Genomic DNA, 57,671 nt, shown 5'->3' with positions numbered 1-57,671 from the left:
GGATGGAGGCGACATTGACAATGTTTCCGCGACTTGTTCGCAAATCAGGCAGGAGAGCCGTGATCGCCCGCAAGGTCCCGGCCAGATTGACGTCCATGACCTTGGACCACGATGCTTCGAAGCCTTCATCACCGATCCTGCCGCCAGCCTCGACACCAGCGTTGTTGACGAGGATGGTCGTCGCGCCAAAGGACCGGCGAATTCGATCGGCGGCTTCCTCTCCCTCGGACGGGTCGACAATGTTCCAGCCAATCGCGATTGCCCGTTCGCCCGCTGGATCTATTTCGTGCGCTATCTGCTCGGCCGCGTCGCGGTCGATATCGGCGACACAGACCCGTGCCCCCGCAAGTGCCATGCCCCTGGCAATGGCAGCACCATTACCGCGGCCTGCTCCGGTTATGACTGCGACCTCTCCTTTGAGCAAATTGGCCAGTGAACTGCCTGGAGACTGAGGGTGCATTGCCGATGACATGATGGGGTTCTCCTGCTTTCTCCGAAGGACCGGAGGCGAAACACGATTGAAAGGAAGTTAGCTTGACCGTTCCGATTATGACTACCCAAATCCGGCGATGGCCGCTCAAACGTCCGTTCGCGATCTCCCGTCACGTGTTTACGGACAATCTTGTCCTTGAGGTCACGATCGAGTCCGACGGCGTTAAGGGGCGCGGGGAATGTGAGCCTCACGAGTTTGACGAAGAGGTGACCCGATCCGCAGCAGCGTCGGTGCTGTCGCTCGACCAGGCCGCCTGGTCCCATCTCGATCCGATTGCCTTGAACGCCCGCCTGCCCCGCTCGCCTTGGCGCAATGCCATCGACTGCGCTCTTTGGGATCTCAAGGCGAAGCGAGAAGGGCGCCGAATCTGGGATGTTCTCGAACTCGACATCATGGCCGATGACACCTTTGCCGTCTTTGAAACTATCGCACTGGATACGCCCGAGCGTATGGCCAGTTTTGCGCGCCAAGCGGAAAACGCGCCGGGATTGAAGCTTAAGCTCGGGAGTGCGGATGGGCTGGATTGCGAACGACTTGAAGCCGTCAGATCCGCGGCCCCCGAACACGAGCTGACCATCGACGCGAACGAAGGCTGGTCCATTTGGCAGTTGTCGGAAATCCTCCCTGTGGCTCGCAGGCTTGATGTAACATGCATCGAACAGCCGGTCCCTGCAGCCTTGGAAGAAGGCCTCTCGACTCTCCCGAGGCTCGTTCCGCTTTGCGCCGATGAGACATGCCTTGACCGTTCTTCGCTCCCGCGACTTGCCGGACTGTACGATATGATCAACATCAAGCTAGACAAGACCGGCGGTCTTACCGAAGCCTTGGCGCTTCAACATGACGCGGCCGCATTGGGCTTCAAGACCATGATCGGCTGCAACGGTGGTTCGTCGCTTGCTCTGGCCCCAGCCACACTCCTTGCACCCGGCGCCGCGCTGGTGGATCTGGGTAGTCACTGGCTTGCAGCAGACCATCAGTCCGGATTTGAAACAAGCGACTACCGGATTGGCCTTCCCAAGGCGGAGCTTTGGGGCTGAGCGACGAGGCTCCTCCCGGACAGTTATCGACATTTGCGGATTCTGCCGCCCGTCGGGTCAGAAGCGGTCGAGATCATTTGCGACAACGACGCGACCAGTGAAGGTGCGCCGCACGCCTCTCGCATAGACTTCTGGATCGGTTTCGTCGTCCCAGCCAGGTACGAGATGATTGAGAACAACCATTTCAACCTTGGCTGAAGAAGCCATCTTGCCCACATCTTCAGGCGTGAGGTGATCTTGACGCAGGTGGGCAATCAGTGCGTCCACCTGCGCTGGGTCAGAGCCATCACGCGAGCGCCACTGCTGCTCTATCCTCGGCAGGTCAATGACTTCCGCGACAAGCATATCTGCGCCCTTGGCCAGTGCCTCGACGCGGGGTGACGGCCCGGTGTCACCCGTGAAGACGATCGACCGGTCGGCGGTGTCGAACCGAAAGGCGTAGGAGCGGGCATTGCGCGCGGCGGCGCTTCCCTCTTGATAGTGGTAGTGGTTGTTGAGAACCGCCGTGACTGTAACCTTGTCATCCCGATAGATGACTTTGGGCTCGAGCAGATCTCCCGGGAGATCTTGCGCGCTTACCGTAAGCGCAATGGGTCCCGGCTCTGTGCCGCCGATTGTGATCGGAGCAAGTTCTGTTGGTCGGAAGGCTGCAGCAAGATGCTGAACGAACCCGACAGTCATCGGAGGCCCGATAACTGGAAGGGGGTGGCCTGGTTCACCAAGAAGGTCGTTGGCCAACCATCGAAATGTCAGCAGCGCCCCAAGATCCGCGTTGTGGTCGAAATGATGGTGGGTGATAAACACACCCTTGACCTGCCCGACATCCAAACCGGCAGATGCAAGTCGATTCATAAGGCCGTCGCCTGTGTCGACAAGATAGACATCTTTGCCGACAACAACGGCGTTCGATGACATTGCTCTCTTGTCGCGATAGGCCGGTCCGCCTCCTGTGCCGAGGGTAATGACTTGTGTGGCAGGCTGTTTCTTGTCGCTGCCTTCATCCTTTGCGTGGACGGTTGCCGAAACCGGCAGCATGGTAGCGGCAGCAATTATTAGCAGGGCTCTGGTCGATATCATTTCGCAACCTCCGGGCTCGTAGGAAGTCTGAGAAGCGAGGGATGCTCCAGATCATGCAGAACCTGGATGTTGGCGATCCGCTCCTCGCCTGGCTGTTGCTCCGGTACCGGCGTGGCGGAGTTCAGGTTCTTCTGCATGAAGGAACAGGCCGTCGCTCGCACGACAAGGCGCAGGCGAGAGTTGCGGGCAATGCGTCGGGCGACAAAGCGGAAGCGCGGGAACTTGAGCAGTACCGGCTCGTTCGCTGGCATTGTTTGGTCGCCGCCGTCGCGATGCCGAAGTCGTAGTTGGCTCGAAGAAAGGAAGATGACCGATCCGTCTTCAAGCACCTCGTAGATTAGCACTGCGAGATCGGCGTCTGGTGCATCGCAGGTGACCCAAAGGTCCAGTTCCGGTTCGCCGACGACTTGGGCAGGCTCGTCCAGCGGCGGTGTGTGATAGATTACGCCCTGACCATAGGTATTGTGACAAAAGACCGCATTGGTCGGATCTTCACCCCCTAGAATGAAGAAGAGACTATTGTAGGAACGCGGGAATACGGCACCGCCCCCGGACGAAAGCTCGGGTGAGTTGCTGAGACTGGTTTCCGTTTCTAGCGGACGAAGGTCCGTCGGATCACTCACGAAGCTATCGGGCGGACTATCGCCGGCTTCGGCGGTCAGCCATCCGGAATGGAAGATGTCATCGGCCTTGCCGTTGGAGGCAAGGTATAGCGGCTTGCTCTTCGAGCACAGGTCTTCAAGGGTATCGGCGCTCCGCCATTCCTCATTTCCGGTCAGGTAATACTTGATCCGAGCGTCTAGGAAGGCTGGCTTTTCTCCGCGACCGAATATCCATCGGTACCAGTCGAACTTCAGTTTCGGAATGTCTAGCAAGGCAGCAGGTCCGAACTTCAATCCGTATACCTGGTCGCAACCGTCCATGCCTCGGTGATCCCATGGTCCGATCACCAGATAATTGTTGCTCCTTGCTGCGTCGCTGCCATGCCGTTCCAGGCGTCTGTGATGTTCTAGCGTGCCGATCAGGCAAGTGTCGTAAAGGCCTGTCAGCGAAAGTACCGGGATCTTTAGTTCTGCGAGCGCCTGTTGCGACGGGCGCCGCGCCTCCCAAACGCTCCCCCAAGACGTGCTATGGAGGTCGTCTTCCCATCCTTTCGCGTGGAAGCCCAGCTCATCTTGTACTCCAAGATAGGAGTGGTTGCGCGCGTAGAGATCGCCTTGGATGCGGTTGAAGAGCAAGGTATCGGCAGCAAGGTTCCAGGAAATCGAATGCCCCTTAAGCGTGACTCTCCAGCGGTAGATATAGGGTGAACCAATGCCGCCACGCGGAATGTCATACCCTGGCATGAAGGCGGCTGATGGCACGATTGTTTTAAGGGAGGGGGGCAGGGTCCCCGCGATGATCCACTGGTTCCAGCCCGTGTATGAACCACCGGTCAGGCCGACCTGCCCATCGCTCCAGGGCTGTGCAGCAATCCATTCTACGGTGTCGTATCCATCTGGGGCGTCGTTGATCCATTGCTGGAACTCTGACCCTGATCCGCCTCGGCCTCGACAGTCGACCGCCAGGAACGCCATGCCTTCACGGGTGAAGGAAATCGCTTCGCGGTGCAAATTGTCGGCCAAGTAGGGAGTCATTTCCATCACCGCCGGCAGCGGACCTGGCCGGTTGAGCGGCAGATACAGAATTGCACCAAGCTCCACTCCATCGCGCATCGGAATGCGGACAAAGCGTGCGGAGTAGTCGGCGCAACCCCGGCTGTCCGGTGCATTGTCGCTAAGAATGGTCATGACTTCTCACTCACTTCATTCGAATGGTTGCGGCCCAAACATACAACGTGTATTGTTTGTGTCGACAAAAAATCCACGCAGCTCGCGCATGGCCTTTGCCAGGGAGGAAATTGCAATGATAAATCGCGTCAGGAAAGGCATCTGGCTTACTGCCGCCCTAGTCGCGGTAAGTGGCTGTGCCGGGCGTGCCGAGGTGCGCGCAGGTCCTCCGGGTGCAGGGTGCACGGATCCGGTATACCGGCAACTTGATTTCAAGATCGGCGAGTTCAAGGTAACCGGCATTGGTGGCGCGCCGGCCGGCGAAAGCAAGGTTGAAGCAGTCCTGGGCGGCTGCATGCTTTTGGAGAAATGGCGGGGGGCGATTAGTGGTTACGGGCGTGCTCACATGTTCTACGACAAGTCCGACCGCCTCTGGAGATTGATTTTCGTCACTGACGATGGCGAAACGATGTACCTATCGGGGCAGTTTGAGGGCTCTACCTTAGTCCTGACTGGCGAGAACGACATGGACTCATTTGTCGGGCTTCATCGCATGAGCTTTTCCCCACTGGCTGATGGTGGAAATCGTCAGCTCTGGGAGCTCTCGATCGACAAGGGCGCCACTTGGAAAGTCATACACGACGGGACCTACCGGCGAGTAGTTGGTCGTTGAGATGGCAAGTCCTGTTGAGACCCTGCCATATGGTGGTGACTACGACTACATCATAGTCGGGGCGGGTTCGGCAGGTTGCGTGATCGCTTCGCGCTTGAGCGAAGACCCCAAGGTCTCGGTCTTATTGATCGAATCTGGCGGTTCCGAACGCAACTGGAAGTTTCGCATTCCGGGTGGTCAGTCGTTCGTCAAGGATTGGGAGCCCTATGCCTGGCTTTACCAGACCAAGAGCGATCCCAGCCGTTTCGATCGGGCCGAGACTTGGCGACGGGGACGCATTCTTGGCGGCAGCAGCACGATCAATGGCGTAATTTATGCGATAGGTCTGCCGCGAGATTATGACCTCTGGGCCGAAATGGGCGCTTCGGGTTGGTCGTGGAGACATGTCGAGCCGTTCTTTCGGCGAGCAGAGCATTGCCCCGGGCTGGCCGGCAGAGGGAAGTTTGGTCCTGTCCATGTCGAGGTTCTTCGTTCACCTCATGCGAGCACCGATGATTTGATCGAATCAGCTGCCGCAGTCGGAATCCCGAAAGTGGCAGACATCAACCTGGCGAAGGGGGCGGCCATTGGTGTTGCGCAGACCAACCAGCTTCGCGGACTTCGTCAGGATAGCGCTACTGCCTATCTACGTCCGGCATGGCGGCGCCCTAACCTTAGGGTGCTTACCCATGCTCGGGTCGAACGGATTGTGTTCGATCAAGGGCAAGCAACAGGTCTTCAGATCTCAGCAAATGATAAGCTATTCGAGGTCAGGGCGCGTCGCGAGATTGTATTGAGCGCGGGAGCCTTCGGTTCTCCGCACCTACTGATGGTCTCGGGCATAGGGCCGGCACAGCAGCTTCGGACGCACGGCATTTCTGTTGTGGCTGACAGCCAGTCGGTCGGGGGCAATCTTCATGACCATCCTGAACTTTACATCGAGTACGAGGTCCGGGACCGGACATACAGCTCTGCCATGCAATGGCACCAACTCGCTCTGTCAGGTCTACAATTCGCCCTGGCCAGGCGAGGCCAGGCAATTTCCTGTGCCAGTCATATCCTGGCCTATGCGCAAAGCAGGCCCGAGGAAGTGTCTCCGGATCTGTTGCTGTTCTCCGGGCCTTGGGGTTATCTTGAAGACAACTTCACATTCACCTCCGGAGTGAACACTTATTCCCTCTCTCCGTCACTGTGCCACCCGAAGTCACGTGGGCGGATCGAGTTAAGGTCTGCCGACCCCCGCGAAGCGCCGATGATCGTGCCTAACCTGTTGGGCGACCGTGACGACGTTTTGCGTTTGATGCGAGGAGTACGACTGGTCGACCGGATCGCCCGCGCAAAGCCCTTCTCAGATCGGGTCATCAGACGGCTTTCTCCCGGCATTGCTCTCTCCAACGACGAGGCACTCGAAGCTTATGTCCGCGAGAACGCGGGGATCTGCTACCATGCTTGCGGCACCTGCCGGATGGGCGACGACCCGTCTGCGGTTGTCGACTCACAGTTGCGTGTAAGAGGCGTCGGTCGTCTGACGGTTGCGGATGCCTCGGTCATTCCTCTGGTAACTTCCGGAAACCTTCACGCTCCAACGGTCATGATCGGGGAACGTGCTGCCGAACTGCTCCGCGAACCCGGCAGGCTCAAGACAATAGGATAATGGAGACAAATTCAATGAACTCTCTCGAAGTCGCGCCAGTGAACTGGACGGTCAAGGCTCAGGAAATCAGCTTTGATGTACGGCCATGGATCAATGGCCGCCGGATTGAGGCTAGTGCCAAGGGGCACTTCGCAACTCTCAATCCGGCGAATGGAGACCGTCTTGCCGACCTTCCGGCGTGCGGTGCAGCTGAGATCGATGCCGCTGTTTCCGCCGCGCGTGTCGCGTTTGAACGGGGCAGCTGGGCCAATCTGTCCCCGCGGGCGCGTGCACGGATCCTCATGAATTTTGCAGATGCCATTGAGCGCAATGCGGACGAGTTGGCGCTGCTCGATACGCTTGAAATGGGCATGCCAATCGGCGCTGCGGCACCTGATATGCGGGCCGCTGCTGATGCCGTCCGGGCCGTCGCCGAAGCCTCAGACAAGCTGATCGATCAGGTCATCCCGAATGATCCTTCGACGCTGCTGCTCAATCTGCGGGAGCCGGTTGGCGTTGTCGGCGCGATCACGCCCTGGAACTTCCCGGCCTACATCGGAATCACTAAGATCGCGCCTGCGCTCGCCGTAGGCAATTCGGTCGTCCTCAAGCCATCCGAAATTGCCTCCTTGAGCTGTCTGCGGCTGGGCGAACTTGCGGCCGAAGCGGGTGTTCCCGATGGGGTACTGAACATCGTGCCGGGCCTGGGTTCAGGTGCCGGCGCCGCTCTTGCCTCCCACATGGATGTCGACCTCCTGACATTCACGGGCTCCACGGCGACCGGCAAGCGACTGATCGAACTGTCCGCCCAGTCGAACATGAAACGCTTGATCCTCGAATGCGGCGGCAAGTCTCCGCAGATTGTGTTTGACGACATCGACGATCTCGACGCGATTGCCGACGCCGTCGTTGGCAGCATTACGTTTAATTCCGGGCAGGTCTGCGTGGCAGGGTCGCGACTCCTTGTGGAGCGCTCGATTCATGATGCGCTAGTTGAACGCGTACTGGCCCGCGCGCAACAGATTGAAGCGGGAGACCCGCTCAACGAAGCCACCAGCTTTGGCCCGCTCGCCAGCAAGGATCAGCACGCCAGAGTGCGTCGCTATTACGAAGCCGGCCAAGAAGAAGGCGCTGTGGCCGCCCTGCCGCGCGGCTACTCCGGGCGCAACGACGGATGCTACTGGATGCCTACCGTTTTCACCGATGTCCGCAGTGACATGCGGATCGCCCAGGAGGAGATCTTCGGCCCGGTATTGTCAGTCTTCGCATTTGAAGACGAGCTCGAAGCTGTCAGACTTGCAAACAGCACCATCTACGGCCTCGCCGCCAGCGTCTGGACGCGCGACCTGGCGCGCGCGCTCCGTCTCGCCCGAGCCGTCAAGGCCGGCTCGGTGACCATCACGGGCAAGCCTGGGGCAACAGCTGTGGACGCCACGGCGGGCGCCTTCGAACCTCACGGCCAATCGGGCGTGGGTGTTGAAGGCGGGCTGGACGGCATGCGGGCATTCACGCGATTGAAGTCTGTCTCCTTCGCAGGGTAGCGACTTCGAGTGGCGCGTGAGATCGTGTTGTTCGGGCGCCGATTTCGATTATCGGCGATACGCCGCGTCTTCAAAACGTACTGGCAGGGGTGCCTGTCCTTCTGTGGCAATCAATCGGTGATGCTCATTTGCAACGCCAGAGAGAGCTTCTTCGCAAGGGCTTGCAATCATCAAATGTGATGAATACTACATGTCGACATATTGTCGACCAAAAGCTTCTTGGGGCGAGGCTCATAACCAATGGGAGGAAGAGACATGTCCAGTCCTGACCGGATCAATAGGTGCACTGAGGTCCGGGTGTCGTTTCGCAAGCACTTAGCGGCGATGCCCTCACTGATGGCGGTCGCCACTGCGCTGATGCTGGCTCCGCAGATCGCAAAGGCAGAAGGGGCGGCGAAAGCTGAAGACGCTAGCGGTGCAGAGATCATCGTCACTGCTCGCAAGCGTGAAGAGGATATTCAATCCGTCCCTGCATCTATTCAGGTTCTGAGTGGGTCGGACCTGCAGGAGTTCGGTAAGGTCACTTTTGAGGATCTCCAGTTCGAGACTCCTGGACTCTACATGGAGAATTACGAAACTCGGGCGACGATTACGATGCGTGGCATCGGTACGCAGGTGCCTGGCAGTGGTGCAGCAGTTGCGGCTCACATAAATGGCATCTACATGCCTTCGACCGCGTCCTCGCTGGGCTGGATGTTCGACGTTGGTCAGATTGAAGTTCTGAAAGGGCCGCAGGGCACCCTCTACGGACGGAACGCGACGGGCGGCGCCATCAACATCAACACGCGGCGTCCTGGTAATGAGTTCGATTTTGGCGCCAAGCTCGAGTATGGAAGTGAGAACACGGTGCGCGCCTATGCGGGTCTCGATGCACCACTCGGTGGGGACTGGGCGGTTCGCATTGCAGGCACACTTACTCGTGCTGATGGTCGTATCATTAACGTCGCGACCAGTAAGCGCATCGCTGGCAATGAGTTTACCGGCGTGCGCCTCACACTGACCGGAAAGGCGGGCCCAATCGATGTCGACTTGTTTGCGCAATACACGAACGAAACGGGTGGTGTCGGTGAACTTATTGCTCTGAGTTCCGCCGGTAAGCCGCTCTATGGTTGGAACAAGGGATATTACGATAACCCCAGTACGCCGGTGGGGGAGCGCGACCATTACCTTGTTGGCCTGACGCTATCGGGTGAACTGGGGGAGGGTTATTCTTGGCGGTCGGTGACAGGGTATACTGATTACAATGAGCCGCGCTCTCAGCTTGACGTGAACCCGCTGCCGCAGCCGGTTCAGGTCGTCATCTCGCTCCCCCAATATGCCGAGCAGTTGAGCCAGGAATTGCAACTTGCATATGAAGGTGACAAGGCGAACTGGGTGTTCGGCGGCCTATACATGGATGCAAAGGAAGGCGAGACGCGTCGAGTCGATATCGTGCCTGTCGTTAACGGATTGCTCGACAGCGCTACGGACAACACTGTTAAGACTTTTGCCGTGTTTGGGGATCTCAATTATAACCTGACCGACCAGCTCCGAGCGAACGTGGGTCTGCGCTACAACCGTGATCGCGTCCGCAATCGATTCGCAGGCAGTGGTCCCGCAGATTCGCAATCGTTTGATCTGAGCAGCACACAAAGCCAGCTTACTGGTCGAGTTGGTTTGGACTATACCACTGCTGGCGGAACGATGATTTATGCATCCGCTTCCAAGGGCTTCCAGTCTGGCTACAATACGACAGGTTTTGCCGTTGATGGGACGCCGCAGCCGGCCACGGTCAAGCCGGAGACTCTGTACGCTTATGAAGTCGGTGTGAAGTCGACTTTGCCAGATAGCAACGGCTTTCTGAACGTCGCTGGTTACTATTACGACTACCGTGACATGCAGGTTCAAGTCGGCGGCATTCCGCTGCTTCCTGATGGTTCTCCCGACCCTGCTGGCGTTCCCTTCTATACGGTACTCAACGCCGGTAAGGCAACGATCTGGGGGTTTGAGGCTTCGCTGAGCAATTTCCGCTTGAGTGATAACTTGCGTCTTGATCTCAGTGCCGGATATTTGAACACGAGTTTTGACGAGTACATCACTCTGGACGACACAACAGCTCAGCCGGTCGACTATTCTGGTAATACGCTGCCTCGTGCTCCGAAGTTCCAGGGAACCGCCGCACTGACCGTGGATAAAGTCGAGGTTGGTCCGGGCGAGGCCAGCATGAGGGTTGAATACCAGTATCGCAGTAAGGCGTTCGACAAAGCTGACAACATTTTCATTTTACAGTCTACCGGCCTCGTCAACGCCCTAGTCAAATACGATATAGGAGACTGGTCGCTGCAGGCCAGCGCCCGGAACCTGACCAACCAGCGTTATTTCGCTTTTTATGACGGGCGTAATTTTGCTCCTCCGGGTCAGTTCCGGACATGGAGCCTAGGCCTCAGTTATCGCTACTGAGGCGGATCGGCAGGCCGGACCTTCTCCAAGGCCCGGCCTGTTCTCTTTGCCGCACTGGGGGCAAGCCTGAGCCCCCTAGGTCTTCTGACACTGACCGGAATATTCGTGACAGCCTTCCGTGACTTGATGTAGGACCGCGCTAGCGGCAATTGCTACTATTGCCTGCTTCGGAGATTCAGGATGGCTCAATCAGAACGGTCTGGTCGCAACGCCAAGGGAGGCGTGGCCAAGCCCGAACGCAAGCCAGTTCGCGGCTCGGGTGCGGATACGGTTTACGAGACCCTTCGGGCAGAGATTCTCACTCTGAAGATGGAGCCCGGCACACTTCTGGATGAAACTGATCTTGCCGAACGTTTCGGGTTGTCACGATCTCCGATCCGTGAGGCTTTGATCAGGCTCGCCGCGGAAGGTCTGGTGAAGACCCTGCGCAATCGAAGCTCGATCGTCGCACCGTTTGACATGATTGCCATCCCCAGCTTTCTTGATGCCTCCGAGCTGCTCTACCGCCTGACAGCAAGGCTCGCTGCGACCAACCGGACGCAGGTCCAGCTTGGGCGCATCAAGCACATTCATGAGCAACACAGCGTGGCGACGCGCGAGCGCGACATGGCCCTCATGATCCGTCTGAACCGGGAGTTTCATCTGGCGATTGCTGACGCGTCTGGTAACGCATTCTACGCGAACTGGATGCGGCAGTTGCTTGACCAGGGGCAGCGCATCCTGGGCTCCTATCTTCTCGATGTTTCTGAGCTTGGCGACCACGACCTCGAAGGTCACTGGATCAATGCGCATCTGGCCATAGTTGAAGCAATAGAGGCGCGCGATGCTGACGCTGCGGAAGCGGCGGGGAGGCGCGATTTCGAAACGATTGCTGTCAGAATGCATGAACGCCTGACCGAGCGTCCTTCGAAGCGCTTGGCATTGACCTGACGCCCGTCCGCTCACTCGCCGTCGGGAAAGAGCCTCTAAGCCATTCTGACCACCGCAATCGGCCGCCTTGGGGATGAGGCGACTTGTCCACCCGTCAACTGCGGACAGGCGTCAGGAAGCAGGCCAAGCCTGTACCGAAGTAGCCAGCGCCCAAATACCAGCAGGGCGACGACAGAGATCCCACTGCCCAGCCCGACCCAGATACCCAATCCCTCCCAGTCGCGTGCGAATGCCAGCCAGGCTGCAATCCGATCCCGACCACGGAGTAGCCGGTCACGGCGAAAATCATCAGCCATCGCGTATCGTGCCAGCCGCGCAGCATCCCGGTGCAGACGACTTGAACGCGATCGGCAACCTCGATCAGCGCGGCGACCTCGAGGAAGGAAAGTGCAAGTTCCGCGATTTCCGAATTGACTGGAAGATCGGCACTCATGAAATGCGAGACCAACAGGTCGCGCTGCGTTGCTATGAGCAAAGCCATGCCGACCATAAACGCAGTCGTTAGGAAGAAGGCGGTCGAACCGGCTCGTTTGATCAAGCCCTGGTCCTGCCTTCTGAACCCGTTGACAATACACACCGTGGCAGCCTGGGCCAAGCCTAGTGGCACGTGAAGGCGATGCTGCCGATTTGAAGCGCAATCGCATGCGCAGCCAAAGCATTTGGACCGAACCAGCCCATCATCACCACTGCGAAGATGAATATCGTGTCTTCCAGCGCCATCGCCACTCCAATCGGAACGCCAAATTTCCAGAGCGAGCGAAAGCGCGCCCAATCGCTCCGCCACTATCGGCAAAACAGCGAATATCGCCGAAATCGCGGGTGTTTTCTGAGGATTGTCATCATGGCCAGTAGCATTAAGGACATAAGTACCCGCAAGAGCTGCCAGATCGTCGTTCTGGCCGAGCAGTCGAAGAATAGGAGCCGTGTTCCAAAGCACGAGCCAGACAACGATCGAGATCACCACGGACGCCCAGAGGCCTTGCCGGAAGGTGCCGCGAAGGTCCCAGACGCTATGGGCCATCCGGCCGCGCTCGCTTGCCATCATTGGCGCCGTTGCAGTGATCATGCCCATGCAGAAAATGACTGTGGTCATGATCAGACTGGAGCCGAGAGGGGCGGCGGTGAGCTCGGTGGCCCCGAGCCAGCCAATCATCACGATATCCGTCGCCCTCAATTAGCGTCAAGGATCGATTTGTCAGGATCAGTGGCAAGACAAGACGCTGGGTGGCGCGGAGCTCCTCGCACCACTGAGGGGCAAATCTCACAGCAATCAACAGCTGGTTCGAAGAGATCTTTGCTCCAGCCGACGCCGGATGATCTGGTGCCGGGCCTTGGTGATGGGGAACATGGCGGCCAGGAACACCGCTGCGATCAGGAATATGGCAGGGAGGTAGCCGTTGGCTGCCTTCAGTCCGAAGATGGCTAGATCGGATTGGGAGTCAGCGGATGGATCAAACCCAAACAGGCCAGCGATGAGAAACGCGAATGCGGGAGCTGTGGCGTAGGCAATCTTGCGGAGGACCATCCAGGCGGAGGAGTAAAGTCCTGCTCTGCTGCCATTTGACTTCCAAATATCATAGTCGATAATGTCGCCGAAAATGGCATAGAGTGCAACATCGCGCGCGACGCTGAAAGTATAGAACAAAGCCATATACCCGATGAAAAAGGCCAGGGCGTTCGGTCCGGGGGCGAGAGCGGCAATAAGTGCTCCGACGATGGCTCCGCCACCTAGGCCTACGAGGAGCACCCCGGTCTTCGATGTTCGCTTCAGCAGATGTTGCCACAGCTTGAGTGACAGCGTGGACACGACAATGGCGGTAAGGAAAATGGCCGTGAAGGAGGCCCCCACACCGAGATAGATGTCGAAGAACAGGAAGAAGAGAGCCGTCATGCATCCGACAGCAAAGTCGGAAAGGAACGCGACAGAGAGGAATAGCTGGAAAGGGCGGTTCGCCCGAATCGCGGCGACCGTATCACGAATACTGAATTGCTCCGCTTCCTCGACGGCGCCGCCGTTCGGAAGCCGGAAAATCGCGTAAAGCACTCCAAGCGGGTACGTGATCGCTATAAGCCAGAACATGGCGTGCAGGGTGACAAAGTTCATTTCCGTTGAAGGCAGAAACGGAAGCAACGGCACCAAACTGAGCAGGATCAGCCCAGCATTCTGCCCCAGCCCTCTCCAAACCGCCAGGCGCGATCTGTCCTCATATCGATGAGCCAGTTCAGTCGACCATGCTGTGTAGGGTATTTCGAACATTGTCCAAGCGAGGAAAAAGAAGAAGTAACAGATCGTGAACGACCAGATCGTTGGAGTATCGCTCGGTACATAGAGGCCATAGGCTGCGGGAATGGCCACGAAGATGCTCGCAAGAAGCCAGGGCTTACGGCGACCCCAAGCGCTTCTTGTTTTGTCGGAGAGAAGCCCGACGGCCAGGTCGGTGGCGCCGTCCGTGAGACGGAGAAAAAGCATCGCGATGGAAATTGTCGCCAACGCAAAACCAAACTCCTTGGCGTAAAGTCCCGGGAGGATAGCCAGGGCAGGCGCCCTTAACATTTCATAGGGTGCCGCAACCGCGCCATAGCCGACGAACAACTTTGTGGGCAGCGACCCGACAGTCTGTCCCCCAGGCGCTGATGAAGCCACACGGGCTTCGCTGCTGCCTGCTTGACCTGAACCGCCCATTTATACCTCCCCAGATACACGCAGTTTAGCGCTATGTAAGAGCTGCCGCCAACATGCCGCTTTGCTTTTTGGTATCGACCTGCTCTACTCGTGTCGACAATGAGTCGGCAATATCTATCTGGGAGCGGGATTCGACGCATGGAGGAAGGCAACACAGGTTTGCTGCAGGCACTGTCATCAGCGCTCGGGCCATGTGGCTTCCTGACGAAAGATGCACTGGCTAGCAGGCCGACAAGTCTGTGGAACTCGCAACGCATGTCGGCACTGGCAATGGCGCGTCCAAAGACGACATCCGAAGTCAGTACTGTCCTGCGTCTGTGCCATGAGGCTTCGCAAGAAGTTGTCATAATCGGCGGCGGAACCGGGCCCTTAGCTGGAGCCGAACCAACCTCGCACCGGATTGCCATCTCTCTTGAGCGAATGAACCAGATCGAGAGCATTGATCCTGTAAATGCCGGTTGCGTTGTCCAGGCCGGTGCTTGCCTGCAGACCGTTCAGGAAGCGGTGGCCAGCCACCATTTGCTGTTTCCGCTTGATTTAGGCGCTCGCGGATCTTGCACCATCGGTGGCAACATTTCGACCAACGCCGGCGGGATCAATGTCTTGCGCTATGGATCCATGCGGAGCTTGGTTCTGGGGCTTGAAGCGGTCCTCTCGGACGGCACCGTTGTCTCGTCGATGAACAAGCTGCTCAAGAACAATGCCGGTTTCGACCTCAAGCAGCTGTTCATTGGCACGGAAGGTACCTTGGGAATTGTAACGCGTGCTGTGTTGCGGCTGTTTCCTCAGCAGCCAGACCGACGGACCGCAATGATCGCGCTGCGTGGCTTCGATGAAGTGGCTCAGCTGCTGCAATTGGCGAAACTGAAGTTTGGCTCAATGCTCTCGGCCTACTAGGTGATGTGGCAATCCTATCTGGAAGAACAACTGCGTTTCACCGGGCGCCGCAGCCCCTTCGAAGGACGGCATGCCTTTTACGTGATCATCGAGACCGAAGGGGCAGACTCACAACTAAATGAAGCGGTTCTGACCGAAACGCTCGAAACCGCTCTCGGCGATGATATCATTGCCGATGCCGTGATAGCCAAGTCAGAGCAGGAACGGCGAAGCCTTTGGGACCTCCGCGAGAATCTTGAGCCATTCCTCATCGACAAGCCGTCCTTTGGCTATGATGTAGGTGTTCCAATCGGCGACATGCCGGACTACGTGAAGCTCGTAGAGAGCAATCTGAAGTGCCGGTGGCCTGACAGCATCTGTTATACGATGGGTCACATTGCTGACGGCAATCTTCATTTCTTTATCAAGCCCGGTCGTAAAGATGCTCGCAGGGAAGACTGCGATGAAGACGTCTATGGAGCCCTGGAATCGTTTGGAGGTACGATTTCTGCGGAACACGGGATTGGCTACGAGAAGCGGGCCTGGCTCCTTCGCACACGTTCGGCTGAAGAAGTTGCCATGATGCGCTCACTTAAGAACGCTTTGGACCCTAAGGGAATTCTGAATCCCGGCTGCGTCTTTGAGTGATCGTCCGCTTACTGGATGGAGTGCAATGTGGCTTGGGTCTACCTGCTGTTAGCTGGTCTCCTGGAAATCGTCTGGGCGACTGCCATGAAATTGTCGGATGGCTTCAGTCGTCCAGGTGCCAGCGCTGTGACACTCGTTGCATCGATGGGGAGTTTCGTCTTGCTAGCCCTCGCGATGAGGTCCCTGCCCTTGGGCACAGCCTACACGCTCTGGACCGGTATCGGCGCAATCGGGGCCTTTGTCGTAGGTATCTTCTTCCTTGGTGAGAGTGCGACTGCCATTCGGGTCGTTGCCGCAATCTTGATACTGGCCGGCATCGTTTTGATGAAATCGACGAGCGCAGGCTAGTTTCGAGGCTGTCCATTGCAGGACCAAGGCTACCACGAAACCTGGCCAAAACGTAAAGACCTAGGAGGGGATATTGCAACCGTCATCATCAGGTTCTTCCGGGTCGGAGAAATCGGCGTGGTTCGGCGTAGCCGTGCTCATGTTTATTTCCGTAGTTGCGATCCTCGACAGGCAGATTCTGAACCTGCTTGTCGATCCGATAAGAGCCGAACTCGCTCTCACCGATATCCAGATTGGGGTCCTGCAAGGTCCAGCTTTCATGGTGTTCTATACGCTGTTCGGCTTCCCATTGGGCTGGATGGTGGATCGAATGCATCGTCTCCGGCTGCTCGCTGCTGGCATTGCTTTCTGGACCGCAGGAACGATCGCCTGCGGTCTTGCAGACAGTTATGAAGCCTTGATTGTCGCGCGGGCTGTAGTGGGGATGGGCGAGGCTGTGGCGAGCCCGGCTTCAATTTCACTGATCGCCGACTATTTTCGTCCCGAGAGACGGGCAGTGGCAACCAGCGTTTACGGAACCGCCGCCATGTTCGGAACTGGCCTGGCTCTGGTTGGCGGGGGGCTGCTGCTCTCCCTTTCCGAAATCATAGGGCCGCTCCAGATCGCCAGCCTGCCAGCCATAGAGGGCTGGCGGTTTGCCTTTGTTGCATGTGGCCTGCCCGGCATTCTTGGCGTTTTGCTGGCTCTATCTGCGCGTGAGCCGGCGCGCCGCATCGAAACCTATGCCCTTGATGACAAGCCAGGGTTGGCAAATTTCCTTTTTTCAGCCCGCAAGTGGATCCTGTCGCACTTTTCGGCAGTCTGCCTCGTGGCAATCATGTCATTTGCCTTCATGAACTGGCTGCCCTCCTACCTGATCAGGGGATATGGCTGGCAGCCTGCCAATGTGGGCCTTCTTACAGGCATCCAGTTTTTGCTGCTGGGTCCGCTGGGCATCCTCGCCGGGGGCTTCATCGTGCGCCGGATGCAGCAGAAGGGCGTTTCGGATGCGGTAGCTCGCGTCCTGCGACTTGGCGCAATCCTGATCGCCTTGTCGCTTGCCAGCATGGCGGCCCCTTGGTCCAGCGATACTGTTCTGCTGCCCTTGAGCCTCGCCGTGCTGTTCGTTTCGATGCTTCCAACGATATCACTGCTCGCGATCCAGCAAGCGACACCAGGTGAGTTGCGAGGCCGGATGGCGGCCATATACTTCATTACGACGAACCTTGTCGGTTACTCACTCGGACCAATCATCACGGCTGCGTTGAATGAGCGATTGTTCACCCAAAGTAGTGAGCTAGGCTATTCGCTCGGGCTGATCGGAATTTTTCTCGGGCCCTTGGCTGCCCTGCTGTTTTCGGTGTCCCTCACACACTTCAGGAAAATCGTTGCGCCAGACCGCGACGAAGGTCTGCGTCGATGGTCTACTTCCGAATGAAGTAAGCACATGCCATGTTTGGTTTGATGTTTCTGCAAGACCGAACACGGTCCTTGGCTCGCATTGAGCAGCATTTACGAAAAGGAGCTTGGATGATGCGCTTTTTATTTGGCCCGATAGCTGCCGCAATCGCTTTCGTTGGACCGGCTCGTGCGGAATTGCCGCGCCATCCTGATGCTCCAGCCCGCGAAAGTCAGATTGGCGAAGGTGCGCAGAGTGTCTCGATACCTCTCAATGATGGGACTACTCTTGCAGCCGACCTCTACTTGCCTGACAGCGCAGGGCCGCATCCCGTCATTCTTGAAGTAACGCCTTACGGACGGCGCAGCACCTTCAGTTTTTCGGGCGAACACGCTTTTTGGACAGGGCATGGTTACGCGTTTATGGTGGTTGATGCCCGCGGCACCGGGGCTAGCGGAGGAACGCACACTTTTATGGCAGATGCCCGGCACGACGGGCCTCAGATCGTCGAATGGGTTGCGGGCCAGCCCTGGTCGAGCGGGAATGTCGGTATGCGCGGCAGTTCCTACAGTGGCACATACCCAATCCAGACCGCAATTGGCAGGCCCCGGGGGCTTGCCTGTATTAGCCCCAATGCAAACTTCCAGAGTGGATTTGACGGCCCCCCTTTCCTTGGCGGCGCCTTCATGCAAGGCTGGGCATTGGGTTGGACGCTGCGCGTAACTCCTGCCCTTGCGGGCAAAGCTGGTCCAGTGGACTATGACAAGCTAATCTCGCATCGCCCACTCCTAACGGCTGACCTTGCGGCCCACGGCGTCGAAGTCCCGGTCTACCGTCAGTTTCTCGAACACCAGACTTCAGACAACATGTGGGCCGACGTTCACCTCAGTCTCGAAGATTACCGCCGCATCAATGTACCGGCGCTGACTTTCACTGGCTGGTACGACACAACATTGTCAGGTAGCATTGCTAATTATCGAGCGATGCGCGGACTTGCGGCATCTGCAGATGACCAGTGGATCATCGTTGGCCCTTGGGACCATTCCGGAGCGTCGGAAGGCGGCTATTCCCGTGACACCGGGCAACCAATCGACAGGATCGGCGCACTTGCAGTCGAATCCAGGGGCTACAAGCCCGGCCAGCGGATGGCCCGTGAATTCTTCGACTGGTGCCTAAAGGGAACCGCCCGCCGTCCCGCATGGCCGTCCGTTCAGATGTTCGTTCCGGGCCAGAACCGTTGGATCGAGGCGGAGCGCCTTCCCAGTCCCCTTGTGAAGTCCAGAAAATTGTTTCTCGGCGGATCGGGGCGAGCCAATGCAATCTCCAGTAAGGGGCTCCTTGAGGCCGGTCCAGGCCAAAACGCGCTCGACGAGTACACGCACGATCCCGCAAACCCTGTTCGCAGTGACCTTCCGGCGAATGGCCACAGGGGCCAGGCCGGGGGTTTACTCGGGCCGGTTGACATCTCTCACCAACTGGCGCGCCCAGACGTCCTTACTTATGCTACACCGCCTCTCACGACTCCCCTCACTCTTCTGGGAAATGCCAGGCTCTCGATCTATGTTCGGGCTGACGTGCCGGACTTTGACATAGTCGCCTTGCTTGAAGATGTAGCACCCAATGGTACTGCCATTCGTCTTGATTCCGGATGGGCCGGCGTTCTGCGCGCCCGCTATCGTGGCGGTTCTGGTGGTCTTGCGCTCTTGAAGCCAGGCGAAACCGTGAAGTTCGAAGTTAATCTGGGCGAGAAGGGGCATACACTGCGCGTCGGCCATCGCTTGCGTTTATCCGTCTTCAGCAGCGCTTACCCGTTTATCAGCGTCAATCCAGGCACCGGCAACGATATCGCCACCGACAACGCATCACCCCGTTCGGCTCGAATAACGATCCTGCGGGGTTCTTCGTATCCTTCGGCACTGAGCTTGGAGGTTCTTGAACCAAGGGCACAACCATCCAAATGAGCACCTAAGTAGGTCAGGTTCGGGGGGTGGGCGAGCTGCTGTTCTTGTTCGCCCAACCCCGCTGGCACTAGCGATAATCAGCAATCTCTTCGAAAGGCTTTTTGACCTTGGCATGGACGGGAACCGTCGCACCATCGGCCGGATAGCCGCACACCAGAAGCAGATAAGGCTTCTCGGAAGCGGGGCGACCGCACAGATCATTCAAGAAGGTCATCGGCTTTGGTGTGTGGGTCAGCGTCGCTACACCGGCATGGTGCAAGGCTGAAATCAAAAAGCCCATGGCAATGCCGACCGACTCCGGAACGTAGTAGTTCTGGCGCTCGATGCCCTTGCGAATGCCCCCCTTGCGTTGCCCGAAGATGGCAATGATCCAGGGTGCCGTTTCAAGGTACGGCTTCTGGTCGTCTGTGCCCAACGGCGTGAGTGCGTCGAGCCACTCCTCACCAGCCTTTCCACTGTAGAAAGCGCATTCCTCCGCTTCTGCACGCTCACGCAGTTCTTTTTTGAGTTCTGCCGATCCGATGATGGAGAAGTACCAGGGCTGGTGATTTGCCCCGCTGGGAGCGGTGCCAGCAGCTTTTACGGCGTACTCGATGACTTCACGTGGCACCGGCCGGTCGGAAAACTCGCGCACGGTGTGGCGTTTCCGCATTTCCTCGTAAAACGCTTCCGCGCGCTCGATCATCTCCGGATGAGGATAATCCATCCGGTCGGGAAGAGGTATCGCATCATGCTCTTTCATGGCCCATCACTCCTTGCTGAACAGTGGCAGTGGCAAATTCTGCCGACTCTGTGTCGACAAGATAGAATGAAACGTGCTCGACGGCAATTGTGAAGTTCGGAATTTCAGGAGGATGCCTTGTTCACAGAGCAACACTAAACAGCATCAAAACTGCTCGCATCAATTCTCCAGAAACCGAGAGGTCGCTTCCACAAAGTGAGCAAGATTTGCCTCACTCAAGCCCGCAATGTTAATGCGACCGTCCGGCGCCATGTAGATAGCGCTCTCCTCCCGGAGCAGTCGTACCGCATCTGTTGAGATGGGCAGAAGCGAGAAAAGTCCGCGCTGATTGGCAACTGCGGACAGTCGCGGCAGTGAATTCGCAACAGCCTGCCGGAGCCCGTTTATCCTTTCCCGCATCGTATCTAGTTCCTCCTGCCAAACGGACCGAAGTTCCGGACTGGAAAGGATGATCCGGCATGCCGCCGCACCATGGTCCGGCGGCATGGACCACATTGCGCGCGCGGTGCCGAATAGCTGCGAGCGCACCGCATCAGCCTGAGCGAGCGTCGCCGCCTTCACAAATAGGGATCCAACACGGTCCCTGTACATCCCGAAGTTTTTGTCGCAGCTGTAGGCGACAATGGCTTCAGGCAAGTTCTCGACAAACATCCTTACGGGTGCTGCATCGGCCTCAAGACCATCCCCAAGTCCATGATAGGCAAAATCGATGAGGGGAAGCAGGCCCTGCCGTTCGCACAGCGCGATAATCTCAGCCCATTCGGCACTGCTGAAAGTCGCACCGGTCGGATTGTGGCAGCATCCGTGAAGTAGGAGGACATCCCCTGGCTTGGCGGATGCGAGATCAGACATCATGCCATCGAAATCGATCCGCAAGGTCGCTGGATCGTAGAAACGATGGTGGCGGCTCTCAAGGCCTGTCGAGGCAATTAAAGGAAAATGGTTCATCCAAGTCGGGCTGCCCACCCAAACCGCTGAATCCTTCGAGGCCTCTGCGAGCAATTCGAATGCAAGGCGAAGTGCGCCATTGCCCCCCGGGGTTTGCAAGCCGACTAGGCTTGGCGAAGTCGCTAGATCATCGCCCAGCGCGAGACGTGCCGTAAGATCGACGAAGCCGGAATCACCAACCGGGCCAAGGTAGGACTTGCTCTCCTGCTGCTCGACCAGGATACGTTCGGCCGCCTTGATGGCACCCAATACCGGCGTAAGACCTTGATCATCTCGGAAGATCCCCACGCCAAGGTCGATCTTGTGTGGCCGTTGGTCCTCCTGGAACAGGCGGATAAGGCCGAGCAAGGAATCGGGCGCTTGTTGGGCTAGTGATCCAAACTGACTTTGATGCATAATGCTTCTCCACGTTCGCCTGGTTCTTTGCGCCAGACAGCACGATCTTGGCCGGCCATGGCCTCGTTTCGGTAGTCATGCTCTCTTAGGGATTGATGGCGGACTTCAGCCCGACCCAGCCTGCCGTTCCGGGGCCGCATCTTCAAAAGCCGCCAGAGACCTTGCACGAAGTCGAGCGTCCCCCCGATGCCGGCGAGCGTGTTCACGCCGGTCCAGGCGAAAGCCAGCGTCCACCCGCCGATAACGCAGTAGAACGAGACGACCAGGAAACTTGCCGTCACCCCAAAATAGCCGATCGCGCCCCACCACGGCGATCGGCCCTCAGCCGTGGCGACCTGTCGCCACGCCCGTGCCGGATCGGCCCCGCCCTTCCGCCCGATTGCGAGTTCGGCGATCACGAGCGGAAGGCCAATGACGAACACCGCGCCGACGTAAAGCAAGATGAATGCACCGCCGCCATTCTGGCCTGCCAGATAGGGAAAGCGCCACAAGTTGCCGAGGCCGACCGCGAATCCGATCGCAGCGATGACGAATATCAGCCGCGATGACCAGCGCCGTCCTCCCTGACTGTCGGTATCGCTCATTCCGGCCTCTCCTTCGCCGCATTGACTGGACGATACACATCTGTATTCATGTCTGACGATACATGAGCAATGATTTTCTCGCGCCCGTTTTGGGGAGACTCGCCGATGACACTTCGTAAAATCGTGATGGGGCTGAGCCTCGTTCCTGCCGCGCTGCTCGTTGCCGCATGGCCCGCGATAGCGGATGACACGGCGCCAGCCGTCGCTCCGACGCAGGATGCAGAAACCATTCTCGCACCCTTTTCCGACCACTACGAGATGCGGATCGAAAAGCCGGCGGATGTGGTGTGGCGCCACATCAAGCGGCTCTATGTCGATGGGGAACGGATGCGCCAGCAGGGATTTGCCGTATCCTCGGTGACCAACGATCCGACGGCGTGGCTCGGCGCGGTTCGCGGCGTGCAGGACGCCAACACCAGCCGCCCCAACGTAACCATCATGGTCAGCGGCATCGATGAGGAGGCTCGGCTGTTGACGCTGATGATCGTGCTGGAGAACCCGGCGCCAGCCTACGTGATCCATCAGGTGCGGCCCGATGGGGCCCACGCTTCGATTTACCAGACCATTATCCAGACACGCTGGCCGGTAAGGAAGCCCGAAGACGGCGATCTAACGCCCAATTACATCCGCCAGAAAATGCAGGCCGATGTTGCCTTCCACAACCGGGAAGTCGCGGCGATCATGCAGCGCGAAAAGGCTGTCATCGAAGCGCTGGATTGACATGAACGGCGGCATGCCTAATCCACGGAGTATGCCGGGCCATGCGCAAGCCACCAGCGAAAGGGACACGCCAGTCGAAAAAGACTGGATCGCCGCCGCGCGCGAAATGTTGATCGAGGGCGGGATCGCGGCGGTGGAGATCAACCCGCTGGCCGCACGCCTCGGGGTCACCCGCGGCGGGTTTTATTGGCGGTTCAAGAACCGGCAGGATTTGCTCGATCATCTGCTGCTCGATTGGGAAAACTCCAACGCCCGTCACTTCCTCGACCGGCTGGCCGAGCCCGGCGCCCTGGCCGAGCGCATGCAGCGGCTGATCGATCTGTGGATTGAGGAACGCCAGTTCGATCCCAGGCTCGAAGCCGCGATCCGCCAATGGGCGCGGATCGACCCGGCGGTTCACAAGCGGGTGCGCAGCGTCGATCTTGGCCGGATCAAGGCGATTGCGGATTTGTACCTGGAGGACGGCTACGACACCTACGATGCCGAAGCCCGCGCGCGCATCACGTATTTCCACCAGATCGGCTACTACACGCTCGAACTGGGCGAAAGCACCGAGGAACGCCGGGCGATGCTGCCCCACTACTCCCGCGTTCTGTTTGGCACCGGCTGACGCATGGCTTGCATGTCAGTAACACCGTGATTGCACGATACATGTATGTATTGTACGCCTGTCCCAGGACGAACATGTAGGGGGGTGAAGCGTGATGCACGGGTTCCTGAGCAATGACTGGGCCGGCCTGGCCATGGCCGCAGGTGTTGCGGCGATCGCCGGCGCGCTGTTCCTTGCCACCCGCCGCGGGTGGGTGGCGACTCCGGTGCTGCTGCTCGCCGCAGCGATGGCTGTAGGCAGCGGTATCCACCTTTACCGCGTAGCCGAGATGGAGCGACTCTACCCGGCACCCGGCACCTTCGTGGAGGTCGATGGGCAAAAAATCCACGTGCTTGCCGAAGGGCCGGACAACACGGGACCGGCCATCGTGCTGTTCGGAGGCGGGCATGCCCCGGGAACCTCGATGCGCTTCATCCACGATGCGCTAAAGACCCAATACCGCAGCGTGCTGATCGACCGCCCTGGTATGGGCTGGAGCGGACCGGCGCGCTTTCCCGTCTCGACCGCCAGCGAGGCGAAGCAGATGTGGGAGGTGCTCGACAAGGTCGGGGCGAAAGGGCCGGTGATGCTTGCCGGGCACTCCTTCGGCGGGCTACTTGCGGCCAACATGGCGCGGCTGCGGCCCGAGCGGGTGCACGCGCTTGTGGTGATGGATGCGACCCCGCCCGACGTGATCCTTTACGGGCCGCGGCTTGAGGAACTTTCGTCTCTGTCCTCCGATCCGTGGTGGAATGGCTTCTTTTCCCTGTTCGCGCTCGACTATCAGGCTTTGAAGGGCCAACCCGAAGCCGCGCCCGCATACGCCGATCTCGAACGCAAGATCGCCGCGACCATGGGGAAGTCCAACGCCATCCAAAAGGCCTATGCTACCCGGCCGCGCGCGCAGATGGCGGCTCATTCGATTTTCCGCGAATTGACCCCTCAAGGGATGGCGGCGGTCGGCTATGAAACCGGTTTCTTCGAGGGGGAGCTCGGCAAGGTCCCGCTTTACCTGTTCGCCCCCCAGAACGCGGTCGGCCTGTCCGATGTCTCGACCATTCGCAATGCCGAGCAACGCGAAGCGCAGCGCCTCCAGGACTTCTATACCGTCGCGCGCGAGCGTTATCTGGATTACTCTAAGAACTCGACGCGGATCATCGCGCCCGCGGATTCGAGCCACAATTTCCTCTATGAGCATCCCGTCGAGACCATCGATGTCCTGCGACAAATCGCGGCGGGCACCTATGCGCCGCCCGCGCCAGCGCCGCAGGAGCCGGGCAAGTGAGCATCCGGCTGGCCTTCGCGCTGGCGGCATCGGTATCAGTTTTGGCGCACGCGCTGCCGCTCGCTGCGGCCGAGCAGGTTCCCGCAAGCGACCTGTCGCGATGGACGGGCGAATGGCAGCTGCCACCCGTCGACCGCGCGACTCCGGAAGCGCTCGCCGAGCAGATCCCTGCCGCAGTCGAGGCCTATCGCCGCGATCTCGCTGCTCTCGCCGCCGATCCCGCGCCGCCGAGTTTTGCGAACACGATCGCGTCGCTCGACCGGGCCGGCCGGCCGCTGCGGCGCTTGATGGCGCTGCTGCGCATCTACCTGTCGTCCCATTCCGACGAAGGCTGGCGCGCGGTCGGCCCTGGTCTGGTGGCGATGAACGAAGCGGTACTGGCCGAGGCCCTGAGCGATCCGGCCCTGTTTTCGCGGGTTTCGGCGGTCTATCGCGCTCTTCCGGCGGGGATTTCCGATCCTGAAGAAGCGCGCCTGACCGAGCTTACCCATGCCGCGATGGCACGCGCGGGGGCGGGCCTGGGGGCTGCCGAGCGGGCGCGGCTTGCCGAGATCGACGGAGAGCTTGCTCGCCTGCAGCTCCTGGTCAACCAGAACCTTAATCGCGAGGCTGCAGGGCAGTTCGTCTTCTTCGATGATGCCGCCCGGCTCGATGGCTTGCCGCCCGCGCAGATCGCCGCCGCTGCCGACCTCGCCAGAAGCCAAGGGCGCGAGGGGTCTTTTGCCATCCCAAACCAGCGCCCACAGGTCTTCGCGTTGCAGACCTTCGTGCGAAATCGGGAAACCCGGCGCATCGTGTGGCAGCAGTGGATGAACCGCGGCGGCACCGCTGGCGAGTTCGACAACCGCCCGGTCGCTGCCGAGATCCTCGCATTGCGCAAGGCCAAAGCACAGCTGCTCGGCTATCCGCGCTTTGCCGACTTTGTTCTTGCCTCGCGAATGGTCGGCACGCCCGAACGCGCACTGGGCATCATCGATGCCAATTGGACCGCCGTCATGGCAGCCGATGCCCGCCGCGTGACCGAGCTCGCAGCGCTGGCGCGCAAGGACGGTATCCCTACGATCGAACCCTGGGACCGCATTTATTACCTCGGCCGGTTCAACCGCGAGCGCTTCGGCATCGATGCGCAGGAGATTGCGGGCTATTTTCCCCTGCCGCGCCTACGTGATGCGATCTTTGCCGCCGCGGGCGATACTTTCGGCTACAGTTTCGAACGTCTGAGCGGCGTGCCTACCGTCAGTCCGGATATCGAAGTCTATCTCGCGCGCCGCGAAGGCGCGCCTGCGGGGATCGTCTATCTCGACATTCTTCCGCGGCTGCAAAAGCCGCAAGGGTCGTGGGCAGCGCAGTATCGCCCTGCAGGCGATCTCGCCCTCGGCGAATTGCCGGTTATCGTGCTCCATTCGAGCCCGCCGCCAGCAGCAGCCGGCGAGGAGATACTTCTCCCCTTCGAATATGCCAACGTGCTGTTTCACGAATTCGGCCACGTGCTGCACATGCTGGCCAGCACGGCGCACTACAACGGGACAGCATCGCTCACCGTCCCGTGGGATTTCGTCGAGGTGCCTTCACTGCTCAACGAGCGATGGCTGCTGACCGACCGCACGCTCGACCGCTTGCCGCATTATCGTACCGGAGCGGCGATGCCTGCGGACCTGCGCGAGCGGCTGCGCGCGGCGCGGCAGTATGAAAGGGTGTTCAGCGTCAATCCCGAATACATGGCGATGGCGCTGGTCGATCAGAAGCTGCATCAGGCCGACGGTCCGGTGCCCGACGTCAACGCCTTCGAGGCAGCCCTGCTGGCCGAACGGGGCTTTCCAGCCTCGGCCGATCCGATCATGCAGGCCTCGGCTGCCTACCACACCTGGTCGCGCGAATATGCGGCGAATGTCTACACCTACCTGTGGTCCGACATCCTCGCGGCCGATCTTGCCGAGGTGTTCCTGCGCGCTCCCGATGGTCTGCATGACAGAGAGGCGGGAGAGCGTTACTTCGACTTGGTTCTTTCCCGCGCTAATCGCGTGCCGATCGAGCAGGCCTATCGCGAATACCATGGCCGTGCGCCGGACGAGGCCGCGCTGATCCGCCGGTTCGGGCTGGATAGGGATGGTGGCGCGAAGTGAACACCCGGTTTAATGTCGGGCCGGCTCACCCACCGGGTCCTTCCGCTCGCGCTCGGGAGGAAGAGGCTGCTTTCGCCGCGCTCTACCGGCTATCGGCAATCGAGATCTGGGAGCGGCTCAGCTACTATCTGCTGATGACGCTGCTGGTGCTGGCACTCACCGCGCCGGTCACCGGTGGCGGGTTCGGGTGGAGTGCCGCGGCAGCGCTAGGGCTCTATGGCGGTTTGGTGGCGGCGGTGCAGGCGCTGCCGGTAGCAGGCGGGGCCCTTTCAGACAGCCTCCTCGGGCCTGCGCGCGCTTTGCGCATCGGCGCGATCTTGATGCTGCTGGGCCATATGACCCTTGCCGTCCCGCACATGGTACCGATCATGTGGGAGAGGATCGACCCCGAATTTGACCGCAGCCGCTTTCTGGCAACCCAGATCGATCTGCAATTCTGTGACGGCAGCCTGCCCGAACGGTTGATCGTCGGGTCGCTCTATGCGGGGCTGGCGCTGGTCGCGCTCGGCAATGCGCTGTTCAAGCCCAACATTTCCGCAATCATCGGGCGACTGGGGTTCGGGTCCCATGCAGCACGTGATGCCGGGTTTTCGCTGTTCCACATGTTCGTCAACCTCGGCGGACTGATCGCCATCCTGCTGGGCGGCTGGGTGGCAGAGCGGTTCGGATATGGGCCGGCCTTCACGCTTGCCGGGTTCGGCATGGTCGCGGCGCTTGGACTGATGCACGTGTTCCGGGCCATCATCGCTTCGCCAGTGGACGGGATCGCTCACCCCGCACAGACTGCACCCGCCACCAATCGGGAGGCACCTTTACCGGCGAAGTGGATTCTGCCGGTGAGCGTGGTGCTGGTGGCAGTCACGCTGTTCGGTGTCACCCTGTTCCAGGTCCTCGGCACGCTCAATCTCTATGCCGCCAGCCGCGTTGAGGCATCGCTGTGGGGCGTGGATTTCCCGCCCGTGTGGATCCTGTCGGCCAATCCGATCGTGATGCTTCTGGTGATGCCGCCGCTGGCAAAGCGCTGGCGCGAGGGGCGCGGGCCAGGAGCCAAGGCGGCCATCAGCGGCAAGGCGGCGGTCGGTTTCGCGTTTCTCGCGCTTGCCTTCGGCAGTCTTGCCGCGGCGGAGTTTCTGGCGAGGGAAGCTGTCGTACCCACCTTGGTCCTTGCCGCGGCCATTGCCCTCATCACGATCGCCGAACTGCTGGTCGGCCCTTCGGCGCTTTCGGCGATCACTAGGATTATCCCGGCAAACCGCGGGGCGCTGGGGGCAGGGATGTTCTACGCCGCACTGGGGCTCGGCGGATTTCTTTCAGGACAGATCGGGGCGAGCGCCCAAGACGTAGGGTTCCTGGCCATATTCAACGTGATTGCCGGGTGCTGCGGGGCGATCGCGGCTGGCCTGTTTCTGTCGCGCCGGGCGGCGGCGCGGATTGGTTTGTGACGGTAAGCATCGCAAAGAACTGGAGAGCGGAATGAAGGAACATGAAGCGGTCCCCTTGATGGACCATGTCGAGCTGCCGCCTGACCGGATGCTGGACGAGGCGCAGGAATTCCTCGCCCGGATGAAGAAGCGCCACACCGTGCGCGAATTCTCCGACCGTCCGGTCGAGCGTGCCGTGATCGAGGCCGCGATCGCCGCTGCCGGCCTCGCCCCGAGCGGGGCGAACCACCAGCCATGGCATTTCTGCGCGATCGGTACGCCCGAGGCCAAGGCGACATTGCGTGAGCTGGCCGAAAAGGAAGAGCGCGAATTCTATGCCGGCAAGGCGGGAGAGGCCTGGCTCGATGCGCTCGCGCCGCTCGGGACCGACGCGCACAAGCCCTATCTCGAGCACGCACCCTGGATTATCGCGATCTTCGGCCAGCGCAAGGGCGGCATCCGCGAGGACGGCGAACAGCAGAACTACTACGTCCCGGAATCCGTTGGGATCGCGATGGGTTTCCTGATCGCTGCGCTGCATCATGCCGGGCTGTGCATGCTGACCCACACGCCCAAGCCCATGACCTTCCTTAACGACTTGTGCAGCCGCCCCACGAGTGAGAAGCCCTATCTTTTGCTGGTCGTCGGCTATCCTGGGAAAGACGCGACCGTGCCGCTTCATGCGCTAAAGAAGAAGCCGCTGGATCAGATCGCTTCGTTCATCTGAGCTGCCAGTAGGTGGGGCAAGGAAGCGGGTGGCTATTCTCCGCCCGCTTCTCTCCAACGCTGGAGGTGCGCGTCGAGCAATGACATCGGCACGGCCCCCGGCGTCAGCACCGCGGCATGGAACGCAGGCCAGCTGAACCTGTCGCCGAGAGCCGCGCGCGCCTCGGCGCGCATCCGCAGCAATTCGCGCTGGCCCATCGCATAGGACAAGGCCTGACCGGGAATGTCGGTGGAATAGCGCAGCAGCTCGCTCTCGATCTCGGCATCCGAAGCGAAGGTGTTTTCCTGCATGAAGCGGCGCGCTTCCTCATGAGTCCAACCCTTCGCATTGAGCCCGGTGTCGACCACCAGGCGATTGGCGAGAAACATCTTGGAATAGAGCCGCCCGAAGCGTTCATAGGGCGTTGCATACATTCCCATTTCGTCCGCCAGATCGGCAGCATACTCCGCCCATCCTTCGACAAAGGCGTTGAGGAACAGAAAGCCGTTGGCGCGCCGCAGGAGGGGTAGAGCCTTGTTCTCCTGTTGCAGGGCGATCTGGAAATGGTGGCCGGGCAACAGCTCGTGATAGATCAGCGCAGCGGCATTGGCATAGGAGGTGGTCTCGGGCGAGGCACCGTTATAGACATAAGCTCCGACCGGCTGCTCGGGCGTCGGCGAACGGTAGAAGCCGAAAGTCATCCCTTCCTCGATATGCCGCGGGGCGCGTTCGATGCCGTACGGCGCATTGGGCAGCAGCGAGAAATAGCGTGGCAGGACGGGTTCGATCCGCTCCATTGCGCGCCGGAAATGGGCTGCGACTTCCTCCGCCGTTGTGGCCGAAAAGCGCGGGTCGGCATCGACCATTGCCGCGAATGCGCGGTCGCTGCCGGTGAAGCCGACGCTCTGCTTGATCGAGGCCAGTTCGGCCCGCGCATCGCGCAGGATTTCAACGCCGATCGCATGGATTTCGTCCGCAGACAGATCCGTCCCGGTGTGCAACCGGGCCAGACGCCCATAGTGATCGGCGCCGCCTGCCTGCCACATCAATCCCGGGCGTTCGGGGGCAGCGGCGACATAGGCGTCATCAAGCATCGCTCCAAGCGCCGTGAAGGCTGGGGCCAATTCACCTTCGACCAGTGCAGCCACCTCGGCGTGGAAGAACGCTGCTTCTTCGGGGGGCGCCGAGGAGAGACGTTCGGTTGCGGGTACAAAGGCTGCGGAAGCCTGCGCGAGGTTGGCGGCGGTCCGGCGGGCCCCGGGTATTGCCGGGCGAGCGATGCGGATGCCGCGGTCGGCTTGCAGGGCCAGCTTGCCTGCCTGTGAGCGGACGTGCGCCGCATAGGCCTTGAGTGCGGCGATATAGTAGGCTCGCTGCTCCGCCGTCTCCAGCGGCGTGCCGAGCGCCGATTGCCGAATGGTGTTGTGCCGCCATCCGCCCGCATAGGGGGTGATCGGAAAGGCATAGAGCCAGAAGCGCGGATAGTCATCGATCCCGTGGGTGAGCGCGATCAAATAGTCCCGCGTCAACCGATCCTGTTCATCTAGCCCCGCAGCGGGAATGGCCTCGAGCTTTGCGCGAAAGCCGGCTCCTTTGGCCGCAACCGTCTCCCAATGCTCCAGCGTGTCGGGCGGCAAGACCGCGATGGGATCGCCAACCAAGGCGCGCAGGGGCAGATCGAAGGGGCGCAGCATTTCGACCATCTCGTCATGCACCGCTGCAAGCTGGGCCTGGCTGGCAGGGGAGGGCGCTATGATCGCTTCACCTCCAGATGAAACGGGTTGCGCCGATGTCGAGGCCGCGCCAAGTGCTACCGGCACGGCAATGGCAGACCAAACCGAGTGTCGGAGGGCATGTCTGAAGGTTCGTGTCATAGCGTCAGATTCCTTGATGGATCAGAGGATAATTCGGCCCGGCATAGGGCTTGCCATGCTCCAGCCCGGCATCGTCGCCGGGGAACGCACGTTCGCCTGGTTTTTCGGCGAAGATCGCATCGTCGCCCAGCCACCTCGTCGACCATGCGCGCCGCCGAGCCGCTTCGCCTGCGGGCGGTGCGCCGTGCACAGTCGCGGCCTGAAAGATCAGTGCATCGCCCGGAGCCAGGTCGAAAGCCGCGATATCATAGTGCGTGCGAGCTGCCTCGATCTCGGGCAGGGCAGCAAGGCCGGTGCCCTCATAGGATGAGGCGTCCATGAAGTGCTGGGGGTTATGCTCCTCCCAGACGTGCGAGCCACGCACGAATTCGAGCGCCGCGCTGCCGGGGATCGGGTCGAGTGCGAACCAGATCGAACAGACCTGCCGGCCCGAGACCTTCCAATAGGGAATGTCCTGATGCCACGGGGTCCGGCGCGTCGATCCCGGTTCCTTGACCAGCAACTGATCATACAAGAATCGGGCGCTGGAAGATGACATGGCCTCTGCCGCGAGGCGGGCGAGGCTGCCCTCGAAGATCGCCTCGCGGAAGGGGCTGAGGCGTTCCCACACCTGTAGCTCGCCATAAGAAAGTGGCGTTGCCCGCGAGCCTTCGTAGATTTCCGTATCATCCGGCGCGCTCGCCAGGGCGGCGTCGGTCGCTGCGGTAAGACGTTCGATCCACTGCGGCGATAGCACCTGGGGCACGCAGGTCACGCCATGCGCTTGGTAGTCGGCAAGGATGGTCTTACTGATCATGGCATCTCCCTCGTGGGCTTGAACGATACATGTGTGTATCGTAGGTATCAATGCGCTGCGTTGCGGTTTGCTGTCGCTTGGCCGGGGAGAGAGTCATGGCACGAATGACCGATGCCGAGAACTTGGTGCGCGATGCGCTGGTATGGGATAATCACACCTGCCTGCCGCTGCGGCCGGACGATCATGACTTCTTTGCCCGCTTGCGCGCCATTGCCGCGGCCGGAGTCGACGTTATCAGCGTCAACATCGGCTTCGGCCCTGTCTCGCTCGCGCAGCACGAGGCAATGATCGCCGGACTGACGCGTTGGCTGGCGCGTGAGGGTGATTGGTGCCGCCTCGTCAGGTCCGTCGCCGATATCGAGGCCGCGCGCGGGGCAGGCAAACTGGCAGTGTTCTTCGATGCCGAGGGCATGGCACCGCTCGATGCGGGCGGCGAGGCGCTGGTCGAACCGTGGCGCAAGGCCGGGGTCGGCTGGATGCTGGTCGCTTATAATGCCGCCAATTGTGCCGGATCGGGCTGCACCGACGAGGTCGATGGAGGCCTGACCGACCATGGCAAGCGCATCCTTGCCGAAATGCGCCGGGTCGGCATGATCGCCTGCTGCTCGCACACCGGCCACCGCACGGCGATGGCGGTGATGGAGCATGCAGGGGCCCCGGTGATCTTCTCGCACTCCAATGCCGCCGGGGTCTTCGCGCATTGCCGCAACATCCCCGATGACTTGATCCGCGCCTGTGCCGAGACCGGCGGCGTTGTCGGGATCAACGGCCTCGCCGGCTTTCTGGGCGAGGGGCCTGCCAGCGTCAGCCGCCTTGTCGATCACATCGAGCATGTCGCGGGGCTGGTCGGAACCGATCATGTCGGGCTGGGGCTCGACTACGTCTTCGACAAGCAGGAGCTCGTTGATTACCTCGCCTCCAAGCCCGAACTGTTCCCCGATGCGGCCAGCATGACCCACGCCACATCGATGATCGGTCCCGGGCAGGTGGGCGCGATTGCCACCGAGCTGCTGGCACGCGGCGCCGACGTACCGAGCGTCCGCAAGATCCTCGGCGAAAACTGGATGCGGGTCGCACGCGCCGTATGGCGCTGATCTACTGCGGCGATCCGCCGGCCGCGCTGGCCCGGTAGAGCGCTTCGACCCGCTGTGCCTCGGCCGCCCACATTGTGACCAATTGATCATAATGGAAGCTGGTCAGCGCTTCGGCCTCGCGCCGTACGGCCTCAGCATCGGGCAGCGCGGCAGTCTCGGGCATGGGCTGCTGGGCGTGGACGATCAGCTGTACCAGCGATCCGCCCGGTGCCTCCCGGACGTCATAACTGACGTAAGCTGTGATCCCTGTGCTGTAAACCACCCGCAGCGAAAGGAATCGGTTGGTCTCGTCGATGGTGGTGAACTGCGCCGTGCGGCGATCGACATCCTTGCCCTCGCGACGCGAGGCAATGGTGCCGCCGAGCGGCGCTTCGGGCGTAGGTGCGAGCAGCTCGATGGCAAAGCCCAGTTCGCGGTATTTGCTGCCATCCAGATACATCCGCTTGAGCTCCGCCCAAAGGAACGCGGGCGGAACGGCGAAGGTCTGGGTGAAGTTGTCGACAAAGTGGATCGGCACCGGGGCATGCGCTGCGGCCTGCGCCGCCGCACTGTCCTTGGCAGCCAGACAGGAGTATGGAAGAGGGACAAGCGCCAGCGCGACCACCCCCGTCGCCGCGCGAAGCATGCCTGCCCCCCAAGCCATCAAAAGTTTGCCTTCACGCCGATGCCGATGGTACGCGGCTGGGTGAAGATCGGTTCGACGAAAGCGCCGAAATCCGGGTTCACTTCCTTCAGCTCGTTGAACAGGTTGGTAGCGAAAACATAGGCCTCGAATGCCCCGAAATCCGCGCCGATCCGGCTGTTGACCAGCACGCGAGAATCGTTCGGGGCGATCGTGTCAAAGCCGAGCGCGCCGATCTGGCGCAAAACGATTGCGGCTTCGTCCACGTAGTTGAGGTCGGCGTGGACAAGCAGGTCGAAGCTGTCGGAAATGCGCGGCGTCCAGTCGGCGGCCACCGAAATGTTGTAGGGCGGAACCAGATCAAGCGGGTCTCCGGCGAACTTGTCGACAGCATTCGTTGTGAAGGTCACGTCATTGTGGCCAAGGCTGGCGCTGAACTGGAAGGCGTCGCTCGGCTTCAGCACCAGCGCGAGATCGAACCCGAAGCCGTCGGCCGCACCAGAGTTGAACACCGCCGTACCGCCCAGAGGCGTGACGTTCGTCGATTGGATGCCAGTATAGTCCTGATAATACAGGGCCGCCTCGATATAGGCTGCGCCTCCGAGGAACGTCAGCTTGGTACCCGCTTCATAGGTCCACAGGCTTTCCGGATCGAAAGTTGGATTGGGGGCGGCGGGGTGGAGGTTGAAGCCGCCCGACCGGAAGCCCTTGGCTGCCGAGGCGTAGATGATGGAACCATCGAAATTGGCGGTAATCGCAATGCGCGGGTTGAAGGTGTCGAAGGTCGCCTCACGTCCGCGCGTGGTGACTGAATTCGCTCCAGGACCCGCAGCATCGAACAGCGTGGTCACCGCGCGCTGATCCAGCTTCTCGCGGAAATAGCGGCCGCCCGCTTCGACCGTCAGCCAATCGAGCAAATCGAGTTCAAGGTTGCCATACACGGCGATCGACTCGCTTTGGGCGCGGCTGGCGACGCTGTCGTTGAAGATACCGAAGGCCGGTATTGGCCCCGGCCGATAGGTCGACAGCGCCAGCCCGGTGCCCTTGCCTTCGGCATAGATGCCGCCGATCAGATAGCGGAAGCTGCCGCTGCTGTCCGACGTCAGGCGCAGTTCCTGCGAGAAGCGCTCGAAATTGCCGTCCGCATCGGAGAACACCTGCGTGAAAGCGGGGAACCCGAACAGCGTGTTGAAGAACGGCGCGATGTCGCGACGCGCGAAGCTGGACTGGTCGATGTAACCAGTGACACTCAGCAGCTCTACTGCACCGAAATCATAGCTCGCCTCGAGATAGCCGAGCAGGTAGTCCTGCGAAGAAGGCGTCAGCGTGGTCTGAGCGGTATTGAGACCATCGAGCGAGAAGCTGACGCTGTCCTGCTTTGACTCGTTGTAGAGGATGGTGGCATTTACCGAGAATTGGGGGCTCGGTTCGACCAGCAGCTTGCCGCGCACCGTAGTGATCTGACGGTCGTTGTAGTCATCAGCCGTGGGACTATCGATCCAGCCACCGACTTCGCGGTGCTGAGCGGAAATGCGTAGGGCTGCCACGCCCGGCGCGATCGGCACGTTGACGAAGCCTTCGGCGCGGTAGCCTTGCTCGCCGCTCTTGATGGTGCTGACTTCGCCCGTCACCGAGCCCATGAACTCATCGAGATCGGGCTTCGCGGTGATGTACCGGATCGTGCCGCCCATCGAACTTTCCCCGTAGAGCGTGGGTTGCGGGCCACGCAGTACTTCGACCCGCTCAAGGTCGAGCAACTGAACTTCCGCAACGCCCTGCGGGCCAAGGTTGGTGACCGAAAATTCGTCGATATAATTGCCGGCGGTCGCCTGACCGAGATATTGCGAGACGCCGCGCAATTGAATGCGCTGCGAACCAGGGCCGATGTCGACAAGTCGCAGGCCCGGGACCGCCGCCTGGAGATCGTCGAGGCTGAGCGCATTGCGGCGCTCGAAGTCCTCCGCAGTGATCGCCGAAATCGCGATCGGCACCTCGGAGATCACTTCGCTTCGACGGTTGGCCGTAACGACAATCGTCGAAGCGCTGGTTGCGTCCTCCTTGGCCGCCTCGTCAGCGGATGCCCCCGCGTCCTGAGCGAGAGCTGGCGATACCGCAGTTGTGCTCGCCAGCAGCAGCGCGGCGAGGGAGAAGATGCATCGAGATGCAATAGTCTTGGCCATGTCGAACCCCCTTGTTGGGCACACTGGGTGCCGAAAAGCAGTCGTGAGCACGGGAGGAGCGCCTTTGCCCCAAGGCCCGATACACATCTGTATCGCGACGCTGCCTTCAATTTTTGCAACAGTCAATACACGAGTGTCTTGTAGTTGACATGTGGCGTGCTGTGTGTGGTTTGTACCACGGTTATGGCCGACGAAAGCGGGGCTGCGCCATTAGCGCTCTAGGAGCGCATGACCTGTGGCAACGTAGGTCCGGCGTTCGGGCATAGCCAAAACCCGCACTGCGTTGCAGCGCATTCCAGGCCCCCGCTTCCAAATAGAGTGCGGGCGCGTTGATAACGATCCGTCGGTGATCGACTTCCAGGCCGCATGGAAACGAAGCGCCATACCCGCGGGCCGATATGCGCTGATCAATGTTGTTCGAACGGTCATCGTCGGCGAAAGGCGGCAGGTTTTCGGTGACGCCAAGCTGACCACGGCGCTCGACCGGCTCACCCACCACTGACATCGGCGAAACCGGCGACGGGGGCTGGCGGTTCAAGCGCCGCGAAGCCGCATAAACCCCTTCCTTCAGACGCCCAACCTCCCGGGCTGTCCCGGTGGGTCCACAGGCAACTCCCACAGACGCCGCCGCCCGCGCCCCCCTGACGGCGCGCGGCGTCATCCGCGGGTCCCTCTTATGGACCCACCGGGGCAACCCGAAATCACTTACCACACAGAGGATCACTTTTGGGCGCCGATCGGTGGCACGACCCCGCGCCGGTTGACACATAGCGGCTTATGAAAATGATGCCGCTTATGATCCGTCGGTCATCGTTTCGCGGAACCCCGCACGAAAGTGAAAATAAGCCTTCATCCGGCGTAGCCGTGCCTCCGACAACCAGATCAGGTCAGTGACGGCAACGCTCCTCGCGCTGCCAATGATCAACCGATTATCGTCGCCCCAACACTTTATCATGCGCTTTGTCTCACAAGACATAGTGTCCCCAAAATGTTCATTGTTGACGATCAGTCGACCTCGTACGCCGGCCGGGAAGGGAGAAAAATCTTGCTCGCAGTAGCCCCGGGGAGGAACTCTATACCTTCCCCGGCTTCAGTCGCTCCGGAATTAAAGCTCCGTCCACGCGGGCAGCCTTCTCCTGGAGCCAAGTTTCGGCAAAGACGTCGCGGCTCCGCACGTGTGTGACAAGGTCGCGGACGAGACGGTCGAATGCGCCGATGAGCGTTCGCGCCTCGAGCATTTCGAGCTCGTCTTCGAGCTGCAGTTCGAGATCACGCAGGCTCGCCATGGCGATCGTCATCAGCTTGTTGTCAGCGCAGCGAACGGCGAGTTCCGGGGAGCGTAGAGGCACGCTGGCGAGAATGGCAAGCGGATCGCTGTTCGTCGCCCTCGCGAAGCTGGCGATCCGTTCATAGGATACGCGGCCGCTTCCGGCTTCGAAATGCTCGTAAGTCCGGATTGGCAGGCCCATGGCGGCGGCGACCTCCGATGGTCGGAGCCGGCGATGAAGGCGCACCGCGCGCAGCGCCTTCGACAATATCATGTCCTGGGCAGTTTCATCTGCGGACTTGCGGCTCATTATTATGCCCTGCCTTGCACCGGATAACAGCGGTCTGAGATTTTTATGGTCCTGATCTATGACAAGAGCACTTGTGTTCTGGCAAGCCGGGATCGCCTATTTGAAGCAAGGGTCGGCATTTTTATGGCTGTGTTCGGCGAACCTTGGCGACAATGACGCAGAGTGCTGCGTGGTCGGCGTTTCCATTTGGCAGAAGCTGCGCAGAATCAGGCGGACGTCCGGAAGATGGCGCCTTCGCTGAAGGCATTTCGGTACTGAGCTGGTAGTCGTTGCCCTGCCGAGCGATCGGGAGGCAGGCATGCAGGACAGGTCGAGGCATCTCGTTTACAGCCGCATTCGCGCGGGCCTCGAAGCCGGCATGCTTGCTGCAGGGAGCACGCTGCGTGTTCCCGAGCTCGCAGGGCATTTTCGGGTCAGCCACACACCGGTGCGGGAGGCTCTCGCGGGTCTCCACGGCGAGCGTCTCCTCACGCTCGAACATCGCCAAGGATATCGCGTGCCGTGGCCGCGCCCTGCCGAACTGAGTGCGCTTTATCAGTGCAGCGGACTCCTTGTCACGGGCGCGATCAGTCGCGGCGACACCGAGGACGTCCGGCAGGCGCTGCTGTTATTACCAGAACCGCAGGACGTAAGACTCGTCATGCGAGCCTGCATTGCGCCCCTCGAAAACGAAGTGCTGCTGGCAATGTTTGATACGGTTTGCGCGCGCCTTGCGCTTGCACGCCGCGCAGAAGCCGCGCTTTTCGACATCGCCGCCGAGGCGGCGGCGCTGGCCGCAGCCTGCGCTGCGGGTAGGCCAGCTCTATTGCGCGCCATGCGCGCTCACCATGACAAGCGCATCCACAGCGCCGGCACGCTATCCCGACCTGATCGGACGGCAGACGCCACAGCCGATCACGCAATTATAAGTCCAATATCGTACCGATATCGTTTGTCTGTCGGCGGCGCGTCGGGCGTCATGGTGCCCGCCATCTCATCCTGATGGCGAAGCACAGGAAAGGACCGATCGATGAAAACGATGACACGGAAGATCGTGCGTATCGGCAGCGCCCGGCGCGAAACCCGGGCAACGACGCTGCCCGGACGCGCGGAGTTCGAGGGCTCGCCGTTCAACTTCGTCTTCTGAAACGAGAGGCGGGCGGCGTCGCTGCCGACGCCGCCCGCTTTCTTCAAGTCTGATGTTTGCGGTTTTAGCCGATGACGTCCGGCTCGCATGGTGCGACGGGGACGCCGTCTTCCTGAAGGCCGGCGACTATATTTGCGTTCCGCGCCGGCACGCGGTTGCGCTCGCAGACGCGATCAACGGTAAGCCGATCGCCGAGACCGGGGCCGTGCTTACCGAACTCCGCGAACAGGGGCTTCTCGCATGGCGCGACGAACGTCTGCCCCCACGCGCAGCCGTTATCGTCGCCGCGTCAGACCTCGGCGATGTCGCACGTCGTGAACCGGCGGGCCTTCGCGACTATGCCCATCTCCTGATCGCCGCGCTTTACGTGCCGTTGCAGCTGATACGCCGAAGACCCGAGGCATGGCTGCGATACCTGCCGCCGCAGGCGCTCACACCCCGCGGCACACCCGAACAGCTGGCGCGCCGGTTCCTGCGGCTGCGCGGTCTCATTCCGGCAAGCGGGCGCTGTCTTCCGGCGTCGCTGCTGCTGATCAATTTTCTGCGGCTCGGCGGTATCGCCGCCGACCTCGTGATCGGTGTGCGCACGCACCCGTTCGAGGCGCACTGCTGGGTGGAGACGGGCGGAAAGGTGCTCAATGATGAAATCTGCTACTGCCGCAGCTTTTCCCCGATCTTCGTTTGGCGCGGCGCCGCCCGCATGGATCCTGATCCGGCGGCTTGAGGACCATGACGCCGCGCGCCGCCGCGAGGCCGCGCTGCGCCTCATCGTCCGGGAGGCCGGTCTTGCGGAGCAGGTCGCGCAGGACGGGCTGCTGATCGCATCGTCGCACGAACGTGTGAGCGTCGCGGACGACGTCGTTCTGATCGGCGATGTTTTCGGGCGGAGGGGCGGGGTCGACATGTCGCCGCCGCGCGGCGACCCCGCCGATCACGCCGCCTGGCTCGTCGAGAATCGCTGGGGCCGCTACGCGGCGGTTTTTCTCGGCGGCACGGGACCGTCGCTGATGCGTGATCCCATGGGCATGATGCCGCTCCATGGCCTCGAGATCGACGGCGTTCTTGTCGCCGCGCCCGACGTGCCGCCGTGGCTTCGCACGATGGGGACGGCGCTGCGCGTCGATCAGACCGCGCTTGCGCATGCGCTCGCGCATCCGCCCTTGCTGACCTGGGCTCCGGTGCTCACCGGCGTTCGGACCCTGACGCCCGGCGTGCTTCATTCGCGGCACGCAAAGGGCTGGAACGAGACGGTGATCTGGCACCCGGCGCGGTTTGTTTCCAACGCGGGGGAGGACGCTGAAACGCTCAAGCGCCGGCTCGCCGACCGCGTCGACATGTGCGTCGCCGCCTGGGCCGCGCGCTACCCCGCGCCGCATCTCGAACTCTCGGGCGGGCTCGATTCGGCGATCGTGCTGTCGAGCCTTGCCCGCGCCGGACTGACGCCAAGCGCGACCAACTTCACGACGGGCTATGAAGGCGGCGACGAACGGCGGTTCGCACGCCCGCTCGCGGAGCGCTACGGCATCCGGCTTCAAGCGCACGATGCGCGCGCGGCCGCGATCGACTATGCGCGGCTCGCAGGCGACGTGCCCGGCGCCGCGCCGCAGCTGCACGGGCTCGACCCCGTTCATGAACAAGTGATCGCGGACCATGCTGGGGCGGCGGGCGCGTCGGCGATCCTCACCGGGCAGGGCGGTGACGCGGTCTTTTTCCAGATGCCGAGCCTCGGCATCGCCGCCGACCTCGCCGTCGCAAACGGTCTCGCCGCCTTTCGCGACCCGCTTGTCCTCGACCTCGCCGCGCGCACCGCCAGATCCGCCGGGCGCGTGCTCGGCGTCATGCTGCGCGAGCGGCTCATCGGCACGCCCGTCGGGCGCGACACGTTCGACCGGCGCTTGCTCGGGAGTGCGGTGCTGGATGTGCTCGAGCCTGAACGTCTGCGGCACCCCTGGCTTGCCGGTCTCGGGGCGCTGCCGCCCGGCAAGCGCGTGCAGCTCGAGGCGATCGCCAATTGTCAGCTGTTCTTCACTCCCGTCCGGCGGGGCATCGACCGGCCGCTCATCCACCCGCTGCTCTCGCAGCCGATCGTCGAGCTCTGCCTCTCGATCCCGACCTGGCAGCTCGCGCCCGACATCCGCGACCGCGGCCTCGCGCGCGATGCGTTCCGTGCGCGCCTGCCCGAAGCGCTGCTCGCGCGGCGCCGCAAGGGCGAGGCGTCGACCTATTACAACCGGGCGATCGCGGAGAATTTGCCCTTCCTCCGGGACTATCTGCTCGGCGGGCGGCTCGCGGAAATGGGTCTTCTCGACAAGACGCGTCTCGAGACCGCGCTCGACGCGGACCGCATGATGCATGTCGACGAGACGCGGCCCGTACCGCTCTACGTCAGTTTCGAGGCGTGGCTTCGCCGTCAGGGCTGATTGCGCGCATCGCCGAGATGCCGCTCGAGCCAGTCGAACACGCGCGTCCATTGATCGCGGATGTTCGCGGGGCTTGTCGGTGCGTGCGCCTCGCCGCGGTAGCGCACGAGCACGGCGTCGCGGCCGAGCCGGTAGAGCGCGGTGAACATGCGCTCGGCGTGCGCGACGGGGACGAAATCGACGTCGCCGTGGATGAGGAGGAGCGGTGTCGTCATCCTGGGCGCGGCATAGAGCGGGCTGTTGCGGATATAGCGCTCCGGGTTCTCCCAGAGCGGCACGCCCATGCGGCCCTGGCCCGCCTCGAACCAGCCGGCGCCCGGCGTCAGCATCATGCCGCGGTCAAGATCGGTACGCGGGTCCATCGAACCGTAGCCGCCGGCAAGATCGCTGATCGCCGCCGACGCGATGATTGCCTGGAAGCGCGCCGTGCCTGCTGCGGCGGCAAGCGCCGCGTAGCCGCCGTAGCTGTGCCCCCAGAGCGCGGCGCGGTCTGTGTCGACGAGGCCGGTACCGCCCGCCGCATCGAGCGCGGCGACGATCTCGGCGGCGAGCGCCTGCATCGGCTCGCCGGGCGTCTCGGCAAGCGGCAGCCCCGGGTAGAGCACCCCGTAGCCGCGGCCCGCGAGAAGTTCGCCGTTGACGACGGGCTGCAGGCGGTTGATCGCCGGGGTCGGCGGCGCGTCGCCAAATGTCGCGCCGGGGTAGGGGATGACAACGACGGGCATCTTGCCGCGCGCGCCATTGGGGCGCAGCAGCCAGTGCCGCACGCGCGCGCCGGCGCGCGTCACGCTGTCGATCGGGATCGCGTCCGCCGTATCGACATCGGCGAGATGCGCGTTGATCCGGTCGATCGTCGCGCGCGTCCCCGCGCGCCGCAGCGTCTCGGCCGCGGCGCTGCGGTCAAGGACGATCGCCGTGCCGTCCGACCCGAGCGCGACGAGCGCGTCATCGCGCCCGAGCGGAATACGCCGGTCGCCGACATGGACGACGCGCGCATCGCCCCGGCGCACCGTGACGATCGCGCGTTCGGGCGGCGTCGTCAGCCGGCGCGGACCGAGGCTGTAGATGTCGAGCGGCGTGAGGCCTGTGGCCTCGACGCCCTCGAGGCGCGCGTGCACGCGGCCGTTTTTGTCGATCGCGAGGAGTGTGCCGTTCGCGACGAGCTGCAGTCCATGCGCCGAGAGCGCGGCGAGCGGTCCCGGCGGCGGCGCGAGCGCGTGCGTGAGGTTTTTGGGCGCGCGTCCGGGCGCGAGCGCGTACCAGTCGGCGCGGCCGCCGGGCGGCTTCGCGAGCACGAGCGGAACCGCGCCCATCCAGCCCGCGCGCAGCACGAGCGAGCTCCCGAATTCGCGCGCGATCACGGGCGCCGCCGTGCCGGTATCGAGCGTCCCGAGCCGCTGCGTCCGGGCGTCGTAAACGCGGAGCCGCCCGCCCGACCAGTCGCCGCGCGTCCGCGCATAAAAGAGCAGGCGTGTATCCGGCGCCGACCAGGCGAGGAGGTTCGGAAGCACGTCGCACGAAGGGCAGGGCGCGCTGACCGCGCCGGTTTCAAGATCGACGACGGCAAGCCGGCGGCGGCGGACCTGGAACGCGGGGTCGATCGGCGCGTCGCCCTCGGGCTGGAGGCTTTCCCCAAAATGCACCACCGCGACATGGCGGCGGTCGGCCGACAGCGCGACGTCGGCAATGTCGGCGGTCATGAGGACGTCCGCGCGGCCGGTCGCGGCATCGACGCGGCGCAGCGTCTTGGCCGCGATGACATGCGTCAGGAAGCGGCCGCTGCCGCGCACGTCGACCGACGCCGCGCGGCCGGCTTCGGCCATCGCCCAGCCCGCGCGCGCAAGCCGCTGCGCGAGCCCCCCGAAATCGAGGCTCGCTGGGAGCTGCGCGCCCGGCATCGCGACCTGGAGGAACTGCGCGTCGCTGGTCCAGAGTACGCCCGGCGCCTGCACGGGTATGTCGGGGGCGTAGTCGAGCCAGCGTACCTCGCGCCGGTCAATATCGACGACGCCCGACGAAAGCCTGCCCGCCTTGAGGCGGAAGACCGCGAGGCGTCTGCCGCCCGGCGAAAGCCCCGCCGCCCAGTAACCCGCGTCCGCCGCCTGCGCGAACAGCGGCTCGGCCCGCCGGCCGGGCGCCGCGACCAGCAGCTTCGAGAGCTGCCGGTCCATATGGCTGTCGTAGCGGTAGTCGGACGCGCTGTCGTAGCGCGCCTGGCGGGTGATGATGACGCCGCCCGGCGCGGCGAGCACCTGCCCGTAGCCCTCGAGCCGCAGCATGTCATCGACCGTATAGGGCCGCGCGAGGGCGGGCATGGCGACGAGCGCCAGCACGAGGCCGGTCAGGAACCGCATCGCGGAAACTCCCGCGCTACCAGCGGCGCGAGAGCTGCAGCGAGACCTGGCGGCCCGAGGGGTCGGCGTTCGCCGGATCATAGCCGACGCCGAAGCTGTTGTTCACGAACGGTGGGTCGTTCGCGAACAGGTTCTGTACGCTGAGCGCGAGCGTCAGCCCTTCGGCCCACGTCACGTCTTGCGGACTGTAGCGCAGCTGCGCGTCGAACGTCGTCCCGGCGTCGACCTTGCGCGCCGGCGTGCTCAGCGGGTCGGCGTAGCCATCGACATAATTCATTGTCAGCGTCAGCCCGACGTCGCTGCGGTTCCAGCCCGCGCTCGTTCGCACGCGAAGGTCGCTCGGGAAACCCACGGTCGCCACCTTGTCGCTCATCGGCGCGGCGGTGGTGATGCGGCGCTTGTAATCGGTGAGCCAGGTGCCGCTGAGTGCCAGCGAGGCCTCGCCCGAACCCAGTGTCCAGCGCTGCGCGAGCTGGACGTCGAGCCCGCGCACGACGACGCGCGCGGTGTTCGCATAGCGGCCGTCGACGACGACCTGGAACGCGCTTACCGGTAGCGACCCGCTCACCATCGAGCCCGGATGCGCGATGAGCGCTTCGACATAGGCGACGTCGTCCGGGTTCGCCGCGTCGATGAAGCGCAGGAACGGTGCAAAATCGGGATCGAGAAGCACGCGCGACAGATCCTCGTACGCCGGGCGCCCGATCCGGCCGCGAAACCGCGTCTCGAAGAGATTGACCTCGGCGCTGAACCCCGCGCGCGCCGGTGCGAACCGCGCGCCGAGCGACAGCGAATGCGCGCGTTCGGGGTCGAGATCGGGATTGCCGCCGCCGAGCGAGATCGCGGTCATGCGCCCGCCCGCGGGTGTCGCCAGCTGCGTCGCGCTGACGTTCAGCGGATCGCCGATCTCGCGAAGCCCAGGCGCGCGGAACGACGTGCCCCAGCTGCCGCGAAGATCGAGGCCCTGGAGGGGACTCCAGACGAGCCCGAGCTTGGGGTTGGTCGTGTGCCCGAAGTCGCTGTAGCGCTCGTGGCGCACCGCGGCCGACAGGTCGAGGCGCTGGAGCCCCGCGCGCGCGTTTCCCGCGCCGACGATCGGCACCGACAGTTCGGCGAAGACCGCGCGCACGCTGCGGTCGGCATCGACCGGCTGCAGCGTTGCGGGGGTCGTTCCCGAATAGAAGGACGAACCGCGGCGATCGAGGAACTCGCGGCGGACGCCCGCGCCGAGCGCAAGCCGGATATCGCCGTCCGCGTGCGAGACGAGCGTCCCGTCGGCCTTGACGTCGGCGGTCGCGAGCCGGCTTTTCACATATTCGCGCGAAAAGCCCTCGGCGATGAAATCGAGCACGTCCGCGCCGTTGAACGGCACCGCGCTGTAGGGATTGAAGTAGCCGTCGCGTGCCGTGCTCCACGCCGTTGCCGGATCGTCGGGGATCGTGCCGAGCGCCTCGAACGCGTGCGTCTGGTTGACGAGATTTTCGTAGACGTTGCGCGTGCGCTCCTGCGCATAGCCGCCCGAGACCTCGATGTCCCAGTCGCCGCCCGGCGACCAGACGGCGCCGCCGACCGTAGACCAGCTCTCGACGCGCCCCGTGCTCCGCGCCGGACCGATCTCGGGGCCGAAGGCGTAGCCGATATAGTCGAACGCCGACCCCGTCGGGCTCACGAACCAGGGATTGGCGGCGGTGACCGGCAACAGCGCGACCGAGGCCGGGCTGAGGAACGCGAACCGCCGGTGGCTGTAGCGGCCCTCGGCGAACAGGCGGATGTCCCCGACGCGCTGCTCGGCCGATACCCAGCCGCTGTGCCGCGTCTGCTCAGGCAATATGTCGGCGCCCTCGCGGAAATTATAATAGTTCGCGCCCGACGTGAAGTCGCCCGGGGCGAGCGCGGTGCCGTCCTGGCCCGCGGGGATCGCGAACGCCGGGAGCAGGCTGCCGCTCGGCCCATCGAGCCTGAGGATCGTGCCCGGATAGGCATAGGTCGTGCGGAAGTCGTCGCCGCCCAGAGGGCGAAGATCGAACGAGGCGGCATAGGGCCGCGCCGACGCGGCGAGCGCGTCGCGGTGCTGATACTCGTACGCCGCGACGAGCTGTCCGCCGCTCCACGCGGCGCCGCCCGTCTGCGCGAGCAGATAGTCCTGCGCGCCGCCCTTCGTCACCGTGCCGATCCGCGCGCGCGTCTCCCAATGCGTGGGGTCGCGCTTCAGGATTATGTTGACGACGCCGCCGACCGCGTCCGAGCCGTAGAGCGCCGAGGCGCCGTCGGGGAGCACCTCGATGCGGTCGATCGCGATCAGCGGCACCGACGAGATGTCCGAGAAGTCGGCGTTGCTTCCCGATCCCGCGAGGCGGCGGCCGTTCACCAGCGTCAGCGTTGCGTCGCTGCCGAGCCCGCGCAGGTTGGCGCTCGACCCGAACCCTGAATTGACGATCGAGCGGTCGATGCCGGTGATGCTCGTGTCCTCGCTTCCCGTGCCGCCGAACGACTGCGGCAGTGCGGCGAGCACCTCGGCGACGCTCGCATAGCCCGACCGGTCGATGTCGGTGCGGTCGATGCGAATGACGGGCGCCGCCGGGCGCGCGCCCCGGATGTTGCTGCCGGTGACGACGATCGTCTCGGGGTCGTTCGCCGGCGTCCCGGCGCGCGCCGCGCTGCCGTCGGCGCGGGGCTTCGCAGGTCGCGGCGGCGCGGATGGTTTGGCGCGCGGCGCCGGCGTCTTCGCCTCGAGCACGAACACCGAGGGCGACACCGCGCGCACCGCGATCGGCGCGTCGCCGAGCAGGCGTGCGAGCGCCGCCTCGGGCGTAAAGCGGCCACCCAGCGCCGGCGCCGTGCGGCCGGCGACGAGCGCGCTCGTGTAGAGAAGCTGGCGCCCGGTCTGGTTCGCCAGCGCCTTCAGCGCGCCGTCGAGCGGTCCGGCCGGAATGTGAACGCTGTAGTCCGTCTCCGCCGCCTGGACCGCGGCGGGCATCGCGGGCACCGCGGCCGCGCCGAGGAGCAGCACCGCGCGCATCAGACCCGTTTCGATCGTCATCAAATCCCCCTGTTCCCTCGCCCGGCTTTCGGGCCGTCATGCGCGGCGCGCGCTATCGCGCCGTCACAAACAGGAACGTCAGGAGCGTGCCCCGACCCTGAACGCGGAATCAAATAATTCTGCGGGGCTATTCGCTGAGGCGGATCGTCCCATTGGGGAGGGTTTCGGCGCGGAGCGCGAAGAGCGCGCCGACCGCGCTCACGAACGCCGCGCGGTCGCCCGTTTCGAAGACGCCGTTCACCGCGCGCGCGCCGTACCCCTCGGCGGCGAGCACGACGGGGTCGCGGCTGTAGCGGTTGACCTCGGCGATCGCAGTAATGAGCGGCGTCTCCTCGAACACGAGGCGGCCCGAGAGCCAGCCGGTCAGCGCCGCGATGTCGGCGGGCGCGGGATCGCCGATCTTGCCCTTCGTGACGCGCACCGCCTCGCCCGGCTCGAGCATTCGCGTCGCGCCGCCCGCGGACACCGAGACGCGGCCCTCGGCGAGCGCGACGTGGACGCCGCCTTCGCGCCTGACGAGGAATCGCGTGCCGAGCGCGCGCACGTCGGCGTCTCCCGCCGCGACGACGAACGCGCGCGCTGGATCAGGCGCGACCTCGAAAAAGGCCTCGCCGTCCTCGAGAATGACGCGGCGCGTGTCGCCGTCAAAGGCGATGCGCACGCTGCTCGCGGTGTTCACATGGACGCGGCTGCCGTCGTCGAGCCGGACGATGCGCTGCTCGCCGACTGCGGTGCGGATGCGCTCGGGGAGTGTGAAATAAACACCGCCGACCGCGGCGGCCGCGAGCGCCGCGAGCACGCCGCGGCGGCGCCAGCGCTGCACCTCGGCAGGGCGCGCGAGCGCATCGGCGACCGCGCGCGCGATTTCGGGATCGCGTTCGAGCGTGCCCGCCGTCTCCCACGCGGCCTGCGCCTTTGCGAACGCCGCGGCGTTCGCGGGCGCTTGCCGCCACGCGTAGAACGCCTCGAGATCGGCGGTCGAGACGACGCGCGCATTCAGTCGCGCGAGCCACGCCGCAGCCTCGTCGATGCTATCGTCTCCCGTCATCGCCGTTCGTCCGTCCCCTCGTCCCCGAGCGCGGCGGCGCAGTAGGCCAGCGCCTTTCCCATCCGCCATTCCACGGTCTTCACCGCGATGCCGAGATGGTCCGCAATCTCCTCGTAGGTCATAGCGGAGAATCGCGAGAGCACGAAAACATCGCGGCAGACGGGCGGCAGCGACAGGATGGTCTCCTTGAGCACGAGGACGGCGACCTGGTCGGGCATCGCGGCCGGGGTCTCCGCGTCGCCGAGCCGGTCGATCGCGATCGTATCGCCGCGCCGCGCGCGCCGCCGCGCGTCGTCGCGCACGAGATTGCCGGCGATGCTGAGGAGGAGCGCGCGCGGGTGCCGCGCCGCCGCCTCGGGCGCGTAGCGCGCGAGCCTGAGCCACGCCTCCTGGACGACGTCGTCGGTGTCGTGCGGCGCCGTGCCGAACCGGCGCATGAGCGCGGCCCTCAGCCAGGCGCCGTAGCGTCGGTAGAGCGTCTCGATCCCCGGCAATCCGGCCTGCGCCGCCGCGTTCCCTCGTTCCCTCGCCATCGCCGCCTCCCGCCGTCGTGCGGGGCGCGGGCGCGCGATCGCGGTCACTGGCCTGGCAGCGGGAACGCCCGCCGCGTGCCCCGCGGTTGCAGGGGACGGGCAGGGGCGCGGCACGCGCCGGTCGCGGCGTGTCGCGGGTCGAATCCGTGCACAGGGGTTTCCACGCCCCTGCCGCCGGCCGGCGCCGGCGACAGGTGGAATCTTCGCGCAGGCACGCGGCGCGCGCAAGGAAAAGGGGGGTCGGGTGTTGGAACCCCTGTGCAAGAGGCCCGCTATCTGAACCGGCGGCGTATCGCCGATGCGGCTGGGCCGCATCCCCCGGCGCGTTCACCGGTCCTGCGTCACGGCACCCGACCGAAAACCACTCTATCGCGCGCCTGTCATAAGCGGCAACGCGCGGCGTGCCCGGCGCCTCGGCGTGCTGCGCGCGCGCGGCCTCTCGGGGGGCGTCCGGCGCCGCGCCGACATGGGGCGAAATTGTCCATTCGGCGTGGGGACTCGGCGGCGATCAGGCCGGGATTCGGCGGGGTTTGCGGGTTTTCCGCCAAAGTTTGCCGATTCCGCCCCAGAAAAATGCAGGATCGGGTGATTCGCGGACGGCGCGGCGCCGGCTTGCTCGCCACCGCCGCCCCCGCGTGGTTCGCTCGTGCTCGCCGTATCGCACAGCAGCGAAGGGGGACCCATGATCACCGTGCCGCCCGCCGATGGCTTGCCGTTTCACCACGATGCCGCCGGATTCGCCTGGGAATTCCTGCGCCGCAATCCCGCCTACCGCGCCGCGGTCGCCGATGCGCGCTTCCGGCCTGCCGTGGCGGGCGATGTCCGCGACGCGGGGCTCGAGATCGTCACGGCGGGGATGGCGGACGCCGCCGCCCGCGTCTGGGGGCTCGACTTTCGCGGAACACCCCGATGTCCCCGCCGCTGACGCGCGCCTGTTCTGGTCGGCCGGCCTCGACCCCGCGGCGCTCGCCGCCGAGGCCGCGCCGTCGCCCCGCGGCATCGACCTTGCCGCCTTGCCGTTCCGCGCCGTGTTGCTGCGCGGCGGTGCGGAGGACCGGCTGATGCTCGCGCGCGGCGGCCGGCGCGTCACGCTCGGCGTTCGGGGGTGCGTCCACGCGTGCCGCATCGATCTCGTCTTCGCCGTGCCGCTCGCGGGGCTTCGCGCGCAGGCGCTCGGGCTTCGCCGTCTTGCCGCGCTCATCGCCGGGCGCGAGGCGCGCGCGCTCTGGCCGCCGCTCCCGAAGGCCGCGCGCTACGCCGCGATGCTCAGCGCGCTCGACGCGCGCGCTGCGGGGGCAAGCCTGCGCGACATTGCCGAGTTTCTCTACGGCGCGCGCGCCGTCGCCGCCGGCTGGTCGGGGCGCTCGGATCACCTGAAGAGCCGCGTGCGCCGCCTCGTGCGCGATGCCGCGGCGATGCAGCGCGGCGGCTACCGCGCGCTCGTCGCGCGAGGCGGGGGGAGCAGCAAGGGCGGCGGAGGCGGCGGCGCGCATCATGCAGAATAATCTTGTGAATAGAGACGTTTCGGGCGAGTCTCGGTATCATGCGCACCGACCTTGATCATCTGCCCGAGCGCAAGCGCCGCGAGCTCGAGCGTGCCGTCCGCATCCTCTTCGAGGAGTTCGACGATGCGCTCGCCGGGCGCAACGCGCCGCACCGCAAGGCCGGGCGTATCCTCAAAGTCATTCTCTACGGCTCGCACGCGCGCGGCGACTGGGTCGAGGATCCCGTCGGCGGCTATGTCTCCGACTACGACCTCCTCGTCGTCGTCAATCATGAGGAGCTCGCCGACCCGATCGAATACTGGGCGAAGGCCGACGACCACCTGATGCGCGAGGTGACGCTGACGCGCGCGATCGGCGTTCCCGTCAACTTTATTGTCCACAGCCTCGCCGACGTGAACGGACAGCTCCGGAAAGGCCGCCCGTTTTTCGTCGACATCGTGCGCGACGGCATCCTCCTCTATGAAGCGCCCGACCATCCGTTCGACCGGCCCGGCAAGCTCGCGCCCGAGGAGGCGCGCGCCGAGGCGAGGGCGAGCTATGATGAATGGTTCCCGAGCGCGACGGAATTTCTTGAGCTTGGCTTGATCGCAAGGCGCGAAGGGATGGAGAACAAGGCTGCATTCTTGTTCCATCAGGCTGCCGAGCAATATTATCACTGCGTTTTGCTCGTGCTGACTTTGTACTCACCCAAGTCGCACAAGCTGAACTTTCTGCGTTCGCGCTGCGAGGCTTTGGACGATCGGCTGATTGCCGCATGGCCAAGGGACACGAAGGTCGCGCAGCGCTGCTTCGAGCTGCTGCGGCAGGCCTATGTGAATGCGCGCTACTCGCCGCATTACAAGATCACGCCTGAGGAGCTGGCATTCCTTTCCGAGCGTATCGCCGTGCTCCAGGGCCTTGTCGAGACGATCTGCAAGGAACGCCTCGACGGGTGAGGGGCGGGCGCCCCGCGCCCCCTCCGGGGCGCGGCCGCGCTCTGCGCCGCCGGCCGTGCCGGCTCTGCCGGGTCGCGGTCCCGCGTCCCGGCCTTCTCAGGCGACGATCGCTGGCGCGGAGCAGGATGGAGGAACGGCGGGGATGTTGGACACCGCGTAATTGATTTAGCCACCCTCCTGGATGGTACGAAGTCGCCTTGGCGCTTCAATGCAGGAGGGTGACCGATGTCGATCTTTGCCGGTTTGGATGTGAGTGACAAGACCACCCACGTGTGCGTGGTCGATACGGATGGCGTGGTCTTGAAGCGCGATGTCGTAGCCAGCGATCCTGATGTTCTTGCCAAGTGGCTCGGCAAGCACTGCTCTGGCCTGGCCCGTGTTGTTTTGGAGACCGGCCCTCTATCGACGTTCTTGTACCATGGTCTCACCGAGCGGAGCATCCCGGTCGAGTGTATTTGCGCCCGTCATGCGAAGGGCGTGTTGGCGGCCCGCGTGAACAAGAGTGACGTACATGATGCCGAGGGGCTGGCGCAGCTTGCTCGGACAGGCTGGTTCAAGCGCGTGCATATGAAGGCGTCAGCAACGCACATCGACCGCGCTGCCCTGCGCATTCGCGCCCAACTGATCACAACACGCGTGGCCATGGGTAACCAGCTGCGCGGACTCCTCAAGTTGTTCGGCCTGCGCCTCGGCGCTGCGCGCACGCCGGGGAAGCGACGCGAGCGACTAATCGCATTGTATCAGCAGCGGCCAGATCTCGAGCCGCTGTTCGCGCCTTTGGTGACTTCCATGGAGATAATCGAAGAGCAGCTGCGTGCTTCCAATCGGCTGCTGGAAAGCCGGGCGACTGAGGATGTCGTTTGCAGCCGGCTAATGACCGTTCCCGGCGTTGGCCCGATCACTGCGCTGACATTCACCGCCAGTGTTGAAGATCCGCACCGCTTCGCCCGTAGCGAGGATGTCGGCGCCTACGCTGGGTTGGTTCCACGACGTAGCCAGTCAGGCGAACGCGATGTCAACGGCAACATATCCAAGGCTGGCGATCCAATGCTGCGCCGATCGCTCTATGAGGCGGCCAATATCATGCTGTGCCGTGTGCAGCGGCCATTTGCCCTCCAGCAATGGGGACAGAGGATCGCAGAATCTAAGGGCAACAAACGCGCCAGGATTGCAGTTGCCCGCAAGCTAGCCGTGCTGCTCCATTCGCTATGGGTGAACGAGACGGAGTTCCGTTGGGCATGACCCCAGCGCCCTTCTTCCCGGTCAGCCATGCCAGGGTGATCTCGCCCGGACTGTAGAGGCCACAACCTCGAGTTGGACCCAGAGACGCCCACCCCTTTTCGCCCGGCCGCGATCATGAAGGCTCGGACACAACGCAACCATACGCTGTCCGATGACCTCGAAGACAACCATTGGCACCGGGAAAAGGAATGCCCATGAGAAAATCAATTAGACAACTGACCGGAACGGCAGGTTATGGGGCGTGAGTCGCGGATAGCTGCCGCGAGCTGGCGCTATGTCCTACGACAGCTACGTGCCTCAGTTTCTGTTGTAGCGGTCTAAATTTCGTCAGCCCGAGAGTGGTCGCTCGCCAAGTCCTGCATCGGGATGTTCGCCAGCAGATGGCCAAACCGGATGTATTCGGACCACCATTCCCAAGCGCTTCAAGGCAATCTTGCACTAACAAACCACACGGACCACTCGGTGGGGGCCGGTCATCCGGACCTCAGGTCCGCACAAGGTTGTATGGCCTTCTGCCGGTTCGGCCAACACCGAGGTGGGCTTATTCATGCTGCACCGGCATCGCGTTCGAAGTTGATGAGCGCTTTGCAACCGATTGTCGAGTGTACAGTGCCCAATTATATGAGCCATTCAATTCAGACAAACACGTCGGTCATGGCTCACCACATGAACATCCGCACGCCGTTGATGCGCACGAACAATTTATCGAGATGCCAGACGCTATCGGCACGCCAGCACTTGCAGTGAATGTTGGCGTCGATTGCAGGACCGAATTTGTTGGTCTAACGGCTAACCGTCTAGGAACTGAGGTCTATTGCACGCTCGGCCAGCAGATCTTCGTCGCCACGCAGGCTCGTAGTGAAACGGAAATAGAGCCAAGCCGCCAAGCAGATGGTGTCAGGCGACAAGCGTTGACGCTTGTGGGAAATGGGTTTCATTGTCGCCTCTCTATGCGACGGATGGCTGCACGGGGAATCAAATTACCGTTTGCCTGACAGCTCCAACAAGATCGACTTGCGGTTAGAATACAGTTATGTATGTTAATGAATTGTATCGTGATTCAACGAGCAGTATCGGCTTTGTCTGCGACCCATTGGCCCGCGTGCCGCAGGCATTGTCAGGCTCGCTGAATGCACGGTCAACATAGCAACGGGCCGCTGAAGGCTAGATCAAGAGCTTCCGCTACGCGCGGGAACCCTTTTGCCTCCAAAGCGGCAATCAAATCGGGGGAAGATCGATGGAAATAGACCGCCGCAATGCGACAACTCTGATCGCTGGATCGATAGCCGCGTTGGCTGTTCCAAAGCCCGCATATGCGGCTCCCTCGCTAGCTCGGACCAATCTGTCTCCGGCATTGTGGCCTGCGAATGAATACAAGCGGTTCATGCGTGCTCAGCTTCACGATCGCACCGCTGCCGGTTCTGCAATGGGAACCGGGGGTGCCGTTACTGTTGCATATAACGGCTTGGCCGCCCGCGCTGGGCTTGAGGCGCTCAAGCAAGGAGGATCGGCAGTCGATGCGGCCATGACGACTGCGCTCACGCAGATTGCGTTGACCGCTGGAGCGCCGGTCAGTTACTTTGGTATTCAGTCGCTGGTCTATTACGAAGCGAAGACTGAAAAAATTTACACAATGAACGCTGAGTGGAACACGGTTGCTAACGAACGCGATCCACTCTCGATTCCTGGAGGGCTCGATCTTTCCAGCGAGGCAGGCCGCCGGGGAAGTGGGGCGCCAAGCGGGCGTACGGCGCTTGTAGGCGGCTTCATGAAAGGTGTCGAGGCCGCGCACCGGCGATTCGGCAGATTACCTTTTGCCAGTTTGTTCGACCCAGCAATCTTTATAGCCGAAGACGGAATGCCGGTTTCGCGTGAACTGGCCGACCAGTTCAGATTTCGGCACGATGACCTGGCGCGCCTACCTGATACACGCGCGACGTTCCTGAAGCCAGACGGCTCCGCTTATCAAGCAGGCGAGATTTTCAAGCAGCCAGCGCTCGCTGAAACGCTCCGCCGGGTCGCATCGGTGGGCAGCGACTATATGTATGGGGGTCCTTGGGGACGCAAGCTGGTCCGTGCGGTTCGTGCTAATGGCGGCAAAATGACGCTGGAAGATCTCCAGCGTTACGAAGCGATCTGGGCCGATCCGATTTCGGCATCTTTAGCGGGCGGATATAGCGTATTCACCAATCCTTGGCCGAATTCGGGCGGTACGGCACTGATCGAAGCGCAGAATCTTGCCGTTGTCTCCGGTCTGGCCGATGGGCCGCACTGGACCAGCGACGGAGATGCGCTCCGCAAGGTGCTTGACATTTGCAACATGGGCTATGTGAGCGAGCTTCCGGCTGCTGTGGTCGCCGCGGCTTTTCCCGGACTCGACATGTCGCCTGACGCGCGCATTACGATGAAACACGCCGAAGCGCTCTGGGCCCGCATCAAATCGGGCACCCAACTCGTGCCTTTCGCGAAAAATACCGTGCGCCATTCAGACGATGTCGTGGCGATCGACAAGGACGGTAACATTGCGGCTATCACTCTCTCGATCAATTCGGTGATCTGGGGCAAAACGTGCATCGTGATCGACGGGATTACAATCGGGGATCCCGGCTCGTTCCAGCAGCAAGCGATCGCAGCGACCGGGCCAGGCAAGCGTTTGCCGGCGATCACCGAAACGGGGATACTCATGAAAGGTGGACACCCGGTGATCGGATTTGCCTCGATGGGTGCCGGTCTTCATCTCCGCACCTTTCAATGTCTTCAAAATGTTACGGCTTTTGGCATGAACGTCGAGCAAGCCATCAACACGGCCGACCTCTTTGCGCCAGGGCTCGATCTAAAGACGATGCAACAGACCGTCCATGTTCCTCAGGGCCGCTTTAATCCGCTGGTGCTCGATGCAACCGGCTACTCATGGAAGGAATTGCCGATGAGCGAGGCGAGGCCGGGCGGCGAAGGCAAATGGGTTGCAATAAGTCGCAACCCCGACACCGGCTTGTTGCATGCCGCATCGCATAACCGCAGCAACAGCGACGCGGTTGCCTTCTGAAACTGAAAATGTGCCAGACACGAGGTGAAGTAACATGACAGTCCTTATAAACGCACAAATCTTCAATGGACTGGAACCAAGCCTTGTCGCAGGCAGGAACATATCCGCCGCCCATGGCAAGATTGTGGAGATTTAGGATCGCACCAAGACAGGCTGCAGCACAAACTGCCATTACTTGGAGAATAAAAGAATGAGATTTCGTAGTCTTATTGCTGCAACGGCTTTAGCTAGCCTAGCCATTATGCTGGCAGGCCCAACTTTTGCCGCGAAACCCGCGCCTATTGCGGCCGAAACCGCTGCGGCAACATTCAATCGGATTGACCTGCAGATCGACGCGCCCTGCGAGATTGTGTGGTCTTATGTGATTGATCGTTCAAAATGGAAGGATAACTTCGTCAGCCGCACCATCCTGGAGCCCGGCCCGGTTGGGGAGCTCGCGGAATATAAGGCTCGGCTCGGGGGTCAGGTGATGGCGCGCATGGAACGGACAGTCGCCTATGCGCCAAACCGACGTCTTGTCTATCTGATTGCCGCTGATGAAACCTATACCTTTGCAGCTTACGAACTGACGCCAAATTCGCGAGGATGTACCCTACAATTGTCGATCAGTCTTGTTTCCCCAACCCATCTCTTTTCCGAAAAATCGTTGCGTGAAGCGGTTGCTCGCGAAACGCAGGGCCTTATCGAAAGTGACCATAGCAAAGTGAAGGCATTGGCCGAGCAAGACACATCGAGGAAAAGTCGTACCAGTAAGTAAGGCAGTTGCGGCGCGCCGCTGAACTGGCTCAGTTGTCAATGTGCTCAGGCCAAAATTGTGACGGTCGAGCAGGCCGGCCTACACCACGGGTTAGGACACTATCCCAAGATGGACTGTTTAGGTCGACGATATGTTGGCTGAATTTCTTGAGGGAGCTTGATAGTGCCAAAGGATGAGCAAAACAGATGACGCAGTTTTTTGTTTAGGGCAAACGCTCGACTGATCCTGAGGCGCTGGGCGGCGATATGGACATCGGGCGGATTGTCGCCGGATCGCTGATGAATCGGGAGGTCAACCGATCCGCCGCCTACCGCGGCTATGCGGCCCCGCTCGTTGGATACGAATCGAAGGCAGGCGCACAGCGCTTCCCTCAGATGTTGCCATTCCTCGGGGGTGCCGACGGGGATCCCGAGGGCCAGGAAGAATGCTTCCGGCTATTGCCAAGGCTAAAGAAACCAACCCATTTCTTCTGGGGCGACAGCGACAGCATTTTCCCAGCAGAGCAGGGCCGGGAATGGGCTGCGACTGTGCCAGGTTCAACATTCGATCTCATGCCCAACGCTGGACACTTCATTCAGGAAGACGCCGGCAGGGCTATCATCGAACGCGTTGCGGCCTATGTTGGTTGACCAGCAGAACTCGCATTATTTCAGATGCGTAAGCATTTCAGATACGTAAGCAACCATGGCGTTGGTACTAAAAAGGAGAGAGCCGCAATGACCGCTGCCAACCTGATTGAATCCTCCCTTGTCTGGGACAATCATGGCTGCATGCCCCTGCGCCCTTTCGATGAGGAGTTCCTGCCGCAGCTGAAGCGCTACCGCGACGCGGGTGTCAACGTCGCGATACTGAACATCGGGTGTGGTGAGCAAGGCATCGAAGACCATGTCCGCGTGCTTGCTGCCTTTCGCCGCTGGCTCAAAGACCATCCGGCGGACTATGTCATCGTCGAGACGGTTTCCGACATCGAACAGTCGCGTGCCGACGGCAAGCTGGCGGTGGCGTTCGACATCGAGGGTGCGAACGGGATTGCCGACCAACCTAGCTTGCTCGGTCTCTACTACGATCTCGGCGTCCGCTGGATGCTGATGGCCTACAACCGCAACAATCGGGTCGGCGGCGGATGCCATGATGAAGATGGGGGGCTGACCGATTTTGGACGCGAGGTACTCGACGAGATGGCGAAAGTGGGCATGGTCGCCTGCTGCACTCACACCGGCTACCGCACTGCGATGGACGTGATGTCCTACTCTTCCAGACCGGTGATCTTCAGCCATTCCAATGCTCGCGCAGTACACGATCATCCGCGCAACATCACCGACGAACAGATGAAGGCCTGCGCAGCTACGGGTGGGGTCGTGGGCATCAATGGCATCGGAATCTTCTTAGGCGCGAATGACAACTCGCCGGAGGCTTATGTGCGGCACCTTGACCATGCTGTGCAGCTTATTGGCCCCGACCATGTTGGCATCGGCTTGGATTACGTCTTCGATCAGCAAGAACTCGACGATTACGTAAGGACGATGGCTCACACATTCCCCAAAGGTATGGGCTACGAAGCCGGTGTCCGCATGGTCGCTCCGGAGGCGATCGAGCCAATCGTCGAGCGGCTTGTCAAGCTCGGCTATTCAGACGCTGTGCTGCGCGCCGTCCTCGGCGAGAACTTCCTGCGGGTAGCGCGAGAAGTGTGGCGGTGATTCGTTTTAGGTTTTGACGCCTCCACGCATCTTTGAGATCTTTCTCACTTCAACATGCGCTAATGTATGTTGAAGTGAGAAGTTGGATCGGTTAGCCATCCGGGAATGCGCGTTTTGCGTCACGCCAGGGAGTATCCATGGCCAGCAAACATCAACCGTCTTGTGTTTTCGCGCACCGGTAAGAGCCGGAATAATCGCCGCGGTAACGGCGCTGATCGCAAGTCAAGGGGGAGATATCCGGGAAGCCCAAGTCTTTGGCGATCCGGAAACGGGCGGATTCTTTCAACGTATGGCGATCGCAAGTCCAATCGACCGGGAATCATTATCCGCAGCTTTTGACCGGCCCCCAGTGAGTGGCCGCGTTGTTTGTTAGTTTAAAATTGCCTCCGGCGCCATGGCTGGCCGTAGGTGAAGCGTAGCGGAACCGTAGGGCAGCCATGGCGGAGTTGCCGCTTCGGCGGCTGGAGGCCGATAGCCCAGCGAGCTGTGCGGCCTCTCGGTGTTGTAATGTCGCCGCCAGGCTTCGATCAGGATCTGAGCTTCGGCCAGGGTGTAGAAGATTTCTCCGTTCAAGAGCTCGTCACGCATCGAGCCGTTGAAGCTCTCGCAGCAGCCATTTTCCCATGGGCTGCCCGGCGTGATGTAGAGCGTTTTCACGCTGATCTTGGCAAGCCATTGCTGGACGGCATTGGCGATAAATTCGGCGCCGTAGCGCATTGGGAAACGGCCTATTGAAGGGCCGGATTGCCTGGATGGAGACAAGGGCGCGTAGCGCCCGCCGGCTTCATCAAGGCAGTCATGACCGGCCAGCAGGTCTCTAAAGTGAAGTTGTCGACACAACCCTTT

Annotated in this window: 49 protein-coding genes (1 of these 49 running past the window's edge); 31 read left to right on the top strand and 18 right to left on the bottom strand. The window is 62.2% G+C overall.

The genetic code is table 11. The annotated features are described in order from the left end of the window. Positions 1-460: the 5' portion of an SDR family NAD(P)-dependent oxidoreductase gene (locus tag DFR51_RS09275; RefSeq protein WP_121050195.1), read on the bottom strand. It extends 326 nt beyond the left edge of the window; the window shows 460 of its 786 coding nt (coding positions 1-460); the start codon lies at positions 458-460; the stop codon falls past the left edge of the window. A gap of 89 nt (positions 461-549) precedes the next feature. On the opposite strand from DFR51_RS09275, the gene DFR51_RS09270 reads away from it, so the two are divergent. After that, positions 550-1,530: a dipeptide epimerase gene (locus DFR51_RS09270; RefSeq protein ID WP_121050192.1), complete on the top strand. Its 981-nt coding sequence runs from the start codon at positions 550-552 to the stop codon at positions 1,528-1,530. A gap of 57 nt (positions 1,531-1,587) precedes the next feature. On the opposite strand, the gene DFR51_RS09265 is transcribed toward DFR51_RS09270, so the two are convergent. Beyond that, complete coding sequence (locus DFR51_RS09265) at positions 1,588-2,565, bottom strand: MBL fold metallo-hydrolase (RefSeq protein ID WP_170151768.1); 978 nt, start codon at positions 2,563-2,565, stop codon at positions 1,588-1,590. A gap of 38 nt (positions 2,566-2,603) precedes the next feature. Beyond that, on the bottom strand, positions 2,604-4,397 hold the full coding sequence (locus tag DFR51_RS09260) for a CocE/NonD family hydrolase (RefSeq protein ID WP_121050186.1): 1,794 nt from the start codon (positions 4,395-4,397) through the stop codon (positions 2,604-2,606). An 88-nt stretch (positions 4,398-4,485) separates the two neighbouring features. On the opposite strand from DFR51_RS09260, the gene DFR51_RS09255 reads away from it, so the two are divergent. From DFR51_RS09255 to DFR51_RS09235, 5 genes are all read left to right on the top strand, one after another. Further along, entirely contained in the window at positions 4,486-5,049 is a 564-nt protein-coding gene (locus DFR51_RS09255; protein WP_121050184.1) for a hypothetical protein, read from the top strand. Beyond that, complete coding sequence (locus DFR51_RS09250) at positions 5,039-6,682, top strand: GMC family oxidoreductase (protein WP_160119023.1); 1,644 nt, start codon at positions 5,039-5,041, stop codon at positions 6,680-6,682. The genes DFR51_RS09255 and DFR51_RS09250 overlap by 11 nt, the downstream gene beginning before the upstream one ends. Before the next feature lie 14 nt (positions 6,683-6,696). Continuing rightward, positions 6,697-8,202, top strand: a complete 1,506-nt coding sequence (locus DFR51_RS09245; protein ID WP_160119022.1) for an aldehyde dehydrogenase family protein — start codon at positions 6,697-6,699, stop codon at positions 8,200-8,202. A gap of 336 nt (positions 8,203-8,538) precedes the next feature. Next, entirely contained in the window at positions 8,539-10,641 is a 2,103-nt protein-coding gene (locus DFR51_RS09240; RefSeq protein ID WP_170151767.1) for a TonB-dependent receptor, read from the top strand. 222 nt (positions 10,642-10,863) lie between these two features. Further along, on the top strand, positions 10,864-11,571 hold the full coding sequence (locus DFR51_RS09235) for a GntR family transcriptional regulator (protein WP_170151766.1): 708 nt from the start codon (positions 10,864-10,866) through the stop codon (positions 11,569-11,571). Between the two features lie 94 nt (positions 11,572-11,665). On the opposite strand, the gene DFR51_RS19640 is transcribed toward DFR51_RS09235, so the two are convergent. Next, on the bottom strand, positions 11,666-12,724 hold the full coding sequence (locus DFR51_RS19640) for an MATE family efflux transporter (protein WP_121050168.1): 1,059 nt from the start codon (positions 12,722-12,724) through the stop codon (positions 11,666-11,668). Positions 12,725-12,841: 117 nt separating this feature from the next. Next, positions 12,842-14,254 carry an MFS transporter gene (locus DFR51_RS09225; protein WP_121050163.1) on the bottom strand — a complete coding sequence of 471 codons (1,413 nt, stop codon included), beginning with the start codon at positions 14,252-14,254 and terminating at the stop codon, positions 12,842-12,844. A 138-nt stretch (positions 14,255-14,392) separates the two neighbouring features. Here DFR51_RS09225 and DFR51_RS09220 point away from each other — a divergent pair, with 138 nt between their 5' ends. From DFR51_RS09220 to DFR51_RS09200, 5 genes are all read left to right on the top strand, one after another. Then, positions 14,393-15,151 carry an FAD-binding oxidoreductase gene (locus tag DFR51_RS09220; protein WP_170151765.1) on the top strand — a complete coding sequence of 253 codons (759 nt, stop codon included), beginning with the start codon at positions 14,393-14,395 and terminating at the stop codon, positions 15,149-15,151. A gap of 3 nt (positions 15,152-15,154) precedes the next feature. Continuing rightward, the gene (locus DFR51_RS09215; protein WP_121050157.1) at positions 15,155-15,778 is read left to right on the top strand and encodes an FAD-binding oxidoreductase; all 624 of its coding nucleotides are present in this window, start codon (positions 15,155-15,157) and stop codon (positions 15,776-15,778) included. Positions 15,779-15,805: 27 nt separating this feature from the next. Continuing rightward, positions 15,806-16,126 (top strand): DMT family transporter, encoded by a 321-nt coding sequence (locus DFR51_RS09210; protein ID WP_121051503.1) that lies wholly within the window; start codon positions 15,806-15,808, stop codon positions 16,124-16,126. A 139-nt stretch (positions 16,127-16,265) separates the two neighbouring features. Further along, on the top strand, positions 16,266-17,543 hold the full coding sequence (locus DFR51_RS09205) for an MFS transporter (RefSeq protein WP_126494435.1): 1,278 nt from the start codon (positions 16,266-16,268) through the stop codon (positions 17,541-17,543). A 92-nt stretch (positions 17,544-17,635) separates the two neighbouring features. Beyond that, positions 17,636-19,465 (top strand): CocE/NonD family hydrolase, encoded by a 1,830-nt coding sequence (locus DFR51_RS09200; RefSeq protein ID WP_160119019.1) that lies wholly within the window; start codon positions 17,636-17,638, stop codon positions 19,463-19,465. Positions 19,466-19,532: 67 nt separating this feature from the next. Here DFR51_RS09200 and DFR51_RS09195 read toward each other — a convergent pair whose 3' ends face one another. From DFR51_RS09195 to DFR51_RS19005, 3 genes are all read right to left on the bottom strand, one after another. Beyond that, positions 19,533-20,207 (bottom strand): nitroreductase family protein, encoded by a 675-nt coding sequence (locus tag DFR51_RS09195; RefSeq protein ID WP_121050148.1) that lies wholly within the window; start codon positions 20,205-20,207, stop codon positions 19,533-19,535. Between the two features lie 159 nt (positions 20,208-20,366). Further along, the gene (locus DFR51_RS09190) at positions 20,367-21,551 is read right to left on the bottom strand and encodes an amino acid aminotransferase (protein ID WP_121050144.1); all 1,185 of its coding nucleotides are present in this window, start codon (positions 21,549-21,551) and stop codon (positions 20,367-20,369) included. Then, on the bottom strand, positions 21,524-22,135 hold the full coding sequence (locus tag DFR51_RS19005) for a sodium-dependent transporter (protein ID WP_160119018.1): 612 nt from the start codon (positions 22,133-22,135) through the stop codon (positions 21,524-21,526). The genes DFR51_RS09190 and DFR51_RS19005 overlap by 28 nt, the downstream gene beginning before the upstream one ends. Before the next feature lie 105 nt (positions 22,136-22,240). Here DFR51_RS19005 and DFR51_RS19000 point away from each other — a divergent pair, with 105 nt between their 5' ends. The 6 genes from DFR51_RS19000 to DFR51_RS09160 all read left to right on the top strand — a co-directional run bounded on the left by DFR51_RS19000 (position 22,241) and on the right by DFR51_RS09160 (position 29,000). Continuing rightward, positions 22,241-22,855, top strand: coding sequence for a hypothetical protein (locus tag DFR51_RS19000; RefSeq protein ID WP_160119017.1), 615 nt, complete (start codon positions 22,241-22,243; stop codon positions 22,853-22,855). Between the two features lie 31 nt (positions 22,856-22,886). Next, the gene (locus DFR51_RS09180; protein WP_170151764.1) at positions 22,887-23,465 is read left to right on the top strand and encodes a TetR/AcrR family transcriptional regulator; all 579 of its coding nucleotides are present in this window, start codon (positions 22,887-22,889) and stop codon (positions 23,463-23,465) included. Between the two features lie 94 nt (positions 23,466-23,559). Further along, positions 23,560-24,729, top strand: coding sequence for an alpha/beta hydrolase (locus DFR51_RS09175; RefSeq protein ID WP_121050135.1), 1,170 nt, complete (start codon positions 23,560-23,562; stop codon positions 24,727-24,729). Next, entirely contained in the window at positions 24,726-26,852 is a 2,127-nt protein-coding gene (locus tag DFR51_RS09170) for a M3 family metallopeptidase (protein WP_121050132.1), read from the top strand. The genes DFR51_RS09175 and DFR51_RS09170 overlap by 4 nt, the downstream gene beginning before the upstream one ends. Before the next feature lie 134 nt (positions 26,853-26,986). Beyond that, entirely contained in the window at positions 26,987-28,294 is a 1,308-nt protein-coding gene (locus DFR51_RS09165) for a POT-type proton-dependent oligopeptide transporter (RefSeq protein WP_121050129.1), read from the top strand. 31 nt (positions 28,295-28,325) lie between these two features. Then, positions 28,326-29,000, top strand: a complete 675-nt coding sequence (locus DFR51_RS09160) for a nitroreductase family protein (RefSeq protein WP_121050126.1) — start codon at positions 28,326-28,328, stop codon at positions 28,998-29,000. 32 nt (positions 29,001-29,032) lie between these two features. Here the strand turns inward: DFR51_RS09160 and DFR51_RS09155 are convergent, their stop codons facing one another. Further along, positions 29,033-30,799: a DUF885 domain-containing protein gene (locus tag DFR51_RS09155; RefSeq protein WP_160119015.1), complete on the bottom strand. Its 1,767-nt coding sequence runs from the start codon at positions 30,797-30,799 to the stop codon at positions 29,033-29,035. A 58-nt stretch (positions 30,800-30,857) separates the two neighbouring features. Next, on the bottom strand, positions 30,858-31,649 hold the full coding sequence (locus DFR51_RS09150) for a phytanoyl-CoA dioxygenase family protein (protein ID WP_121050120.1): 792 nt from the start codon (positions 31,647-31,649) through the stop codon (positions 30,858-30,860). 95 nt (positions 31,650-31,744) lie between these two features. Here DFR51_RS09150 and DFR51_RS09145 point away from each other — a divergent pair, with 95 nt between their 5' ends. Then, positions 31,745-32,743 (top strand): dipeptidase, encoded by a 999-nt coding sequence (locus DFR51_RS09145; protein ID WP_160119014.1) that lies wholly within the window; start codon positions 31,745-31,747, stop codon positions 32,741-32,743. A 1-nt stretch (position 32,744) separates the two neighbouring features. Here the strand turns inward: DFR51_RS09145 and DFR51_RS09140 are convergent, their stop codons facing one another. Both DFR51_RS09140 and DFR51_RS09135 read right to left on the bottom strand, forming a co-directional pair. Beyond that, positions 32,745-33,368: a hypothetical protein gene (locus tag DFR51_RS09140; RefSeq protein ID WP_121050114.1), complete on the bottom strand. Its 624-nt coding sequence runs from the start codon at positions 33,366-33,368 to the stop codon at positions 32,745-32,747. A 17-nt stretch (positions 33,369-33,385) separates the two neighbouring features. Further along, positions 33,386-35,545, bottom strand: coding sequence for a TonB-dependent receptor (locus DFR51_RS09135; protein ID WP_160119013.1), 2,160 nt, complete (start codon positions 35,543-35,545; stop codon positions 33,386-33,388). A 283-nt stretch (positions 35,546-35,828) separates the two neighbouring features. On the opposite strand from DFR51_RS09135, the gene DFR51_RS18995 reads away from it, so the two are divergent. Beyond that, positions 35,829-36,047: a hypothetical protein gene (locus DFR51_RS18995; RefSeq protein WP_170151763.1), complete on the top strand. Its 219-nt coding sequence runs from the start codon at positions 35,829-35,831 to the stop codon at positions 36,045-36,047. A 571-nt stretch (positions 36,048-36,618) separates the two neighbouring features. Here DFR51_RS18995 and DFR51_RS09130 read toward each other — a convergent pair. Further along, on the bottom strand, positions 36,619-37,086 hold the full coding sequence (locus DFR51_RS09130; RefSeq protein ID WP_243446555.1) for a helix-turn-helix domain-containing protein: 468 nt from the start codon (positions 37,084-37,086) through the stop codon (positions 36,619-36,621). A gap of 334 nt (positions 37,087-37,420) precedes the next feature. Here DFR51_RS09130 and DFR51_RS09125 point away from each other — a divergent pair, with 334 nt between their 5' ends. The 3 genes from DFR51_RS09125 to DFR51_RS09115 all read left to right on the top strand — a co-directional run bounded on the left by DFR51_RS09125 (position 37,421) and on the right by DFR51_RS09115 (position 40,668). Further along, a complete protein-coding gene (locus DFR51_RS09125) occupies positions 37,421-38,104 on the top strand; it encodes a GntR family transcriptional regulator (protein ID WP_121050105.1) in 684 nt (227 codons plus the stop codon). A 196-nt stretch (positions 38,105-38,300) separates the two neighbouring features. Continuing rightward, positions 38,301-38,972 carry a lasso peptide biosynthesis B2 protein gene (locus DFR51_RS09120; protein ID WP_121050102.1) on the top strand — a complete coding sequence of 224 codons (672 nt, stop codon included), beginning with the start codon at positions 38,301-38,303 and terminating at the stop codon, positions 38,970-38,972. Beyond that, on the top strand, positions 38,890-40,668 hold the full coding sequence (locus tag DFR51_RS09115) for an asparagine synthase-related protein (RefSeq protein ID WP_207790678.1): 1,779 nt from the start codon (positions 38,890-38,892) through the stop codon (positions 40,666-40,668). The genes DFR51_RS09120 and DFR51_RS09115 overlap by 83 nt, the downstream gene beginning before the upstream one ends. Here the strand turns inward: DFR51_RS09115 and DFR51_RS09110 are convergent. From DFR51_RS09110 to DFR51_RS18990, 4 genes are all read right to left on the bottom strand, one after another. Next, a complete protein-coding gene (locus tag DFR51_RS09110; protein ID WP_121050096.1) occupies positions 40,659-43,022 on the bottom strand; it encodes a S9 family peptidase in 2,364 nt (787 codons plus the stop codon). The two genes, DFR51_RS09115 and DFR51_RS09110, sit on opposite strands and share 10 nt — an antisense overlap. A gap of 16 nt (positions 43,023-43,038) precedes the next feature. After that, the gene (locus tag DFR51_RS09105; RefSeq protein WP_121050093.1) at positions 43,039-46,062 is read right to left on the bottom strand and encodes a TonB-dependent receptor; all 3,024 of its coding nucleotides are present in this window, start codon (positions 46,060-46,062) and stop codon (positions 43,039-43,041) included. 127 nt (positions 46,063-46,189) lie between these two features. Continuing rightward, complete coding sequence (locus tag DFR51_RS09100) at positions 46,190-47,110, bottom strand: FecR family protein (protein ID WP_160119012.1); 921 nt, start codon at positions 47,108-47,110, stop codon at positions 46,190-46,192. Further along, positions 47,107-47,643 carry an RNA polymerase sigma factor gene (locus tag DFR51_RS18990; RefSeq protein ID WP_160119011.1) on the bottom strand — a complete coding sequence of 179 codons (537 nt, stop codon included), beginning with the start codon at positions 47,641-47,643 and terminating at the stop codon, positions 47,107-47,109. Before DFR51_RS18990 ends, DFR51_RS09100 begins: the two co-directional genes overlap by 4 nt. Positions 47,644-48,325: 682 nt before the next feature. Between DFR51_RS18990 and DFR51_RS19330 the strand changes: the two genes are divergently transcribed. The 9 genes from DFR51_RS19330 (at position 48,326) to DFR51_RS09060 (ending at position 56,825) form a co-directional block, all read left to right on the top strand. Further along, complete coding sequence (locus DFR51_RS19330) at positions 48,326-48,568, top strand: transcriptional regulator domain-containing protein (protein WP_162500675.1); 243 nt, start codon at positions 48,326-48,328, stop codon at positions 48,566-48,568. Then, entirely contained in the window at positions 48,462-49,148 is a 687-nt protein-coding gene (locus tag DFR51_RS19145; RefSeq protein ID WP_243445481.1) for a DUF2285 domain-containing protein, read from the top strand. Before DFR51_RS19330 ends, DFR51_RS19145 begins: the two co-directional genes overlap by 107 nt. Positions 49,149-49,186: 38 nt before the next feature. Continuing rightward, entirely contained in the window at positions 49,187-50,083 is an 897-nt protein-coding gene (locus DFR51_RS09085; protein WP_121050080.1) for a HEPN domain-containing protein, read from the top strand. A gap of 225 nt (positions 50,084-50,308) precedes the next feature. Continuing rightward, positions 50,309-51,325 (top strand): IS110 family RNA-guided transposase, encoded by a 1,017-nt coding sequence (locus tag DFR51_RS09080; RefSeq protein WP_121050076.1) that lies wholly within the window; start codon positions 50,309-50,311, stop codon positions 51,323-51,325. Positions 51,326-51,927: 602 nt separating this feature from the next. Continuing rightward, on the top strand, positions 51,928-52,320 hold the full coding sequence (locus DFR51_RS18795) for a hypothetical protein (protein WP_126494431.1): 393 nt from the start codon (positions 51,928-51,930) through the stop codon (positions 52,318-52,320). Between the two features lie 242 nt (positions 52,321-52,562). After that, positions 52,563-54,371 (top strand): gamma-glutamyltransferase, encoded by a 1,809-nt coding sequence (locus DFR51_RS09075; RefSeq protein ID WP_121050072.1) that lies wholly within the window; start codon positions 52,563-52,565, stop codon positions 54,369-54,371. A 190-nt stretch (positions 54,372-54,561) separates the two neighbouring features. Then, positions 54,562-55,128 (top strand): SRPBCC family protein, encoded by a 567-nt coding sequence (locus DFR51_RS09070; RefSeq protein ID WP_121050069.1) that lies wholly within the window; start codon positions 54,562-54,564, stop codon positions 55,126-55,128. A gap of 245 nt (positions 55,129-55,373) precedes the next feature. Continuing rightward, entirely contained in the window at positions 55,374-55,757 is a 384-nt protein-coding gene (locus tag DFR51_RS09065; RefSeq protein ID WP_121050064.1) for an alpha/beta fold hydrolase, read from the top strand. 87 nt (positions 55,758-55,844) lie between these two features. Beyond that, positions 55,845-56,825 (top strand): dipeptidase, encoded by a 981-nt coding sequence (locus DFR51_RS09060; protein ID WP_160119010.1) that lies wholly within the window; start codon positions 55,845-55,847, stop codon positions 56,823-56,825. Positions 56,826-57,194: 369 nt separating this feature from the next. Here the strand turns inward: DFR51_RS09060 and DFR51_RS09055 are convergent. After that, positions 57,195-57,671 (bottom strand): integrase core domain-containing protein (locus tag DFR51_RS09055; protein WP_243446554.1); only part of this gene is annotated, 477 nt, incomplete at its 5' end.

Origin of the sequence: Sphingosinicella microcystinivorans (assembly GCF_003634215.1) — a bacterium.
GTDB classification, from domain to species: Bacteria; Pseudomonadota; Alphaproteobacteria; order Sphingomonadales; family Sphingomonadaceae; genus Sphingosinicella; species Sphingosinicella microcystinivorans.
This window is presented reverse-complemented; position numbering and strand designations above follow the sequence as displayed.

Bases quoted from the DNA above. Each gene is read 5' to 3' on its own strand.
- DFR51_RS09270 (WP_121050192.1), top strand. From the start codon at position 550: ATGACTACCCAAATCCGGCGATGGCCGCTCAAACGTCCGTTCGCGATC.
- DFR51_RS09265 (WP_170151768.1), bottom strand. From the start codon at position 2,565: ATGCTGCCGGTTTCGGCAACCGTCCACGCAAAGGATGAAGGCAGCGAC.
- DFR51_RS09260 (WP_121050186.1), bottom strand. From the start codon at position 4,397: ATGACCATTCTTAGCGACAATGCACCGGACAGCCGGGGTTGCGCCGAC.
- DFR51_RS09255 (WP_121050184.1), top strand. From the start codon at position 4,486: ATGGCCTTTGCCAGGGAGGAAATTGCAATGATAAATCGCGTCAGGAAA.
- DFR51_RS09245 (WP_160119022.1), top strand. From the start codon at position 6,697: ATGAACTCTCTCGAAGTCGCGCCAGTGAACTGGACGGTCAAGGCTCAG.
- DFR51_RS09240 (WP_170151767.1), top strand. From the start codon at position 8,539: ATGGCGGTCGCCACTGCGCTGATGCTGGCTCCGCAGATCGCAAAGGCA.
- DFR51_RS19640 (WP_121050168.1), bottom strand. From the start codon at position 12,724: ATGATTGGCTGGCTCGGGGCCACCGAGCTCACCGCCGCCCCTCTCGGC.
- DFR51_RS09225 (WP_121050163.1), bottom strand. From the start codon at position 14,254: ATGGGCGGTTCAGGTCAAGCAGGCAGCAGCGAAGCCCGTGTGGCTTCA.
- DFR51_RS09220 (WP_170151765.1), top strand. From the start codon at position 14,393: ATGGAGGAAGGCAACACAGGTTTGCTGCAGGCACTGTCATCAGCGCTC.
- DFR51_RS09215 (WP_121050157.1), top strand. From the start codon at position 15,155: ATGTGGCAATCCTATCTGGAAGAACAACTGCGTTTCACCGGGCGCCGC.
- DFR51_RS09205 (WP_126494435.1), top strand. From the start codon at position 16,266: ATGTTTATTTCCGTAGTTGCGATCCTCGACAGGCAGATTCTGAACCTG.
- DFR51_RS09200 (WP_160119019.1), top strand. From the start codon at position 17,636: ATGATGCGCTTTTTATTTGGCCCGATAGCTGCCGCAATCGCTTTCGTT.
- DFR51_RS09195 (WP_121050148.1), bottom strand. From the start codon at position 20,207: ATGAAAGAGCATGATGCGATACCTCTTCCCGACCGGATGGATTATCCT.
- DFR51_RS09190 (WP_121050144.1), bottom strand. From the start codon at position 21,551: ATGCATCAAAGTCAGTTTGGATCACTAGCCCAACAAGCGCCCGATTCC.
- DFR51_RS19005 (WP_160119018.1), bottom strand. From the start codon at position 22,135: ATGAGCGATACCGACAGTCAGGGAGGACGGCGCTGGTCATCGCGGCTG.
- DFR51_RS19000 (WP_160119017.1), top strand. From the start codon at position 22,241: ATGACACTTCGTAAAATCGTGATGGGGCTGAGCCTCGTTCCTGCCGCG.
- DFR51_RS09180 (WP_170151764.1), top strand. From the start codon at position 22,887: ATGCCGGGCCATGCGCAAGCCACCAGCGAAAGGGACACGCCAGTCGAA.
- DFR51_RS09175 (WP_121050135.1), top strand. From the start codon at position 23,560: ATGCACGGGTTCCTGAGCAATGACTGGGCCGGCCTGGCCATGGCCGCA.
- DFR51_RS09165 (WP_121050129.1), top strand. From the start codon at position 26,987: ATGACGCTGCTGGTGCTGGCACTCACCGCGCCGGTCACCGGTGGCGGG.
- DFR51_RS09160 (WP_121050126.1), top strand. From the start codon at position 28,326: ATGAAGGAACATGAAGCGGTCCCCTTGATGGACCATGTCGAGCTGCCG.
- DFR51_RS09150 (WP_121050120.1), bottom strand. From the start codon at position 31,649: ATGATCAGTAAGACCATCCTTGCCGACTACCAAGCGCATGGCGTGACC.
- DFR51_RS09145 (WP_160119014.1), top strand. From the start codon at position 31,745: ATGGCACGAATGACCGATGCCGAGAACTTGGTGCGCGATGCGCTGGTA.
- DFR51_RS09140 (WP_121050114.1), bottom strand. From the start codon at position 33,368: ATGCTTCGCGCGGCGACGGGGGTGGTCGCGCTGGCGCTTGTCCCTCTT.
- DFR51_RS09135 (WP_160119013.1), bottom strand. From the start codon at position 35,545: ATGGCCAAGACTATTGCATCTCGATGCATCTTCTCCCTCGCCGCGCTG.
- DFR51_RS09130 (WP_243446555.1), bottom strand. From the start codon at position 37,086: ATGATATTGTCGAAGGCGCTGCGCGCGGTGCGCCTTCATCGCCGGCTC.
- DFR51_RS09125 (WP_121050105.1), top strand. From the start codon at position 37,421: ATGCAGGACAGGTCGAGGCATCTCGTTTACAGCCGCATTCGCGCGGGC.
- DFR51_RS09120 (WP_121050102.1), top strand. From the start codon at position 38,301: ATGTTTGCGGTTTTAGCCGATGACGTCCGGCTCGCATGGTGCGACGGG.
- DFR51_RS09115 (WP_207790678.1), top strand. From the start codon at position 38,890: ATGAAATCTGCTACTGCCGCAGCTTTTCCCCGATCTTCGTTTGGCGCG.
- DFR51_RS09110 (WP_121050096.1), bottom strand. From the start codon at position 43,022: ATGCGGTTCCTGACCGGCCTCGTGCTGGCGCTCGTCGCCATGCCCGCC.
- DFR51_RS09105 (WP_121050093.1), bottom strand. From the start codon at position 46,062: ATGACGATCGAAACGGGTCTGATGCGCGCGGTGCTGCTCCTCGGCGCG.
- DFR51_RS09100 (WP_160119012.1), bottom strand. From the start codon at position 47,110: ATGACGGGAGACGATAGCATCGACGAGGCTGCGGCGTGGCTCGCGCGA.
- DFR51_RS18990 (WP_160119011.1), bottom strand. From the start codon at position 47,643: ATGGCGAGGGAACGAGGGAACGCGGCGGCGCAGGCCGGATTGCCGGGG.
- DFR51_RS19330 (WP_162500675.1), top strand. From the start codon at position 48,326: ATGATCACCGTGCCGCCCGCCGATGGCTTGCCGTTTCACCACGATGCC.
- DFR51_RS19145 (WP_243445481.1), top strand. From the start codon at position 48,462: ATGTCCGCGACGCGGGGCTCGAGATCGTCACGGCGGGGATGGCGGACG.
- DFR51_RS09085 (WP_121050080.1), top strand. From the start codon at position 49,187: ATGCGCACCGACCTTGATCATCTGCCCGAGCGCAAGCGCCGCGAGCTC.
- DFR51_RS09080 (WP_121050076.1), top strand. From the start codon at position 50,309: ATGTCGATCTTTGCCGGTTTGGATGTGAGTGACAAGACCACCCACGTG.
- DFR51_RS09075 (WP_121050072.1), top strand. From the start codon at position 52,563: ATGGAAATAGACCGCCGCAATGCGACAACTCTGATCGCTGGATCGATA.
- DFR51_RS09070 (WP_121050069.1), top strand. From the start codon at position 54,562: ATGAGATTTCGTAGTCTTATTGCTGCAACGGCTTTAGCTAGCCTAGCC.
- DFR51_RS09065 (WP_121050064.1), top strand. From the start codon at position 55,374: ATGGACATCGGGCGGATTGTCGCCGGATCGCTGATGAATCGGGAGGTC.
- DFR51_RS09060 (WP_160119010.1), top strand. From the start codon at position 55,845: ATGACCGCTGCCAACCTGATTGAATCCTCCCTTGTCTGGGACAATCAT.